The sequence below is a fragment of the Shewanella electrica genome, assembly GCF_022321485.1.
In the GTDB taxonomy this organism is placed as follows: Bacteria; Pseudomonadota; Gammaproteobacteria; order Enterobacterales; family Shewanellaceae; genus Shewanella; species Shewanella electrica.
This window is the reverse complement of the sequence record NZ_JAKOGG010000002.1, coordinates 288,358-346,028: the sequence shown is the minus strand read 5'-3', so window position 1 is coordinate 346,028 and position 57,671 is coordinate 288,358. Positions and strand designations below refer to the sequence as shown.

The following is a 57,671-nucleotide window of genomic DNA, read 5'->3' as shown; positions in this document are numbered from 1 at the left end:
TCGTTCAAATTACCGAAGTACGGCGTCCAACGGGCATCGATCCGCTGTTGTAGAATTTCATCACTAAAATCTTGGCCACCACCAAATGGGCCGCCGCCCGAGCCCAGCATGTTAAAGTGCGCCCGCGCCATACTCGGGTCAAGTAACGCCGCATCCGACACGCCATACAGCGTAGGCAAGCCCTGTGCGTCGTAATCGATAGAGTTGAAATTTTGCTCGGCAATAGCAATGCCCATCACGCTGACATTGGTGCCTTCTGCCCCACCAGATTCAGCTTTCGACCATGACGTATCAAACGCGAGGTTAAAGTTTTCATTGATCCACCAATCGGCGTTGAATCCTACAGAATAGAGTTCCGACGGACGGCTCAGTGTCGCGCGGGTCGCATCCAAATTACGGTTTTCGGTGACGGAAGTTGCTACACCGTTTTCATCAAAACTCGCATCAGAAATCAACGAAGGCGTAAAAAACAACCCAACGTTGGTGGTATCCGCTTCTACATCAAACTTGCTGTACATACCATCTAAGGTAAATTCCAAATTACTCTTGGGTGCATATTGCAAGGTGGTATTAATCGTGGTGCGTTTACGGTCTTCATTCACTGGGCTGATATTTAAGTTCTGCGGAAAAAAGAATTGATCATCAGCGCTATAACCTTGTGCGGCTAAATCGGCAGAAATATTGGTCATATCGTCACGGTTTAATACCATGTAACCGTCAGTTAATATCCGTTCTATCTCATTTTTACGGCGTTGATGAGAAACAGAAAACAAGACACCAAAGGTATTATCAGCAAAGGTGTCACTCACCATGCCAAATAATTGGGGCGAGACTTCACCCGAAAGATCTTCATATACGCCTTTTACTGAGGTGACAGCTTTAAAACCATCGTAATTTAGTGGCCGTGGCGTATGCATCACAATGGTTGAGCCGATGCCGCCCTCATCAATATTGGCGGGCTGTGACTTATAAACGTCAACACTGGACACGAGTTCAGCTGGCAATACATCAAAATTGAATGAACGCGCGCCAGTATCTGAAGCCACGCGACGACCATTTAACAACACCGTATTAAATTCAGGCCCGAAGCCACGCACAGTAATGGATTGCCCTTCGCCGCCGCTGCGGTCAATGGCGACACCGGAGATACGTTGCAAAGATTCGGCTAGGTTGCTGTCAGGGAATTGGCCGATATCCTCCGCCGAAATGGAGTCAACAATTTGCAGTGACTCGCGTTTCATTGAGATAGAACGCTGCAAACTACCTTTAATACCAATAACTTGGATAACTTCCATATCTTTGTCAGTTTCATCTGCCGCGTAACTGAGCGAACTGCTGATAGCGAACGACAAAGCTGATACGTAAAACAGACCATTACACACTTTTTGTCGATGATATTTACTCATGGAGATGCATCCCTTGCGTTTAAAGTAACCTGATAGTCGTCAATACTGCCGGTTATTCAACCACTGACACCGATGTAATTAAGTCAAGTTTTGTAATACAAATAAGTAAATAGAAATGAAAATATTCTGTCAATGACAGGAAATATTGGCGTGGAAAATTGAGCGAGAAGCAATAGCGTTACTTTAGCAAAAAATGAAACTTAATTACCAAAAAGTAACCATAAAACATTCAATAAGCGAAGATGTTAATGACAGTAGGCTAGATAGACCGCGAATTATACGAAAAAAATATTATCCGCGCAGTGAGTAGCGCGTAAACTTAAAGAAACTTAAAGACTAAAAAAATGTTATTTTAACGACAATTATTATTAGACTAATGAATGAACATGACTTGTCGAAATTCATCATAAAAGCCACACCCAATATTTTATCGCTCCACAAAATAAATCGACAATACAGAATGAAATATGATTTTAAATAGTATTTACCTATTACTATAACAACTCATTCTGCAATATATTTATTACGTGTATAGCCCCCACCGGCCATTAGTTGCCCTGTGATAAACGAGTGAGCTGTAGCGCTTCAATCGCGAGATTAATTTTTTGCATCTCTTGCTCGGTCACTGACTTAGAACAGATGACATGACGCGTGGTTGGCTCGGTGTTTAGCCCAGGGAAATTAACAACCGCCACCTTGTCACCCAGATCAGGTTGTTGCTGTAAAATCAACGCCAGTTCCTGCTGCTCAAAAAAGGCAATGTCGGCCCGTTTCTCCGCAATCAAACGTAGATTATGCGTCTGCGTGCCACGGTAATCGACTTTAGGAGCCTTCATGTTGATCAGCAGTTTGGTCAGCACAGTGCTGTAAGCATAGCCCTCTTTGAACAGCACTATGGTGGTGGGATCGTCAAGCACCGCAGCAATCTCACGCCCACGATATTTGTCGGCTTTCTCTTTGGGGACGACCCCCACATAATCCTGTTCTTGATATGTCGGCAGCGAGATACGCCCAAGTTTTTGACGCTCGTCGGTGTAGATCCAGTTAACTAAACACAAGCGCTGTTTATCGGTAATAAAGTAATGATTAACCCGCGCAGACGGGGCTTTTATCCATTGGTAGGGAATTTGAGCACGTTGGAACACTTGCTCGCCAATCTCGTAACTGATGCCGTGCATCTGTCCAGCATCATCGCGCCAAATGAACGGCGGACGTCCTGTGAAATATAAATTGATAGGATCAGAACTAGCGTTAGGCTCTGCCACGGCAGAGAAACACACTAACCAAACACACCACAGGCCGACTATTCGTGCCATTTAACCCACTCCGATAACTCCTACCGCCTAAGTATAAGGGAGAACTTATCTGAACTGGCGAAAAATGAGCTAATTACCGAGCATATCTGCTGGCAATATCACAGATGTTTTGGCGGTTGGATATTCGTTGTCTTGTTGATAGATGGCTTCAATTTCACCCTGCGTAATCATCATTTCTAATTGGTACTGCAACTTGCCAACAAACTCTTGATGATCCGCCGCTTTGGAAAAGCCATAGTAAATCGGCATACGGTTTGGAAACGCAAAACTGGTGTAGTGATAATCGCTAAAACCTATCTCTTTAAACGCCGCTTCGGCACTACGTTTATCAAGCACAGCTAAATAGTCAAACCGGCCTGCGGCAAACATTTTAGCCAAGTTAGCATCGTCGGCAGCAGCGACGCGCGTGAGGCGATTATCATAGTTTATAAAATCAGAGTAATAGGTGCCGAGTTTAACGCCGATCCGCTGCTCAAGCAGTTGCTCTTCATGCATAATATCTTTGCCGAGATGGCCAATAAACATGATGGGTTTAGCTTTGATGGCAATGGGGCCGATATACTGCGCAATCTCTCGCCGTTGCTGATTGAAAATAAGCCTCGGCACGATATGGATTCGGCCAAGGCTCAAGTCACGCATCGAACGTGGAAAGGGTTTATCTTGCCATTCAATTTTGCAACCTGCTCGTTCACAGGCGCGCTCTAAAATAACCACTAATGGCCCGGCAAAACTTTGTGGCGTGTTGCCATAGCGCATCTCTGGCGGACGCGGACGAAAATCCGCTTTCAGCACCACTAACTCATCCGCCGAGAGCTGCCACGACCAACCCAACAATGTTAACCAGATAATCCAGCGCAGTTTCATAACGTCACCACCGTGATGAATAGATAGCTTCAACATAGTTGAGACTCAGGGCGGACGCTATAAATCTTTTGTACTAATTTCGCATTGACAGTGAGCCGTTTTAGTAATGATAACTGACACTTACCCGTATCATTTGCGGTTTAACTGAGGGATGTACCAAGCCGCCAAGCCTGCCATTATTCAGGCTGACGGGCGCGACGCATTCCATCATCAATGTGGTGTTCCTGAGGTTCAAACAGCCTGCGCCCGTCGCTTGTCGGATGCCAACGGTGCCATACTCAAGCACGCCAGTCGCCTGCTGCGGTAATTGCTTATCAGTCCAGAGCGTCGCCCATTAGCGACGGCGCGGTTTACCCGATCTGGCTTTATTGTTACCGCCCTGCCCAAGTGCTTTAGCACGCAAGTTCTTTTTCGACGGTTGGCGTTTACTGCTACTCGCCTCTTCTTGCGCCAGCAGATTAGGTTCAAAACCTTCCAGCCATTGCAACATAAACTGCTCGCCAGTGAGCTTTTGAATATCTTCAACCAGATATTTCTCTTTATTCGACACCAGCGACACCGCCAAGCCTGCCTGCCCTGCACGGCCGGTGCGACCGATGCGGTGAATATAGTCTTCGGCGTTATATGGCAGCTCGTAGTTGACCACGTATTGCAGTTGCTCGATGTCTAAACCGCGCGCAGCCACATCCGTTGCCACCAGCGCCCGCACTTGACCCGCTTTAAACTGTTCTAAACCACGATCACGTGCGCCTTGAGATTTATCACCATGTACGGTCGCGGCGCTGATGCCATCTTTTGCCAACTCTTTTGCCAGTTCATCAACCGCTTGTTTGGTACGGGTGAAGATCAGCACTTGTTGCCAGTTTTTCGAACCAATCAGGTATGCGATTAAACCTGCTTTACGTTGATTATCCACTTCGTAAAAGCGTTGCTCGATTTTCGCGGCGGTGGCATTGCGTTCAGCCACTTCAATCAGCTTCGGCTGCTTGAGTAGTGTTTTACTCAGCGCAAACACTTCGTCGTTAAAGGTGGCCGAGAAGAACAGGGTTTGCCGCGATGCCGGTAACCGTTTGAGAATGCGCTTGATGTCGATAATAAAGCCCATATCCAACATGCGGTCGGCTTCATCAAGCACCAGCGTTTCCAGTGTGCTGAGGTCGATCAGTTCTTTGAAGGCCAGTTCCAGCAAGCGCCCCGGCGTTGCTACCAACACATCACAACCTTGGCTTAACGCCTCAAGCTGCGGATTAATACTGGCGCCGCCATAAGCCACGACCGCATTAAGCCCTAACCCTTGGCTGTATTTCACAAAGCTTTGGTGTACTTGCTGCGCTAGTTCACGTGTCGGCGTTAACACCAGTACACGAATCGCCTTGTCTGAGGGCGCACGCGCAAGGTGGCGCTGGATCAGTGGCACAGCAAAAGCAGCCGTTTTGCCGGTGCCAGTTTGTGCCCCCGCCATCACATCATTGCCCGCTAGCACTTCAGGTATCGCCGCTGATTGGATTGGCGTTGGCGTTTGATAACCCACCGCATCAAGTACAGCCAATAAATCCGCGTGAAGACCAAGGGAGGAAAAACTCATAAACAAGCACCGCTGACAGTAAATAAAGACGGCGCGATTGTAGCATTGCACGCGCAAAAGTCAGCCGAGAGTTATCGGGAATCGTTGTTTTCACCATGAACCAGGCATTGCCGCCACGTATCCAACACTCACGGCACATATCAACGGGCAAATTGCGCCAATATTCAGCGGCTAAATCTGCTACCATCGCCGCACCGCGGTGTTAACGCAATATTGTCAGAGTCAAAGATATCCTATGGAAAAAGTCGCCTTATTGGTTGATGTACAAAACGTTTATTACACTGTCCGCCAAGCTTACGGACGTAATTTCGACTACAACCGTTTTTGGGCTCAAGCGACGCAAGGGCGACAAGTGGTCGCCGCATTCGCCTATGCGATTGACCGTGGCGATAGTAAACAGCGGGAGTTTCAAAACATTTTGCGAGCGATTGGCTTTGAGGTAAAACTCAAACCCTTTACTCAGCGCGCCGACGGTTCAGCCAAAGGTGATTGGGATGTCGGCATCACCATTGATGCGCTAGAGCAAACCAGCGAGGCTGACGTAGTGGTGCTCGTTTCCGGTGACGGCGACTTTGCCCCATTAGTACAAACGCTACAGCAAAACCACCACAAATCGGTGGAAGTTTACGGCGTCCCGCCTCTCACCGCCGCTGCGTTGGTGCATGCCGCTGACCATTTTATTGCCATTGATGACCAACTGTTGCTGTAGCTGCTCATTCGTGACAAACGTTGTCGCACCTTACGCTATTGTCGGCGGAAATCCCGCCGCTAACGCCCCCGTCACAACAGCTGAAATCTCATTGATACTTGCGATGGCGTGGTGGAATTGCCCCATCGATAACATCGCAGCCGCCACGCCTTTGCTGTATTCAACAGATATTGCGAGGTTACATAATTACCGCTGGCAGTTCACCGTCTAGGGCTCATGCCACTTGGCAGTGTGGTTTGATACGAGAGTTATGAATGCACTCAAAGTTCTAAATGTACCTCGATGCTACCATGCTTCTTTTATATCGAGTTTGTCTATGAAAACTGCCCATTTCCAAGGAAAGTACGAAGTTGAATTAAAGTATCATATTGATTCAAAATCATCTTTTCTCAAAACTCTGACAGAAATCCCTCACGACGTAATGCTAGAGAATAATACGGAATGTGACTGGTATTTTGATTCTGCCGATGGTGCATTACAGGCGGAGCGTAAAAGTCTTTGTATTCGTACCATGGAACCGTCTGGCATCAAGCTGTGGATAGTTAAAGGTCCAGAATCAGATCGATGTGAAGCAACCAATATTACAGATGCCGAGAGTGCCCGCAGTATGTTGACCACTATGGGCTATGTGATTGTGTTAAAAGCTGAAAAAACACGCAGCATTTATTTCGTTGGCAATTTCCACGTCACCGTTGACACTTTGAAAGGCATTGGCGATTTTGTCGAGTTTGCCATCATGACTGATGATGAATCCAAGTTAGCTAGTTACAAAATCGAGTTGGAAGCATTGGCAAGTAAATTCGGTCTCACACGTTCAGCGTTACAAACGAAATCCTACAAACAGATGTTTATCGAACAACTCAGCCAACAAGATATCTAGGGAAGGTGCGAATAAGTCCCGTGCGTGTTCTGCGTGAGCATACAGCTTTCAGATGCAAGGCGCAGTTTGCCGCGAATGGTGAGCCCTTTGCAAAAACTGCAACGTAGCAGATGAAGCTGTAGGCCACGCCCTACGGGGATTTGTAAGCTCATGCATTTCTTCGTTAGCTAACTTTGCCATGCTTCAGCATGCCCGCAGTTAGCTGCCTTGAACTGCTATGGCTTACCAATCCAGAGCGTCGCGAAGACTTGTTCGCACTTTCCCTAGAGGCTATTGACCTTTGCTGGTTGTTTTTTCAGCTGCCAGCGCGTGATTTAGGCAAAGCAGGTGATGTGCGGTGTAGGTATTCTCCACCAACAAGCACCTAACGCTGAATAAATTACGTTCTGTCGCTGCCCGAAGGGTTCATCGCACTGGTGCGTATTTTTGCAGTTTGCGTTGCAGAGTGCGGCGATGAATCCCTAACGCTTTGGCGGTGTTGGAGATATTGCCGTCATGCTCCAGCAATACGCGCTGAATATGCTCCCATTCCACCTGTGCCGGTGTCATCGGCGTGGCTGGCGCTGGCGTAACCTCGCCTTGCTGCAAACGTTGCAACAATTCATTCAATCCCACCGGTTTAGCCAAGTAATCGGTGGCACCACGGCGCATCGCTTCCACGGTGGTGGCAATGCTGGCGTAGCCGGTCAACATGATCAGATGGCGGGGCGTGAAATGTTGCTTTAACGCGGTAATCCCCGCCAGCCCCGATTCATTGTCCAACATCATATCCAATAAAATGCCATGCAGCGGTTGCGCGGGCAGCGCCAACGCCGCGGTGAGCGATTGGCAGGTGATCACCTCAAACTCACTGGCTTGCCGCAGCCGACGTTGCAGCACGCTTAAATAGGTGGCGTCATCATCAATCAGCAAGATGGTAGCCTTTGGCTCATTCATGGGCGGTTACCGGTAACGAGATCAGTGTAATCACTTGCTGTTGCTGCTGTTGCCAATGCACTGTGCCGCCGAACTTTTCAATGGTGGCATTGCTGAGCACCGCGCCCAAACCGTGGCCTTTGTCACTGGCGACCAGCGTCAAGCCTAAGCGGCTAAGTTCAGCGTCAGACAGCGGTTCAGCGCTGTTTTCTATCTGTAGTTGCCACTGTTGCTCAGAGACTTCACTGCGGATCTGCACTTGAGGTTGTGGCGTACGGGCGGCCGCTTCGCAAGCGTTGATGATCATATTGGTCAGCGCCGGTAATAAGGTGCCATCGGCAATTAATGTGCTTTGGTTGTTGCCTTGTAGCCATTGCCACTGCAACGGTGCCTCTGGGCGCGACAAACGCATCAAATGCTGTAACGATTGCCATAACGACGCGACCGAAATCACCGAGCTGCGCTGTTCACGCACATCGTTCGCCATCTGGCGCCATTGCGCAAGCTGCCCTTCAACACGTTGAAACTGCTCGGCCAATTGTTGCAATGCAGGGCTGACGTTGGGCTGCTCTAATACCTCTTCGAGCAGCAAGTGAATTGACTGGATTGGCGTAGCAACATCGTGGGTTAACTGCGCTGCGGCGGTGCCAATCGCCAACAACTGCTCGCTGCGTAGTTGCCGCTCACGCATGGCGCGGATTGCATTTTCGCGCTGTTGCAGCCGCTGGCGAAAATACACCACTACCGCCGCCATCATCACACTGGTAAAGACAAAGCCGAACACCATGCCGTAGTAATGGTGCAGCATCGGTTGATGTTCACTGTGCTGCAACAACAGCAGTTGGATCAATTGCGCCGCAATGCTGCTGACCAATACCGTCATCGCGGGCCACCACGGCAGTAGCATGTAGGCCAATACCACTGGCACCAGCAACACCGCACTAAACGGATTACTGGCGGCGCCATTCAGCGCAAATGCCGTATTCAGTAGCAGCACTTCTAGCAGTAACCAGCTGAGCGTGGTGAGTACGCTCAGCCGTTGCCACTTGCGCCAAGCTAAAATCGCCAGCAGTAGCATGGTGTTCCCCGTCGTTGTTGAATCGGCGTAGCTTACCTTAAACCTATTAGAATTGGTAAGTTAGCCCGAGATTAACCGAACGCCCCTGCCCCGCAAGCTGCTGGAATCCCACACTATTATCGGCTCGATAATCGGCAACACTGACGCCACCGAGCGGCAGTTGATAATAGCTATCGAGCAAGTTATCGATGCCAGCAGACAAGGTCACACTGCCCACAGTCCATTGGCTTTGCAGGTTGAGTAAATGGTAACTGCCGGTAGGATTTTCCCTGCGGTTATCATCCACCCGCGTTTTACTGCCAACAAATTGCCACACTAAACGACTTTGCCAATCGCCCAGTTGATGCACTAACCCCACATCGGTTTGCAGCGGTTTGATTTGATACAGCGGCTGGTTGTCGTCATCGCGTTCGCCGCGCGTCGCCGCCAGTTGAGCGGTTAAGCTCAACGTCCCCAGTTGCCCGGTGAGTAGTTGGGCGCTGGCAACCATATTGATGCCGTATAACGTGGCATCGACGTTACTGAACTGCAGCAAGTTACGTTGCCCAGTTGGCAACCCGCTACTGTTGAACTGACCAATCACCTGCGCATCAATATAGTCATGCACGCGGCTGTACCACACGCTGCTGCTAAATTGCCATTGGGTTTGTTCCAGTGAATATTTGGCACTGGCGGTATAGGCGGTTTCTGGCTTGAGATCGATATCGCCCACATAGCCGTTGCCATCACCCAGCCAGCCAATCATGGTTGAGGCCATTACGCCTCTGCCCCAGCTGTAACGTTCATATAAGTTGGGCGCGCGATTTTTGCGAGCCAGCCCCAGCTCCAGTTGTTGGCTGTCGCTCAGTTGATAACGCAGTTGCAGTACCGCATCGATAAGATCGTCTTGCTGTTTACGCTCTGCGGCATTAAATGCCATGGCCGCTTGTGCATCAGCGCTACCCATGCCCATACCCGGCATTCCGCCCATGCCCATGCCATCATTGTAATTTTGTACCGCACCGGCATCGGTCGTGACATGCTCGTAACGCAGCCCCGCAGACAGCCACCAGCGCGCTGACAACGGCTTATCTATTTCGGCAAATGCCGCGACGCGTTGCCGTTTGCCGTGGTTGATATTGACGTAGTCATTTGGCCCCATCATGGCGGAACCCGGCACCGCCGGCCAAACATCGTCGAGGCGGAAATCAAAATATTCTTGGCCTAAGCGCAACTCACCATCGTTGAGTATCGGTTGGGTCCAGCGCACGCTGTAACTGTAATCATCACCGTCGGTATTCATTGGCATAGTGCCGGGCTTTTCATCGGTGAAAAAGCCCATCTCATGCGACACACCATGCCAGTTCACTGTTAACGCCAACTCGCCCGCATTAAATTGGCGCTGATAAGCTAAGTTAACGCCGCTGCTGCGGTTGTTGGTCATATCCATGTATTGGTTAGCAAAACCCTGAAACGGAATATATTGATGGCTAAGCTTGGCGCTGAACTGTTGCAGCTCATCACGCCACGCCACAATCAAGCTGTGGTTTTGGCTGCGATACAGAGTGTCAGCCACTTTATCGCCATGACCATCCTCATAGCTGTTGGCATCTTGGTAATTGCCACGATATTCGACAAACCATTGCTTGCTGGCAATGCTGGCACCGGCGCCGATGTTCACGCCATCATTGACGCTGCGATACTCAGTGGAGAGATAACCTTGCTGCCATTGCAACTCATCGCTATCAGTAAAGGTTGGCGCAATCGCATCAACACTGATCACCCCGGCGATATTGTCGCCTCCAGCACTTACTGCCGACACGCCAGCAATAACCCGCGCGTTGCTGATTTGATTGGCGGAGATATACGACAGCGGCGGATTCATCTGGTTAGCGCACGCAGCAGTGATATCTGCGCCATCAATCAGCACTTTGATGCGGTCGCCCATCATACCGTTGAGTACCGGCAGCGCCGACACACCACCTGCGGCCGAAAAATCGACGCCTAATTGTTGTAAACGTTGCGAGGCATCCCCCGCGTGATGTTGATGTAAGCGTTCGCCAGTGACTTCAATATGTTCTAGCGAAGCTGCTTGGCTAATTCTAGGGAAAATGGTTAACACAGCCAGAGCAAGAGAGGACAACAACAGCGGCGCATTTGACGGCATGTTCACGCGAAAACCTTATTAACTTGGTGAATTTGCTGACAATGATAAATAACAACGCCGGATCAATAACTGTGGCAAATTGTCGCACTGAAATTGTCGTGTTTTGCAGCGACTATTTTACAAGCGGTGCGGCAATAAAACCCAAGCCGATAACAAGCCCTACATCTTGCTCAACACCCGTGAAACAATGAACAATTTTTAACTTTAGTAAGTTATTAACTACCTTGCCAAGCCGCGACTTTAGCGGCATAGTGCGGCGCGGCTTTTACGCCGCAACTCATTACAATTATTACTAACAGAGGTATGACACCATGGCAGCTTCACCGCTAATGGGCACACCGCAAAAAACATCGGAGCACAATCAAGCTAAAGGTTACCTGTTTGCCTTAGTGATTCTATCGACGCTGTTTTTTGTTTGGGGTTTTATTACGAATCTCAATGACACGTTAATTCCCCACCTTAAAAACGCCTTTTCTCTTAACTATTTCGAAGCGTTACTGATCCAATTCTGCTTTTTTGGCGCCTATTTTGTCATGTCGTTGCCAGCTGGGGCGCTGGTGAAACGCGTGGGTTACAAATGGGGTCTAGTGGTGGGCTTGTTGATTGCCGCCGTGGGATGTTTGTTATTTATCCCCGCCGCAATGTCTAAGCTCTATCCGCTGTTCTTGGGCGCATTGTTTATTCTGGCATCGGGGATCACCATATTACAGGTGGCGGCCAATCCTTATGTCACTATTCTCGGCAAACCAGAAACCGCATCATTCCGTCTAACCCTTACCCAAGCGTTAAATTCGCTCGGGGGCACGTTGGCGCCATGGGCGGGAAGCTTGTTGATCCTTAGCTCTGCCGCGCATTCGGTAGACACCAGTGCGGTCACTGACGCTGCCATGCGCCTGCAAGAGGCTGATGCGGTTAAGTTTCCTTATCTGCTACTCGCCATCGCATTGGGCTTGTTAGCCGCTATCTTTGCAGCACTCAAACTGCCTGACATGCGCCAAGAGGAACAAGAGCAAGCACTGGACCACGATGATAAGTCAGGTTCCGCATGGAAATACCCGCACCTCGTGTTAGGTGCGCTAGGGCTGTTTGCTTATGTTGGCGCGGAAGTGACCATCGGCTCGACCATGATCAACTTCTTGGAATTGCCTAACATCGCCGGTTTTACCGCAACGGAAGCCGCCAAATACGTGAGTTACTATTGGGGCGGCGCCCTAGTGGGTCGCTTTATTGGTTCCGCCGTGATGTATTACGTGAAAGCCAACAAAGTCTTGGCCTTCAACGCGATTGTGAACGTGGCACTATTGGCGGTTGCAGTACTGAGTTCTGGTACGGCATCCATGTGGTCAATCATCGCTATCGGCTTGTTTAACTCAATCATGTTCCCAACCATCTTCAGCTTGGCGCTGACGGGGCTGGGACGTCACACCTCGCAAGGTTCGGGCATTCTGTGTCAGGCGATTGTAGGTGGCGCGATTGTGCCGGTGGTGGTCGGTAAAGTGGCCGATGCGGCAGGCCTGCACATTGCATTAGCACTACCGATCCTGTGTTATATCTATATCGCTTGGTACGGCGCGCGCGGTTATCGCCCACGCCACTAATCCTCGCGTTACTGATGCCGCAGTGCGTTAACAGGTCGCACTGCGGCATCGGTGTTCCACTTGCTCTCCATCCGCGACGTTTAGCGCGAAAATTGCACCGTCCGCCGTGGCGCTAACCAGATAACATCTTGCTGATGGATCTGCGCCAGCAATGGATCGTTATGTGCCAAATCGACATCGATAATGGCCGACTCCGCCATTGGCAACAGCGCTTCCGCTTCAATACGAATGGTATTGCCCAGCGGTAGTTTACGCATCACTTTGGCGGGCAAACTGCCGTGTTGCTGCTCGGCAGACACCTGAAAATCGTACGGCCGACAGTAACTTTTTAACGCCTCATCTTGGCCGTCAGCGGCAAACGAATAACCATGATCATTGTGATAGAGCACATTGGAACTGCCAATAAACTGGTACACAAATTCGGTTTGCGGCGCGTGATAGATCTGCTCTGGCGTGCCGTGCTGCTCAATACGGCCTTTGTTCATAATCACAATATGATCGGCGACTTCCAACGCCTCCTCCTGATCGTGCGTGACAAACAAACTGGTGATATGCAACTCATCGTGCAGTTGCCGCAACCAGCGGCGTAACTCTTTGCGCACTTTGGCGTCGAGCGCGCCAAAAGGTTCGTCGAGCAGTAACACTTGCGGTTCAACCGCTAAGGCGCGGGCTAATGCCACTCGCTGCCGCTGCCCACCCGATAGCTGCGCGGGATAACGATCCGCCAGCCATTCCAACTGCACCAAGGCCAATAACTGATTTACTTTGGCGCGAATAGCGGTGTCGTTAGGTCGCTGCGAGCGCGGTTTCGCGCGCAAACCAAAGGCGACATTTTCAAACACTGTCATGTGGCGAAACAAGGCATAGTGTTGAAACACAAAGCCAATTTGCCGATCACGAATATCCAGCCCCGACACATCCTTGCCATGAATATGCACGCTGCCAGAATCTGGCCGCTCTAATCCGGCGATCACCCGCAGCAGGCTGGTTTTGCCGCAGCCTGACGGTCCGAGCAGCGCCACTAAACCACCGGTAGGAAACTCAATACTGACGTTATCTAACGCGGTAAAATTGCCAAAATGTTTATAAAGTCCCGTAACTTGAATACTCATTAACTACCTTCCAACAGACTGATGACGCTGTAACAGCTCTTTGATAATCAAGGTGACAATTGCCAGTAACGCCAGTAATGAGGCGCAGGCAAACGCCGCGGTAAATTGATACTCGTTATAGAGCACTTCAACGTGTAGCGGCAGCGTATTGGTCAGGCCGCGAATATGGCCGGAGACCACCGACACCGCGCCAAAATCGCCCATGGCGCGGGCATTACAGAGGATCACCCCATACAACAGTGCCCATTTAATGTTCGGTAACGTGATGGAATAGAAAATCCGCCAGCCCGAGGCACCGAGCATGCGTGCCGCCTCCTCCTCGTCCGTTCCCTGCGATTGCATCAGCGGGATCAACTCGCGGGCGACAAAAGGAAAAGTCACAAATACCGTGGCAAGCACGATGCCCGGCACCGAAAACACCACCTGAATTCCTAGTTGCGCCAAGCTGTCACCAAACCAGCCCTCGGTGCCAAACAGCAAAATAAACATCAACCCCGCGATTACCGGACTCACCGAAAACGGCAAATCGATTAACGTCATCAGCACCCGTTTGCCCGTAAAATCGAATTTGGCGACCGCCCACGCGGCAGCGACACCAAACAGCAGATTTAACGGCACAACGATCACCGCAACCAACAAGGTCAATTTGATTGCGGCCAAGGCATCAGCCTCGGTAATCGACGCTTGATACACCGACCAACCGGAGCGAAATGCTTCGTAAAGTACCATCAACAGTGGCAGCACCAAGGTGCCGACAATAAACAGTAAGGCAATGCCGGTAAGCACTCGCCGCACCAAAGCGGGTTCCGCGGTGGCCGACGGATGCACCTGCATCAACGGCCGCGTGGAGATGGGCGTTGTTACTTGTGTCATGCCATCACTCCCGTATGTTGCTGCTCGCGCCGTTCAAGCCAGCTTTGTAAACTATTGATACAAAACAGCATCAGCAGTGAAAATGCCATCATGGCGCAGGCGATGGCAGTGGCTCCGGCGTAGTTAAACTGTTCCAGCTTGGCCACGATCAGCAACGGCGTAATCTCTGTCGCAAATGGCAGATTCCCAGCGATAAAAATCACCGAGCCGTATTCCCCCACACCACGCGCAAACGCTAAGGCAAAGCCGGTCAGCAGTGACGGCAATAAGTGCGGCACAATCACCCGCCGAATGGTGTAAAACCGGCTAGCACCCAAGGCGGCGGCCGCTTCCTCTAGCTCGGTTTCAAAGTCTTGCAGGATCGGTTGCACCGTTCTTACCACAAACGGAAAACCGATAAAGATCAACGCCAAGGTGATGCCCAGCGGCGTATAAGCCACTTTGATGCCTAACGCCAATAACGGCGCGCCAATCGGGCCATGTGGACCGTAGATTGCCACTAACGCAATGCCCGCAACTGCGGTGGGCAAGGCAAACGGCAGATCAATCAAGGCATCAATCAGCCGCTTGCCGGTAAACGAATAACGCACTAATACCCAAGCCACCAAGGTGCCAAACACCAGATTGATAATGGCGGCGACCAACGCAGTACCAAAGGTGAGCTTATAGGACGCCACCACCTGCGGCTCAGTCACCACCGCCCAAAACTGCGGCCAACTGAGCGACATGGTTTTGCCAAGTAGCGCCGCCATGGGGAACAACACAATCAACCCGAGATAAAACAGCGTGTACCCTAGGCTAAGCGACAGCCCAGGGATCACCGAATAATGTTTCGTCAGCCGCATCTATTTGCTTCCCGGCTGATAGAGTTGATCAAACACACCACCATCATTGAAATGCTGTTGTTGTGCTTGCTGCCATCCGCCAAATGCATCATCAATGGTGACTAACTTGACCTTGGGGAAACGCGCCAGATCCTCAGCATCGGCATATTCTGGCTTGACTGGGCGATAAAAATGCTTAGCCGCCAACCGTTGTGCCGCAGGGCTGTAGAGATACTCAAGATAGGCTTTGGCTTCCGCTGTCACGCCATGCGCCGCTGCATTTTTACTCACCACTGCCACCGGAGGCTGAGCCAAAATACTGATCGACGGCACCACCACTTCAAACTCGCTGGCGTCTTGCAGTTTTTCGGTCGCTAGCAGCGCCTCGTTCTCCCACGCCAGCAACACATCCCCCAAACCATTGCGAACAAATGAGTTCGTCGCGCCGCGGGCGCCAGAATCCAGTACTGGCACATGGCGATACAGTTCAGCCACATAGGCTCTTACCTGCTGCTCATCACCATTAAACTGCTGTTTGGCGTAAGCCCACGCCGCCAGATAGTTCCAACGCGCGCCGCCAGAGGTTTTCGGATTAGGGGTAATCACCTCAACGCCCGGTTTGATCAGGTCATCCCAGTCTTTAATGTTTTTCGGGTTGCCCTTACGCACCAGAAACACAATGGTTGAGGTGTATGGCGCGCTGGCGTGCGGCAGTTGCTGCTGCCAGTTAGCATCAAAGGCGCCGGTGCGGCTCTGCACGGCGTCAATGTCGTAAGCCAGCGCCAAGGTCAACACGTCGGCTGACAGGCCATCAATCACCGCTCGCGCCTGCTTGCCCGAGCCACCGTGCGATTGACGCACTTGCACCTCTATGCCCGTTTGTTGTTGATAGTGTTCACTGAAGCTTTGATTGAACTCGCGATAGAACTCGCGAGTCGGATCGTACGAAACGTTAAGCAAGGTTTTGGTCTCAGCCCAAGCGTGCGCAGACAACCCCAAAAGTACGGTAGAAAGCAGTAGTGTTACGCCATGTTTTATCGTCATTCCTTTAGCCTCATTGCGTGATAGATAACGAGCGATTACTCGAACCTTGCAATTACAAAAAGAATGCCAAACCGCATACTGCTGATTTTTATCAACATTTTAATTTTGGGTATAATTAATACCGTTTTAATAACTAAAAAACATTTATATTTCGTAGTTTTTTAGTGAGGACACGTTCGCGCTCAGAGCTGTTGACGGCGAAGAACACCGCGCATCAGCTGCGTTGTCTAAATCACGCGCACCATGCTGTAGCAAAAATCAGCAAAGACCCATAGCCCCTTCCCTGTTAGACATTGCAGCAGCCACTGCGCAAGGTATCGAGCAGATATTTACATTCTGGCCATGCGCCATAACCGGAGTGGGCATTGATATGCCCAGCAAAACCCGCATCGTAAAAGTACAGCTGCCAGTGGGTTGCCAAAGTGGTGGCTTCGGTAAACGACATCCACGGATCATCCCGTGAGCCAATCAGAATACCCGAGGTATTGAGTGATTTGGTTGGCACCTCGGCGCTGATACTTGGCAAACTGGGAAACTCACGCGCCAAGCCTCGGCTAACAAAATGCTGTGGCGCAGCGGGAGCCACCAACAATACGGCACTGACTTTATCAGCAAAATCGGCAATCGCCGCCGCTACGGCTAAGCAGCCAAAACTATGCGCCACAATAAACACTGGCTGTGACTGCGCTTTCAGATACTGCTGAATATGTTTGCGCCAGTGCCGCAAAATGGGCCGCTGATAATCAATGTCCGCCAGCCGTTCTGCCTGCGGATATTGTTGTTGTAGCCAAGTTTGCCAGTGCTGTTCGTTACTGCCCTGATATCCGGGGACGACCAAAATCTTATCCATATAGATGCTCCATACTGCAGTTGATGACCGTGGTTAGCTGTTATTAGCGATTCACCGCAGATAGCACAGGCCATGCCAGCCGCTTAGCAACGGTGCCCCCGTTGCTCACGCTCGCTAAATAACTACTTGTTTTTATGGACAATGTAACAACACTGGCAGCAATGATGAGGCAACGCATATAATTTTTTATTCCATATAGAAATAAAAATACATTTATAAATAACGTTTAATCCTTTTAATCTCACTGGAGTTCTGTGAGTTTGAGTGAGGCAGCAAGGATGATTATTGGGCAACAGCAAGGCTTAAAAGCCACCATGCGACAAGTGGATTTGGTAGCACAAACCGATTCCACCGCATTGATCCTTGGCGAAACCGGCTCAGGCAAAGAGTTGATTGCCCGCTATATTCACCAGCAATCGCATCGCGCTAGCCGCAACTTTATTCGCGTCAACTGCGGTGCCATTCCCGCCGAACTGATCGACTCCGAGCTGTTTGGCCACGAAAAAGGCAGCTTTACTGGCGCGGCGACACAAAAGCGGGGTTGGTTTGAACGCGCCGATGGCGGCACGCTGTTTCTCGATGAGATTGGAGAACTGAGCCTAGCGGCGCAGGTGCGTTTGCTACGGGTGTTGCAAGAAGGCACGCTATTTCGGGTCGGCGGTGAGCAAGAGATCAATATTGACGTGCGTATTATTGCCGCTACCCACCGCAATTTGGCTGAAGCCGTCACCGAAGGTGCATTCCGCGATGACTTGCTGTTTCGCATCAATGTCTTTCCCATCACCCTGCCCGCGTTGCGCCATCGTAGTGAAGACATCGCCGCATTGACGGCGCATTTTGCGCAAAAGGCGTCAGACAAGCTCGGGCTGCCACTGACCTTAGCCACGCCGCAGCAGATTGATTACCTCAAGCAATACCATTGGCCGGGCAATGTGCGCGAGTTGCAAGTGATTGTGGAACGCGCCGCCATTCTTGGGCAGGGACAATATTTGGCGATTGAGGAATCGCTGATTTTACCCAGCGCAGCGCCCAAGGCATTAAGCGCGACAGTTACAACCACCAGCATTTTACCATCGAGCGATTTCCCCACCTTAGATGAAGTGGTCAAACGGCATATTGCCAGCGCCCTCAACCACTGCCACGGTCGAGTTGAAGGGCCGTTTGGTGCAGCCAAACTGCTGGCGCTTAATCCCAATACGCTGCGTTCAAAAATGCGTAACTACGGTATTACGCGGCAGAACTTTTCACAGCTGTCGCCGCGAGAGTTGGCAGACTGAACCAATATTGAGACATCGGCGATTAAGCCAGCAATAGCGCCTGTAACTCTGCCAGCGAACTCACTTGGTAATGGGGTTGGATAGCTGCCGGCAACTCCTCGCTGCGCGGATTAAACCAACAGGTGTGAATACCACTATTCAGTCCACCAAGAATGTCAGAATGCGGATTGTCGCCGACCATCAACACTCGCTGTTTATCCGGGTTGCCCATCAGGGTTAAGGCATGCTCGAAAATCCGCGGATCGGGCTTAGCAACGCCCACCTCTTCAGAAATGATGATGTGCTCAAAGTGCGATGCCAGCCCAGTACGCTCCAGCCTTGCGCTCTGCAAATCAGTAAAACCGTTGGTAATAATGCCCATCCGCACTTGACCGTGCAGCGCGTTTATCAACGCTCCGGCACCGGGTAACAAGCTGCAAATATCGGCCATCGCTTGCATATAACGGCGGTTAAGCTCCGCAGGAACAATGCCTAGCTGCTCTGCCCAACGCTTAAAACGTGTATGTTTGAGTTCGTCGGCGGTAATGTCGCCATTTTGGTAGGCGACCCACAGCGGTTTATTTACCTGTTCGTACTGCTGAAAATCCGCCTCAGTCAACACCACGCCTTGGCGTTCCAGCATCAGTTGCATGCCGCGGAAAGCATCAAAATGAAACAAGGTTTCATCGGCATCAAAAAGTATCCAATCGTACTGCATCAAGCACTCCTCAGTTAGCGGCACGCAGTGTAGCGGCTTTCCCACCAACATTTAAGCCAAAAGTACAAATATCATCCTCGGTAACATTTGTTCACCAAATAGTACCGTTACACCGATGTTTCAGCCCGATCTTGCCTTAATTATGGTTAAGTTAACCCTTATGATAGGCCGCATAACAAATGTCACTCGACAGTAGAAATTCGCCAGCTCGTGGCGAGCAGAAATTAGGACAACTTAATGAAAAAACTCTTGCTTATCGGCTGTTTGCTCAGCAGCGTCCCTGCGTGGGCACAAACGCCTACTACGTCGTCAGAGGCCAGCGCGCTCGACGTGCCGCAGTTGCAAACGTTTGCCACCGAACACAAGGGCAAATTTCACGGTAAAACCATTAACTACACCGCTACCGTAAGCAATATGCATCTGTATAACGACCAAGGCGATGTCATCGCTGATGCCGTGACTACCGCTTATGTCGCCAACAGCAAAGAGAATCGCCCAGTCACATTTGTGTTCAACGGCGGCCCAGGCTCGGCGTCTATTTGGCTGCATATGGGCTTGTTTGGCCCGAAAATCGTATCTGTACCAAGCGATGCCAAAGATGCAGGCAACGCACCATACACACTGCAAGACAATCCATTAAGCCCACTTGATACAACCGATTTGGTGTTTATCGATCCTATCGGCACCGGCTTTAGCAAATTGGCAGGCAAAGGCACCGCAGCCGATGTGTGGGGCCTAGAAGAGGATGCTAAATCGGTCAGCCAGATCGTGAAGCGCTGGGTGGCACAAAATAACCGGTGGAACTCGGCCAAATATATCGCCAGTGAAAGCTACGGCACCACTCGCGCAGCCGCGATGCAACCCTACCTCGACGACCGCGCGAATCCTATGCGCATGAATGGGCTGATTTTGATCAGCCAAGCGTTGGATTACACCGGCAGCACGCCAGCAGCGAATAACCTGCTTGCTTATGTCACCTACCTGCCAACCATGGCGGCAACCGCTTGGTACCACGGTAAGATTGATAAAAGCAGCATCAGCGTGCAAGCTTTGGTGGAACAGGCAAAAAGCTTTGCGGTAGACACCTATCTGCCGGCGCTGTTTAAAGGCAGCCTGTTACCCAAAGCGGAGTTTGATGCTATTGCCGACAAGCTGGCCTACTTCACTGGGTTACCGGTGGAGATCATCAAACGCGCTAATCTGCGGGTGGAAGCTGGCCGCCACGTGAAGCTGTTATTGGCCGATCAAGGTTTAACCGTTGGCCGCTTAGATTCACGCTATCAAAATGATGAGTTAGATGATTTGGATGTGCGCCCGCATTACGATGCTGCCAGCGTCGCCATCTCCTCAGCGTACAACGCCGCCTTACGCCATTATTTAGCCAACGATTTGCAAGTGAATTGGTCACGCGAATATGTGGTCAGTTCCAGCGAAGTTAATCGCAACTGGGTGTATGACCGCGACGGCAGCAGCGAGCCCAGCTATGTCAACAGTGCATACAGCTTGTCGGAAGAGATGCGTAAAAACCCAAGCATGCATATTTTACTCGCCAGCGGTTACTACGATTACGCCACGCCGTTTTTTGATGCCGAGTATACCTTTGCAAGATACGGTATCGATCTGTCACGCGTGACCCGCACTTACTATGAATCGGGCCATATGATCTATCTGCATCAGCCAGATTTCGAACAACTGGCCGAAGATATTCAACAGTTTTACCGCGTTAATGCTCGCGATGCCGACTAACAGCTAGTCAGCCTTGCCGGCGGCCCGCAGCTTACCTTAGTAACGCGGGCCGCTGTTGTTATCAGCACGATGTCACGCCGATGAGTGTTTCATTTTGCCTATCAAGATCAAAGTTTTACTGTATCAAGGCGCGGATAATACCGCCTTCTTCAGCGCCGCAGTATTTGCCAAGCTAAACCGCTTAGCGATTAGCCTTGAAGGCCCTCTTCAATACCGCCCGTTTAGTTGTCGCTGCATCGACGAATGTTCTGCTGCGTTTGCTGTACGCACTGCGCTGAATTCACTATTCCCTTTGGCATTCTCTGTGGGCTTACCTCTGAAGGCTAGCGGTGGCTGTGGTCGATGGGTGAGCAATAAAAAGGAAGCGGTATGAAACGTATTTCACGCCATCACTTGGCAAATAAGGTGACGCTGTTTGTGATTGGCTTATTTATTATGGCAATCGGCGTTGCGCTATCAATCAAGGCCAATTTAGGGGTATCGCCGATCTCCTGCGTACCCTATGTATTGAGTTTACACGTCGAACTCACTATTGGTGAACTGACCATTATCTTTAACAGTTTCATTGTGTTGCTACAGATTTTACTGCTGCGTCGGCGCTATCGGCTGCTACAACTACTGCAGATCGTTGCCGCTTCATTTTTCGGTTACTTTATTGATTGCTCGATGGTACTACTGCACAGCGTGCGGCCAGAGAGCTACTGGTTGCAACTGTTCACCTGCGTGGCGAGCTGTGCGGTGTTGGCGTTTGGGGTATTTCTGATTGTCAAAGCCAACTTAACCTATCTGCCCGGTGAAGGCTTGGCGGTGACCATCGCTGACCTGCTGCAAACCGAGTTTGGTAAAGTTAAAATCCGCATTGATAGCGCCATGGTGCTGTGCGGCGTGGTGGCGTCACTGCTGATTTTTGGAGAGTTGTTAGGTATCCGCGAAGGCACCATTATCGCTGCGCTGTTAGTCGGCTACTTGGTGAAACAATTTGTGATTCGCTTTAGCTTCATTGACCGCTATTTTCCGGTCAATGATGAACCGGCTAAACGCACCTTAACCGCAACAACGGCTAACGATACCGCTGGACCACAGTAATAACGAAAAAGCCCCGTCAATGCGGGGCTATTTGGGCAAGCAAAAGCAAGGCGATTTAGATCAAACCTTCCTGCTTCATCGCGGCTTGTACAGCAGGACGGCCAGCAATACGCAAACGGTAGCCTTCCAATGTAGGCCAACGGCTCAGATCAAATTTGACCATGCCCGCCCATCCGAGAATGGTAAAGAAGTAGGCATCAGCAATACTGAAACGGTTGTTAAACAGATATTGTTGCTCACCGAGTTCATTCACCAACCAATCGAGGCGTTTGCTCAACTGAGCTTCTGTTGCTACACGCGCATCCGCAACTAGATTAGGGTTAAACATGGCCCCCATCGGTTTATGGATCTCAGTAGACAGATAAACCAACAAACTTTGCAGCTGATAGCGCGCCATGCTGTCAGTCGGCACCAAGCCCGCTTCGGGTTTCATCTCCGCCAGAAACTGTGAAATCACAATCCCTTCGGTCAACACAGTACCATCATCCATCTGTAACGCTGGTACATAGCCTTTGCTGTTAACTTGCAGATAATCTTCACCTGAAATGGTTTTACGGGTAGGAATATCCACTTGCGCTAATTCAAATGGAAAGCCTAACTCTTGCAACACAATGTGCGGTGCCAATGAACAAGCACCAGGGGTAAAGTACAATTTCATCTGTCATTGATCCTCAATTAAATGCTGCTTCAGTCTATGCATCTGCGCTGATAAAGGAAGTACTTACCGTCTGGTAAGTATTGGACAAGTAAATGTTTTCTACGCCAGCGCCACAAAATGATAAGCTTGCGTTCAACTTACTTTAGCTATACTCCGCCGCGCTAGAGGCTGGTGACCTTTAGTGTTTGATTTTTCCGAGATTAAACGCATTATGAACCAGACGCGGCCAATGATGCTTATCAACTAAGCCAACTGAGCGCAACCACGTTCAGCAGGCGTTTGAATGAACCTTGCGGGTAGCACCAGTGCACAAAAATGACCAGCAAGGGTCAACAGCCCGACTAATTACTGAGGAATTGATGATGAATAAATGGACAAAGTTAGCGCTGATTGCCGCTTGTGGTACTGCCTCCTTGCCATCTCTAGCTGAAGAGCAAATAAGCATTGGTGGTGCCATCGGTTATTCACAATATGTGTATAAAGACTATGACAATTTGGTACTGCCAATCCCCATGGTCAGCTATGAATCGGATAATTTTTATGTGCGTGGTATCTCCGCCGGTTACTATCTGATCAAAAATAAACAACATTCCTTAGCGCTGGACATCACCTACTCGCCACGCCAATTTGATCCCGATGATACTGGCGACCGCCAACTGAAGTTACTTAATCGTCGCCATAGCACGGCAATGGTTGGTGTGCGCTACCGCTTTTCCTCTTATTGGGGACAAATCACTACCGCAGCACATATGGATGCGCTTGATGAAAGTGACGGTGGTGTAATGGCGGATGCGAACTATGGTTATCGCTTTAAGTGGAACCAAGCGCTAACGCTGATCCCAGCCGTGGGTGTTGAATGGCACAACGATAAATTCAACAACTATTACTATGGCGTGAGTCAACGCGAAGCGGTCGCTTCTGGTTTAAACGCGTTTGAATCTGACTCAGGGTTTCTGCCTTACGTTAATTTAACAGCCAATTACCAAATTACCCCGGAACTGACCACTTCGCTGGCGCTGCGTTACACATGGGAACCAAGCGAAATTGCTGACAGCCCAATGGTTGAACGTGACGGTATTTTCTCCACCTATTTCACCGTCACTTACAAGATGTAATAACGTGTATCTGTAATAAACAGTGGAACAAAGAGCAAAGGGCGTACACCTAGTGGTTGCACGCCCTTTGTGTTATTCAGCCATTGCGGCAATTCATGTTTACCACTTCATCTCGCCAGTGTTCACCTTGGCGCTCAGCTCCAACGATTGTTCGCCCGCTAAGTTAGGATATTTAGCGCGCATAGCGGCAATCACGGCGGCGGAGCCATTCGCAGTTTGCAATACATCCTCAAAGCTTTGCAGATAGTCTTTGGTAAATTGCAACGCCGCAACACCGCTAGGCATGGTTTGAATAAAATGGCCGGGGATCACTTTAGCAGGCTGTAGCGCTAACATCGCATCGATATCATCGCGCCACGCTTGGCGAGCCGCCTTGGTTTGGGTATCCGCGGTCCAGATATGTTGCCCTGCCGCAACACCAACCCCGCCAAGAATCGTTCGCTGCTGTGGCACCCATAAAAATGCGCCGTAATCATCGGCTTTATGCAGTTCTACCACTTCGCCATCGATCTTAAACACTCGCTGCGCTGTCGCTTGTGGCACGATGATTTTACTCGGTGCGCCGTCTTGCAAAATCGGCCCCCAGTAGGCAATTTTCGCAGCTTTAGTGGCGTTGATATGATCAACCACCTTTTGTGTGGCTAGCACTTTGGCATCAGGAAACGCCGCGACTATCGGCTGTAGGCCGAAGTAAAAGTCAGGGTCACCACAAGTGATCAAAATGGTGGTCAGTTGCTTGCCACTGGCTTTGATCAACGCCACCAGCTTGGCGCCATCTTTAATGCTGAACTGCGCATCCACCAGCATGGCTTGGTGCGGACCAGTGATCAGCGTTGAGCTGATAGGAAATACGCCCTGCTGCTGCGGATTATACGTCTGTAGTTGTAACTCGGTGGCGGCAGCACTGCCACCAAAGGCCAACGCGGCACTGACGACTAGCACTTTGGCGAGTATTGTTCTGAGCAAGTTTTTCATAATAAGGTCCAGTTTTATGAGTATTAAGCGTTAAGCCATTGTTGTAGTTGAGCAACTAATGCGTCAGGCGCTCCGTAAAAACGATTGACTGGCACATTGCTATATTGCTCACCGCGCTGGATCAGCAAACTCGGAAACCCTTGCGCGCCATGCTGCGCCATCAGTTGCCGTGTTTGTTCAATGGCAGTCATTGCCTGCTGCATTGCTGTATCACTGGTCGCTTGTTGCCACAGCGCTGGTTCGATCGCCAGTTTGGTGGCTAACTCATCCAACACCTTGGCTTGCGTTACGTCTTTGCCGTCCACATACCATGCATGCTGAGCGGCAGTTAACAACGCCAACGCTTGGGTAAAATCTTGTTGTTGCAGGCTCAACATCGCGCTGCTAACGGGCAATGAGTCGAGCACCACAGATTGATCACGGCACAGCTGCTCACGATAGTTAGCGCCAAATTCAGCGCCTGTCAGTTGCGCGATGCGGGCGTCATGTTCCTGCACATGCTTGTGCCAATTGGCATCGATGCGACGACGGCTGTAGCCAACAAATAGCCCGCCAGAATGCAGCACATTTTGCTGAGGCCATGCAGTTGCTGTGGCTTGCAGCAGCGGTAATGCGCCGTAACTCCAGCCGCAAAGTGGGTCGATGATCCAATGTAATGTCAGGGAAGATGAATGCGTCATACAGATAGTCTCCAGCAAAATTTGATGCTTGCTATTTTAAGTTTCATTTTAAGAAACAAAATAGCCATAATCAGACATAGAAGGTTTCATAAATCGAGCAGATAAATGGATAGAGTGACCGCTGCGGAAGTATTCAATCGCATTTGTGAGTTGGGCAGTTTAAGCGCCGCCGCCCGTGCTATGGGAATGTCGCGGCCAATGGTGAGTCGTTATCTGGCGGAGATGGAGCAATGGTCAGGTAGCCGTTTGTTGCACCGCTCCTCACGTAAGCTGACGCTAACCGCCGCCGGTGAACAACTGCTGCTACAAACACAAGCACTGCAACAGCTGGCCGAAGGCATCAGCCAAACGGAACTACAACAAAGTGTGGCGGGCACCTTACGCATCTCTTGCGCCCATTTCACCGCTCGACGCATCCTCAATCCAGTGCTCAACAGCTTTTTAACGCAGCATCCTGCATTAAAAGTGGAAGTGATGATCAGTAATCAAAATATCAATCTGGTGGCCGAGCGGATTGATTTAGCCATTCGGATCACCAATGAACTCGACCCCAATGTGATTGCACGGCGTTTAGGTGATTGCCGCTCAGTGCTGTGCGCCAGCCCGGAATATGTGGCGGCGCACGGTACACCGCACACACCAGTACAGCTCTCCCAGCATAACTGTTTGCATTACAGCAACTTTACCGAAGGGCGTTGGCAGTTTATCGACCACAGCGGCGCGCCAGTGACGGTTGATATTCAGGGCAACTTGAGTGTGAATGAGTCATCTATTTTGCTGGATGCCGTGTTAAATCACGCTGGCATAGCGATACTGCCATGGTTGGATGTTGCGCCCTATCTTGCGGAAAATAGACTGGTGGCCATACTGCCAGACTATCAGCCGCAAACGCTCGGCATTTATGGCATTTATCGCAGTCGACTACACCAACCGTTAGCGCTCAAACTTCTGCTAGAAGCACTGACCGCATTTCTGCACCAGTAGCTGCTCACTTGTTGCCGCCAGCGACAGGTAACGTTGGCAAATCGAGGTACCGATGGGCGCCCCTAGAGGTTGTTGATCTTTGCTGGTTGTTTTTGTAGCTAGCAGAGCGTGATTTAAGCAATACAGGTGATGTACCGAGTAGTCTTCTCCACCAACTGCCCCTAGTCAGACACGGTATTTCCCACTAGCATGACAACTTAACACCACAACTTCGGACAGCAACATGCATCCCGCTAAAGTGGTTCGCGAACAGGTAAAACAGTTAACCGATCTGCCGAATGTGGGTCCGGCAATGGCTGACGATCTGCGGTTACTGGGCATCGAGCAGCCTGTACAGCTTAATGGTCAAGATCCTTATCAACTCTATTTAAGGTTGTGCGAACTCACAGGCGCACGACAAGACCCGTGCGTGCTGGATGTGATGATCTCACTGGTGCGTTTTGCTGAGGGCGAGCCACCGCAAGCATGGTGGCACTATACCGCTGAGCGTAAAAAGTTATATTCACTCTGACTTTTATAACCCATTTACTTTCAAAAGCCGCGACCATGCGCTTTCACACACATGCCGCTGCCGTAAATTAGTTACTAAAGCGTTATATTTTGACCAATATCAACGTTTAGCCGCAGTCGAGGCCGTATGTTTAGTTGCCGTATTGACGAATCATTCGAACTATTCCCAGTGCCCTACTGCTTAGCGTAATGATTTCAGCATGATCAATTTTGAAACTGGAAGGAACTACCATGAAAACTGCAGTATTGGTAATCGATATGCAACGTGCATTTTTTGAACAAGACAATCTGCCATACGATGCTGCTGCCACCGTGAGTCACATCAACGCTGTAACCGAATGGGCACATACCACAGGTACGCCGGTAGTATTTATTCAGCACCAAAGTGCTGACGTACCAGCGGGTAGCGATGCATGGCGTTTACAACAAGATTTGCTGGTGCGTCAGGGGGATCAATTTGTACAGAAGTGCACCCCAGACGCATTTCAAAATACCATTTTGAAACCACTGTTAGACCAACATGATATCGACCATCTGATCATCTGTGGTTATGCGTCTGAGTTCTGTGTTGATACCACAGTGCGCCGCGCCGCTGAACTCGGTTACGCAGTCGACTTGGTCGCCGATGCGCACACTACGCACGACAAGCCGCACAGCAGTGGTGAATTTATTCGCCAACACCACAACTGCACGCTGCCACAAATCACCAGTTTTGGTGTGACAGTGCGAGCGTTAGCTACTGCTGAATTGACCCATCCGGTTATCGCGAGCCAAGCGATGTAATTGGGCGAGAGCCACACATTAAACCGCGGTTCACCCGCGGTTTTTTTATTGCCCAATATCAACAATGATGTATACCCGAGTCACGCAGTGACAACGCGCTGGTGATTGGGAAATAGTGGCAGATGAAATTAAGTCCTGTGTGCTCTACGGAGGTCTACGCGGTTTGGTAAGCTGACGATTGTTTTGTTAGCCAACGTTGCCATGCTCCTGCATACCCGAGGTTCGTGGCCTTGAACGGCAATCACAGGAACAAATCCAGCATGTCGCGACGATTTGTTTGCACAATCTTTCTCTTAGCAACATCAAGGCCGAGCCATCGGCCTTGATGTTATAGCATTGCCAGCACTCTGCATATTGGCGACAACCGTGCTTTACCTGTTACATTTTCGCTAGCGACCAACTTGCCCGAAAAGGCCAAGCAAACTAACAAGTTCGGTGGCGCGACTTTTCCAACTATGCATAAATTTAAAATCCTCTGCGGTAGACTCTAATCCATGCTTAAATTGGCCGTACAATTGCTCCGCATTGGCTAACTCAGCAATAACTTCTGCTGGATTATTTCGCTCATAAAATAAGCCAACTCCACCACCATGTTGACCACTTTGGTAATATGCATTGATAGGTGAAACGGGACATGCGAAGTTCACCAACGCATCAAAGTGACGTTCATGCGAGCCGTTGTAAAAATCATTATTGTCATTAAGCACGAATTGATACTGTTGATATAGTCCTAAAATCTCTTGGTAGTTTTTCTGACCACGATAATTCAGATACTTTTTATCGTCACAATATGCAGTCCAAGTTGCTGGGCCATAAATATCAACGTTAATACCGGTAGACTCCGCGGCACCCAACAGCCGTTGGCGGTTTTCAGCGCAGCGAACTTGATTAATTCCGGCAAAGATTTGATTCACGGTCAGAGTTAATCGTTCATTATTTGCAATATAAAGCCCGGTATCTTTCATCACATCGGTGACTGCATCATAGAAGCACTGATTGTGAGTAACCGCTAATTCTTCATACACACTGAAAAACAGTGATTTTAGCAGCGGCGAGACATACTGGTTGGCTACATCATCAACAGTGGCATTCTTATAGGAGCCACTAAACATCACCGATGCTTTTTGATATGAATCATCAAACATGACAGATGAAAGTTCAGGATGTTTTGCGAGTGCAATTTTTGAACCGCCATGTGGTAAAAATGAAAAAACATAGTTTTTTCCATTAAAATGCTGGCGGCAAAAGTCTATGTGTGATTTATCGATAAACGTAAAGATAGAATTGCTCGGCGCAGAAACGATACGAGAATAATGAATGCAAGGATGATCAACAAAGATTGAAATACATTGCGCTTTTAACGTCTCAAATAACAAATCACCATTGTCAGTTTGCAGCCCAATTCCCATACCATTAAATGAGAAAACGATGTCAACGCCGGAATTAATGACTGACATTAACTGCGATTTCCAATCATCGCTAATCAGATCAACTGTACTAACATTAAAACCGAGTTCGCTAAAACCATGTCCTATTTCATCAATAAAAAAGCGCAGGACATCATACTGAGATTGCCCTTTAAGTATTAAAATCCGCATTAAAAGCCTTTTTCCCTGTTAAAAAACTGGCATTAAAACCATTAAATCGTTGTTATTTTATTCAATCAAAAAATGCGCCCGCGCGGTGGCGATTAACTGTTTGCGGCTGGTTTGCCAGCACTCAATATGTACGTTGGCAACACGGCGGCCTTGGCGAGTGATATGGCACTCGGCGTAGCTGTCTTTGTGGTAGCCAGCGCGGAGGTAGTCGATGGAGAAGTCCACCACTTTCGGCACTTTACTGGTTTGCATAAACACCATCAACTGTATGATGGCCGACATTTCCATAAACCCCGCAATCACCCCGCCGTGCAAAGCGGGCAATACTGGATTACCTATGTTGTCGTCATTAGCGGGCAGTTGGAATACCAGTTCATCGCCAAAACGATTGACCTGCATTCCGATAAATTTGGCATACGGCACGTGGGCGATCAGGTCAGCGAAATCGTTAGTTTCAGCAACGCGAGCGACCAATGTTTTAACGTCGGTCAGTGGCGGTTTCGGCTCAGTCATACTGCACCTCCTCGCCCATCAGCGCTTTGCGGAAGCTGTCACCAATCATCTCTGGACTGATACGCATAAATGAACCCACCGCATGGGCGATAGGATCGTCAACACTGTCTTGGTAGGCAATCGCCCGCGTAAATGCCACGCTGGATGACAAGCGATAACATTCGGCCATGCCGAAAATCGGCTTATGTGGCTGTGCCGGTTTCATGTAATCGACACGCAAATCCAACGTTGGCGAAATTTCTAAGGTGCCAAATTTCTCTTTAATGGCGCAGATCACCGCGCAACCGCTGCCGGTATCCATCAAGGTGGTAATCACCCCACCGTGCAATACGCCGGTGTCAGGGTAGCCAATCAGCTCTTCGTTATAAGGCAGTTCTAACAGTACATGATGCTCGCTGGCTTCATGCACTTTGAGCCCCAAACGACGACACTGCGCCAGTTGATTAACAAAGCGCGTGGCTAACAAGGTCATTGGGAAAAAATCAGGATTTGTCTTCATTGTTATCTTTTTTTCGACTCAACATCGGCCCTAACGCTTTGCCGCCTAGTAGGTGCATATGCACGTGAAATACTTCCTGTCCGGCGTGTTTATTGGTGTTCACAATTAAGCGAAAACCGTCTTCGGCGACGCCCATTTCAGCCGCCAATTTTGCGGCCACGGTGAACATACGGCCAAGCGCTGCTTCATCCGATGCTTTGACATCGTTAACGGTAGGAATAACGTGGTTGGGCACAATCAATAGATGTGTGGGGGCTTGCGGCGCGATATCGCGAAACGCCGTGACTAAATGATCTTGATATACGATATCTGCAGCAATTTCACGTCTGACAATCTTACTGAATAGGGTTTCTTCAGCCATCTTACACTCTCCGGTGATTAGTAATGTCAGTAGCGCAGTAAAACACTGTGCTAAGCTCAAAACGTGGTCGCATTATACCTGTAAGCGGAAACGAATGCGCCAGTCACACTAACATAGCAGCTTCATCCCATAGTCAAAAGCTGTAAAGCCTGCCAAACAGTATTGTGCAATAAAACAGCAATCATCTGAATCTGCCGTTAAAAGTGATTTATTTAGCGAGTGCAGATTGCTGTCGTTAGCTATTTTTGGCAGCATGTGGAGCACTTCTTTACACTTCAAATCAGCAGACTCAATGATCAGTTATCAAATTACCGCCGTTGATCCAGTGGCACATTTATTTGAAGTTTCTATGCGGGTTGACGCGCCCGCTAAACAGCAAGAGTTCTGGTTGCCTGCATGGTTGCCAGGCAGTTATATGATCCGTGACTTTGCCAAAAATATTATTGGCTTACGCGCATCGGATGAAATTAACCGGCCACTGAATATTCAGCAGCTTGATAAACAACGTTGGCTGATTGAAGCCGACGCTGATGTGCTGCACCTGCGCTATCAAATCTATGCTTGGGACCTGTCAGTGCGCACCGCGCATTTAGATCAAACCCACGGTTTTTTTAACGGCAGCAGTGTGTTTTTAGCGGTTCGCGGCAAAGAGCAGCAACCGCATGAAGTGGAAATTCTCCCGCCAAAACAGTTGCAAGGTTGGCAAGTGGCAACCACCCTGCCACGGATTAAAGGCGACGATTTTGCATTTGGCCGTTTCCGTGCAGCTGATTATGACGAGCTGATTGATCACCCCGTGGAAATGGGCACCTTCACCTTAGGCACATTTGAAGCCGGTGGTGTACGCCACGATGTAGTGTTAACTGGGCGTCATCACTGCAATATGCCGCGCCTGTTGCAAGATTTGACCGCTATCTGCGAAAGCCAAATCAAACTGTTTGGTACACCAGCACCGTTTGAACGCTACCTGTTTATGACGCAAGTGCTTAAAAGCGGCTTCGGCGGCTTAGAACATCGCGCTTCAACCGCGTTACATTGTTCACGCAATGAACTGCCTAAATCGCTTGATGCCCCGGTTGATAAAGACTATCGCAGCTATTTAACCCTCTGTAGCCATGAGTATTTTCACAGCTGGAACGTGAAGCGCATTAAGCCCGCGGCGTTCACTCCATACCAATTAGAGAGTGAGACCTATACGCCGCAGTTGTGGGCCTATGAGGGCATCACCTCTTACTACGATGATTTGATGACTTACCGCAGCGGCCGCGTTGACCGTGACAGTTACTTAGAGCTGCTGAGCCATACCTTTACGCGCGTTTATCGCGGTGCTGGCCGTTTGCAGCAAAGTCTGGGCGAGTCCAGCTTCAACGCGTGGACTAAGTTCTACAAACAAGATGAAAACGCTGGTAACGCCATTGTCAGTTACTACACCAAAGGCGGTTTGTTTGCGCTGTATCTCGACCTTACTCTGCGACTGGAAACCCAAGGCGAGAAAAATCTCGACGACCTGATGCGTCTATTGTGGCAACGCTATGGTTTGAAAGGCATCGGCACCGATGATGACAGCCACCAGCAGCTGTATAGTGAGTTGCTCGGCCGCGATGCCAGTGCCGAATTTGCCTGGATTAACAAAGCGGAAGATCTGCCACTGGCTGAGTTACTAGCCAAATTTGGCGTTGAGCTAAAACTACGCTCAAGCAGCAGTAATGCGGATCAAGGCGGTGGTGATGTCGACGGACTCGCTATTGGCTTTGGTGCCAAATATAAAGCGGAAGGTTTGGGGATCCGCATCGTCAGCGTGGCGAATGGTTCTCCTGCCCATCGTGCTGGTTTAAGTGCTAAAGACCTTTTGATCGCCGCTGACGGTCTGCAAGCGGGCGCGCAGTTTGAGCAGTTTTTGCAGCTATATCCGCAAGGCGGCAGCATCACCCTGCACTGGTTCCGTGACGATGTGCTGATGAGCGGTGAACTGCCACTCGAAGCCGCCGCGCTGGATACCGTGTCATTGCTGGTGCGCGATGAAGCGTTAGTGCCAGCTTGGCTAAGTTAAACTGACACAACATTTCCGAGCATAGAGCGGCCTCGCCGCTCTTTTTTATGTCCAGCTCACAGACTGTCGCCGCCTCCATCACCTAAGGAAGTTAACGCTTCGCAAAGCGGTCAAATTCCATTACTATGCGCCACCGCTCACCTGCCTAGAACTGTTTTAATGTCTGCTAACGCTCTGTATACCGACTTGTCGGGCTATTATGATCTGATGTGTGTCGATATCGACTATCACGCCCAAAGCCACTGTGTGAGCAGATTAGCGCAACTGTTTGGTAATGGTGGTAAACGCCATCTGGACTTGGCCTGCGGCACTGGGCCACATGTACGCCACTTCCTTGATTTCGGTTTTCAAAGCGCAGGCTTAGACATCAATCAGCCAATGTTGGATATCGCCGCCAAACGCTGCCCTGAAGCGCAATTCAGTATGCAGGATATGGGCAACTTCAGCGCTGACGAACCGTTAGATCTTATCACCTGTTTCCTCTACTCCATCCACTACAACGGTGGCATCGACCAGCTGAAACAGTGCATTGCCAGCGTGCATAATGCCTTGGCGGACGACGGGCTGTTCTGCTTTAACGCAGTCGCCAAAGATAAGATCAACAACGCCTTGTTTGTTGAGCATGGGGCAACGCAAGATGCTGAGCAGTTTACCTTCCGCTCGAGTTGGTATTATGGCGGTGACGGGGAAATGCAGGCATTAAAACTCAGCATCACCAAGACCAATCAAACAGAGCAACAGATTTGGCAGGATGAACATCCGATGGTGGCGGTAAGCTTTGCCGAGTTGGTGGCGTTACTCAGCCCTTACTTTGAGGTGCAGCTGTTTGAGCATGACTATCACAAAATTTTGCCGATGGACGCACAAGCTGGTAACGCTATTGTGGTATGCACTAAAAAGCCGTTAGTAAACTGATCAGTTAGCGCGTGACCAAGTATCTGCCAAGGTCAGCATCATAGGTAAACTGACGAGGCTAACAATGGTCGACAAGGTGAGGCTTTTCACGGGGAAGTCGGTGCTTTTCCCCGTTAGTTGAGCCACAATCACTGACATGCCCGCCACCGGGCAAGCACTGAGCGCTAACACCACCAACAACATATCGCCGCTGATATGTAACGCCAATAACCCCGCTAACACGACCGCAGGAAACAGCAAGTTACGCATCAACACGCTTAACCACGCAGCACCGCTAAACCAAATCTTGCCGATTTTAACTGGCGCCATCGCCGCCCCCACCAAAATCATCGCCAACGCGGTGTTCATCTTGGCAACATGGCCCACCGCATCATGCAATGCCGATGGCAGTTGAATTGATAAGACAAAGAATAAACAGCCGATGATGGCCGCTAAGGTATTGGGATTAAACAACACCTTGACCAACGCGCGGCGTTCTAACCGCCCGGAGTGCGTTAGTAAGCCGTGAGTCCAGACAAAGATACCATTAACAGCGATATACACTGAGCCGTAAAACGCGCCGTTACTGCCCACCAACGCCACCACCAGCGGCAGCCCCATAAAGCCGCAGTTAGAATACACCGCAGTAAATTGCATCTGCTCGGCAATGCCTTGGCGTTTGAGTCGGCGGGTATTAAGCAGTAATTTACTCAACACAATAAACAGAATGTGGATGGCACACGACAACCCGCCTACCAACATAAAGTTGTGCCATAACTCGGCGGAATAGGGAATTTGAAAGGCATTAAAGACGAGGCACGGCATCACCACATAACACAGCAACCAGATCAGTTTATCGGTGGTGGGCTTATCAAGCAGCTTAGATTTTGCCAAACCAAAACCTAACCCCATCAACAGAAATAACACCATGATCTGATTAATGATGACGCCAACACCCATGTTTACAACCTATCTTTGCTGTTGCAAAACGCTAGTATACGCTGTTCTGAACTATTGTTAATGAGTACAAGAAAAGAACACTAAGCTTTCAACAATTTAACGTGCAGCAAATAACAGCCAGCTAACAGGATGACGCTGACAACGCACCTGCTGGCGGCTGTTAGCGTTTAATTTTTGCACATAACATCGATGATAAATGTGGTGCAGCCAGCGATACTGCTTCATCGAAATAAGCGAGATGCAATGACGTGGCGGATGCGGTTAAATAACCTATTCAAGCAGCGATGCTGCCCCATCAAATTTGAATGTTGTTGTGTCTTAGCAGTAATGACTTGAAAGGAAGCAAATATGGCTCACGAAAAACAGCTGGTACGGACTATTGAAGGCGCGTTAATTCATCTGTTCGACAAAGACCGCCAAATCCAAGTGTCCTCCTCGGAGTATTTTAGCAAGTACATTCGAGTACTATTGCCCTACGCCGTCACGCCATTTAGCAATACCGGCCGTATGTTTCTGGTCAATCGAGAATACAAACCGCTGGGCGTGGGTGATTTTAATGAGTGGGTAGACTATACCGAGTACCAGTGCAGCATTTCCGATAGTAGCTATATATTGATTCGCCAATTGCCACTGACTGATGGTCTCAAAAACGCTGCGGGAATTTTTCTTTATCAAGACTCCACCTGCCCGTGGCACAGTCAGCAGCATATGAACAATTACTTGGAAACGTTGAGACAACTGTTGAGCATTCTGACGGCCAATATGGCGGTAAGTGAACAACCGGTGTTACTGTAGCTAAATGTTAATATCGTCCCAACAACCAATCTTCCTCGCCAAGCCGCGTCAGCCCCTAGAACCATGGTGATATGAGTTAAATGATCGCAACTCATATCACTAATGAATAATCACCATTAGTCATCCTGCCACCCCGCCGCGATATGATAAGCGGCAGACATGACACCGATGCCGCGCAAATCATCTCTTGTAGCGAGCAGTTTCAAGGCTGGGGATTCCACCTTTCATATCACCTCATCAGTGATGTTGTGTCGCATCTTTTACCGCAACAGAGCTTTATGCCAATAATCAACGGGAGCACCGATGTACTACAAACTACCCTCGTTACTGTTAACTGCCGCGGTTTTTAGCACTGCCACCAGTATGGCAATTGCGGCTGACCAAGCGACCCCCGCCGCTCAGACGTTGTATAAAGCGGGGACGCAAGGTGCATTTGCAGGCCCGGAAAAATATTTCACTGGCGACGTAGCCGTAGAGATGGTTTTCCCAGCCAATGACACCGCCCATTACTCAGGCGCTTATGTTACCTTTCAGCCTGGCGCGCGCACTGCGTGGCACCATCATCCCGCTGGACAACATATGATAGTCACCTCAGGTATAGCGCTAACAGCAACGCGTGACGGCAAAGTCATCAAGTTTAAAGCGGGTGATGCCGTATGGTGCCCACCAAACATTGAACATTGGCATGGCGCCACACCAGATGCGCCGATGACGCATCTGGTGATCACCGCCAGCAAAGACGACAAAAACGTGGTTTGGGGTGACAAAGTCACTGCTGCGGAATATCAAGCCGCGAGCAGATAAGCCTCCGCCGTAATAACGTCAACAGACAACAGCTGCCTGCGATGCTTAGTCAACTAAGCAAGCTGGATGCAACAAAGTTCAGGAGGCGTTTAAATGAACCCTTCGGGCAGCCACACCACAAACCGCGCATACAACTGCCAAACCCCGCCACGTCAACGCCGTACCAGCGCCTTAATAATCTGTTGTGGTAGAGCTTCATCAACTGCCAATATGCAACACAATAACAACAATAAATAAACACCCGATTTAACATGAGCCTCGAACTGCCAATTATCATCACCTTTACCAGCTACTTAGTTGCCATGCTCGGCATCGGCTATTGGGCGTTTCGCGCCACCAACTCAATCGATGATTACATCCTTGGTGGACGGCAGATGGGGCCCGCCGTCACCGCATTAAGTGTCGGCGCATCCGACATGTCTGGTTGGTTATTGCTCGGGTTACCGGGCACGATCTATTTGCATGGCATGGGCCAAGCATGGATGGGCATCGGCTTAGTGCTCGGAGCATGGCTAAACTGGTTATTCGTTGCCAAACGCCTACGTCACTATACCGAACAAGCAGATAACGCCCTCACCTTGCCGGATTTCTTTGAAAAGCGCTTCAAAGATCATAGCGGCGTTCTCAAACTGGTGTCTGCCATCACCATCCTACTGTTTTTTACCTTTTACGCGTCTTCGGGTCTCGTTGGTGGTGCCATTCTGTTTGAAGAAACCTTTGGGCTAAATTACCACCTTGCCTTGACCATCGGCTCAGTGATCATTGTGGCCTACACTTTCCTCGGCGGTTTTTTTGCCGTTAGCTGGACCGATTTTTTCCAAGGATGTTTGATGCTGCTGGCGTTACTCATTGTGCCAGTAAGTATTTTTACCCATCCTGAGTTGCATAAGAGCATTGACTCACTCGATCCCGCCAAGCTGGCATTATTGAGTGACAAAACCACCATGATTGGTTTGTGCTCAGCGCTAGCGTGGGGCTTAGGCTATTTTGGCCAGCCGCATATTCTTAGCCGTTTTATGGCGATTCGCTCACGTAATGATTTAACGGTATCGCGCCGCATTGCCATGAGTTGGATGATTATTTCGCTGCTAGGAGCACTTGCAACCGGCGTTGCTGGCATGCTGTATTTTGCTGATAGCCCACTCAAAAACCATGAAACCGTCTTAATCTATCTTACTCAAATCGCCTTTAATCCGTGGATTGGTGGCATTCTCATCGCCGCGATTTTATCAGCCATTATGAGCACCATCGATTCGCAGTTGTTGGTATGTTCCAGCGTGGTGACCGAAGATTTCTATCGCCGTTGGTTTCGTAAAGAGGCATCCAGTAAAGAACTGATGCTGGTTGGGCGCCTCGCGGTGCTGGCCATTGCGCTGCTAGCCGCCATCATCGCCCTCAATCCTAAAAGCAGCGTGCTCGGCTTGGTCAGCTATGCATGGGCGGGATTTGGCGCAGCTTTCGGTCCCGTTGTTTTGCTCAGCCTCTTTTGGCGCGGCTACAGTCGCCAAGGGGCTATTGCCAGTATCTTGGTCGGCGCCACCACCGTGGTGTTATGGAAATTATCTGACCAAGGCATCTTCGCTTTATACGAATTAGCCCCCGGTTTTCTGCTTTCTAGCCTTGCTGGCATTGTTTTCAGTAAATTTTTTCCACCCAACCACGCAACTCAGCAAAGTTACACTATGTTTAAAACATCGCTGTAAGCCATATGTGACATAGATCACAGCACGTGCTACTGCTTAATCAACTGTACAAAGTTACCTTCAGGTAAACTTTTTGACACTAAAGTCCTATTTTCTTTATAAACTTCAACTAACATTATGGATATCAACATGTTGGGATAGTGAAATACAGCAATGTTTGAGACTTGATAATGCTAAATCCGCGAGATTTATTGGGAAATTTCGCGTTTTATTATCTGGTCGGACTTGCTGATGGTTTCACTGATACATAACATGGCGAGCTATTAAAAATGGGGCTGGTTAGTTTTTACTAACAAGCACTTGCGATAAAAGATAATTTCAGAGACTCAAATACATGCATAAGTTTAACAAGACTCTTCTCGCGCTGGCAGTTACCTGCGGCAGCTTCCAAGCTGGTGCCGCGGGCTTCCAGTTGAACAGCCAATCGGCCAACGGTGTCGGTCGCGCTAACGCTGGTGACGCAGTCATTGCCGATAACGCCGCTGTACTTGCTCGTAACCCAAGTGCTATGGCACTGTTTGATAATTCTGCGCTGTCCGTGGGCTTAACCGTGGCAGATATCAAAATTGACGTTAAAGACGTGAATTTTGCTGGCGGCGCAGTAGATTTAGGTGGCATCGATGACGCAGGTAGCGTCAAATTGATCCCTAACTTCTACTATATCCAACCATTGAACGACAAATGGGCCGTGGGTGTCGCCGCATTCTCTAATTATGGTACCGGTACTGATACCGCATCACTGGTTGAAAACCGTGCCGTAGCGCCATTCGATCTGATCGGTGAAACCGAAGTGACCACCATCAACTTCAACGTGAGCTTGTCTTATCGCATCAACCAACACTGGAGTGTCGGTTTGGGCTTTGACACCATCTACGGTAAAGGTAAGTTGACCCGTTATGCGGGTGACACTCCGCTGCTTGATGTTGACGCTGATGGCGTGGGTTACGGTGGTATTGTGGGTGTGACTTATGAGCTGAACCAAGACAACCGCTTTGGTTTGAGCTTCCGTAAGAGCCCAACAGTCACAGTGAAAGGTGACATTAATGTGCTGTCGAGCCGTGAAATTACTGGCCTGAGCACACAACAAGTGGGCATCGACTTTGATCGCCTAGACGTACCACTGGCGGACATCACCCAGTTCGCAGGCTTCCACCAGTTGACGCCAACCTTCGCCATTCACTATACCGCGCAATACACAGCGTGGGGTTCGTTTGACCAAATCACCGCCAAAGACGGTAATGCGACGATTGCTAGCGGTGACTTCGCAGGCACTCCTGTCGGTTCAGGTATCGAATCACCTCTGAAACAATACCATTGGCGTGACACTTGGTTAGGTAGTGTTGGTGGTACTTATAATCTCAACCCTAAAGTGACCCTGCGCGCAGGTTACATGTACGACCGTGGCGTGGTAGACAAACTGAGTTCACTGTCTATTCCAGACTCAAACCGTCAATGGTTCACCGTGGGTGCCGGTTATAAATGGAGCAAAAATACCAGCCTAGATTTAGGTATCGCTTACGTGCGTGGTGAAGAGGTTGAGTTGATCGAGAACAGCAGTTTAGTTGGCCCGGTTAACGCAAAAACTGAATCGTCAGCCATGTATTACGCGCTGCAATACAGCTATAGCTTCTAATCGACTCGAGTTATAGCCGCCATTTAGAAGCCAGCCTTGTGCTGGCTTTTTCACATTTTTGAGCATCCGCCGCACATATTCCCGCGATAACTTCTAAGCTCAAAAGGTTAAGTGCGTCAGTACGCTAGGGGCTGTTGACCTTGATTGCTGATGTTCACCGCAAACTGCACTGAGTTTCAGCAGTGTCGCTACTTGATGGTTTCATTTAAACGCCAAAGATCAACAGCCCCTAGTTAAGGCACTGCTTAACTATATAAATTTTTTCTAATGAATGATTGCGCGCTAAGAAAACATCCATTAGAATTTTCTCATGGATGTAATTCAATGTGGAATTGCCTGATATGCGCCAAGTGTTATCGCTAGTGTTGCTTGCCCAATTGTGGACGTTGCCATTACCAACGACCGCCGCCGAGATTACCGATCTTACCGTGAGCCAAACGTCGACGCCGAGCTACTTGGTGTTAGATGGCACCATTGAAGCGGTCAAAGCGGCTACAGTTTCGGCGCAAACCTCTGGCCGCATTGTTAAACTGAATTTCGACGTTAACGACTTAGTACCTGCTGGCGCTTCATTGCTAGAAATCACCAGTAAAGAGCAAGGTGCTGAACTCGCCGCCGCCGAAGCCAGTTATGCCCGCGCTAAGGCACTCGATGTTGAAGCGCAGCAAACGCTGACCCGCTACCAAGCCCTGTTCCCTCAAGGGGCTATCTCTAAAGGCGCGATGGATCAAGCAATTGCTAACGCAAAATCGACGCAACAAGCTGCCAGTGCCGCATTGGCACAAGTGACTAAAGCCCGCGAAAACCTCAAATACACCGTGGTTGCCGCACCTTATGCTGGCGTGATGACCGAGCGCCATGTGGAACAAGGTGAAACCGTCACTATCGGCCAACCACTGCTCTCAGGCTATGCCACCGATAAGATGCGGGTCGTCATGCAGGTGCCACAGCAATATCGCCAAGCATTAGTTGAGGCTGGCAGCGTGCAAGTCACCTTGGCCGATGGCCGTGAGTTTAGCGTGAATAACGCGCAAATCTTCGGTTTTAGTGACCGCCAAAGCCACGCCTATAAAGTGCGCTTACCTTTACCGGATAACACACCCGCGCTGCTGCCGGGGAGCTGGGTAAAAGCTCGTTTTGTAGTGAGCCAGCGGCCACAACTGCACATTCCCACCAGTGCGCTGTATAGCGTTAACGAGTTAACTGGCGTCTACTTAAAAGTTGACGACCGTTATGTGTTGCAGCAGATACGCATTGGTGAAAATAGCCATGACCAGGTGGAAGTATTAGCAGGGTTGCAGAATGGCGATGTCATTGCCAGCAACGCCTATCAAGTGCTGTTGCAACGCTCAGGCAAATAGGCGGACGCTGACCATGAACCAACCATCAAACCGCTTGGGTATCTCTGGCGCCATTGCTGCCAAATTTCAACAGAGCGCCATCACGCCACTGCTGGCGTTACTGGGGATTTTGCTCGGACTATTTGCCATTCTCGTCACGCCCAAAGAGGAAGAGCCGCAGATTGATGTCACCTTTGCCGATGTCTATATCCCCTTCCCCGGTGCCAAACCTGCGGAAGTTGAGCAACTGGTGACGCTACCCGCCGAAGAAGTGATTTCACAAATCAAAGGTATCGATACGCTGTACTCATTTTCTCAACCCGATGGCGCGATGATCATCGTCATCTTTGAGGTCGGCGTCCCGCGTAATGAAGCGATTGTAAAACTGTACAACCAGATCTATTCCAACCTCGATAAACTGCCTAGCGCTGCGGGCGTCGGCCAGCCGCTGATCAAACCGATGGGCATTGATGACGTGCCGATTGTTAGCCTGACGCTATGGTCAGCTGACAGCACGATGTCGGCACAACAACTTACCCACGTGGCTAACGGCTTAGCAACTGAACTGAAACGCATCAGCGGGACCCGTGAAGTGGCGACCGTAGCGCCGCATGAATTAGTGCTTAATGTGCGCATTGACCCGCAACGGATGAACCATTACGGCGTCAGCTATGACAGTATCCGCCAGGCACTCAGTGCCAATAACGCGGTGTCGATGCCGGTGTCACTGGTGCAAAACAACCAAGAGATAAAAGTGCAAACCGGTCAATTTTTACAGTCTGTGGAGGATGTAAAAAATCTGGTGGTGGCGGTGAATAACGACAGCAGCGGCCAGCCTGCACCGGTATTTCTCGCCGATCTGGCCGACATTAGTCTCAAGGCCGATATTCCTGCCGCCAGCGCATGGCACGTGCAAACCAATAAAGAGCCAACTGGTGAGCCAGCCGGGGTTTATCCTGCAGTCACCATTGCAATCGGTAAAAAGCCCGGCGAGAACGCCGTCGATGTTGCCGATGCGGTACTCGCTAAAGTGGCGCAAGTGCGCAATGTGCTGATCCCCGATAACGTTAACATCAGCGTCTCGCGCAACTATGGTGTTACTGCGGCAGAGAAATCAAACACGCTGATTTTTAAACTGATTTTCGCCACCAGTGCGGTGGTGATTCTGGTGCTGCTCACCATGGGCTGGCGTGAAGCCATTGTGGTCGGTGTTGCCATTGGTATCACCTTGGCAATCACCTTGTTTGCCTCATGGGCGTACGGTTTTACCTTAAACCGCGTCAGCTTGTTTGCGCTGATCTTCTCTATCGGTATTTTGGTCGATGATGCGATTGTGGTGGTGGAAAACATTCATCGCCATATGGCGCTGGGTAAACGCTCGTTTAGCGAACTGATCCCCATCGCCGTCGATGAAGTGGGCGGTCCCACCATTTTAGCTACGTTTACCGTTATCGCCGCGCTGCTGCCGATGGCTTTTGTTAGCGGTTTGATGGGGCCATACATGAGCCCAATCCCGATTAACGCCAGCATGGGCATGGTGATTTCATTGGCCGTGGCGTTTGTGGTCACGCCGTGGCTCAGCCGCAAGTTATTGAAGCACCACCACTCGAACAACAGTGACAACGTGGCGGCAACAGAGTCAACCTCGCCGATGTTGCTCAAATTATTCAATCGCCTAATTAAGCCGTTCTTAGACAGTCGCAAAGCGCGGTGGGGATTAGCAGCAGGCGTCGCGCTATTGATTGCCATGGCGGTAGCGCTGCCGATAGGGCAATTAGTGGTGCTGAAAATGTTGCCCTTCGACAACAAATCTGAGTTCCAAGTGATTGTGGATATGCCAGAAGGCACGCCGGTTGAACAAACCGAAAAAGTGCTGAAACAGCTGTCTAGCTATCTCGCTACCGTGCCAGAAGTGCGCAATATGCAGCTCTACGCCGGTACGCACGCGCCAATTAACTTCAATGGTCTAGTACGCCATTACTTTATGCGTAGCAGCCAAGAAGCGGGTGATATTCAAGTGAACTTGGTGGATAAACATCACCGTGAGCGTGATAGCCACAGCATTTCATTAGCGGTACGCGGCCCATTGCAACACATTGCGGCTGAGTATCAGGCCAATGTGAAAGTGGTGGAAGTGCCGCCCGGCCCACCGGTGTGGTCGCCAATTGTGGCGGAAGTTTATGGCCCGAGTGAATCGATTCGTGAACAAGCGGCCAATGATTTAATGCAACTGTTCCAACAAACCGCAGACGTGGTGGATATTGATATCTATCTGCCTGCCGCGCAGCAAAAGTGGCAGGTCAACATCGACCGCAGCAAAGCCAGCTTACTCGGCGTGCCTTATGCCAACATCGTGGATTTGGTTGCCACCTCGGTTGGCGGCAACGACGTCAACGTGTTGCACAAACCGTTGCAGAAAAATGCGGTGCCCATTCGCTTGGAGCTTAATGACGCCGACAAGTTAGACCTCACCCAACTGCTGACCATGAAACTCGACAGCCAATTGGGTGGCACGGTGCCCTTGTCCGAATTAGTCACTATCCAACAAGGCACGATTGATAAACCGATCATTCACAAAAACATGATCCCGATGATCATGGTGGTGGCCGATATGGCCGGGCCACTCGATAGCCCGTTGTACGGCATGTTTGCAATGGCGGCGGATATTGATGCGCCGAACGGCCTTGGCTTTGCGCAGCATTATATTGCTCAGCCCGATGGCCTTGATTCCATCAGCGTGTTGTGGGATGGCGAGTGGAAAATCACTTACGAAACCTTCCGCGATATGGGCATTGCTTATGCGGTGGGCATGATTGCCATCTACCTGTTGGTGGTAGCCCATTTCCGTTCCTATTTGGTACCACTGATCATCATGGCGCCCATCCCGCTGACCATTATCGGCGTAATGCCGGGACATGCCCTGCTCGGGGCGCAGTTCACTGCGACTTCGATGATTGGCATGATCGCCCTTGCAGGCATTATTGTGCGCAACTCGATTCTGTTAGTGGATTTTATCAATCAGGAAACTGCCGCGGGCTTGCCGTTTGAGCAAGCGGTGATCCACGCTGGAGCAGTACGCGCCAAACCGATTATGCTTACCGCATTGGCGGCAATGATTGGTGCGCTGTTTATTTTGGACGACCCCATTTTTAATGGTCTCGCCATTGCGCTGATCTTCGGTATTTTGATCTCAACCCTACTCACCTTAGTGGTGATCCCAGTGTTGTATTACGCTTTTATGCGTAAACGTATGTCATCTCAACCCTTAGCGACAGGAGCCTAACGCTATGTTTAAACCTCTATCTGTAGAACGTGCCACTATGGCATTTGCGGGATTTATGGTGCTGCTGTCAATGCTGCTGACCGCTACCGTGCACCATAACTTTTTCTGGTTAACCGTGTTTATTGGCGCCAATTTGCTGCAAAGCGCGTTTACCGGTTTCTGCCCTGCCAGCATGTTGCTGCATAAATTAGGCGTGAAAACTGAAGCCGAACAAACGTTGGCGCAAAAATGAGTAACGCCATGTCAAAGTTAGCAGCGTTGCTGGTCAGTCTGGCGGCGCTATTTAATAGCCTTGCCAATGCTGAGACCGTCAGTGATATCTCGCCCGCCAAAGCGCAGCAACTTATTAGTAAAGGCGCTTGGTTGATTGATGTCCGTACTGCGGAGGAGTTTAACGCTGGTCATTTAGACGGAGCGCGGCATATCGAATATCAAGCGATTGCAACGCAGTTACCCCAGCAACTGACCGATAAGACGCAACCCATTGTGCTTTATTGCCGTAGCGGCCGCCGCGCCGACATCGCCAAGCAGGCGTTGCAACAGTTGGGCTATAACGCAGTCGTCAATGCGGGCGGTTATGAAGAGTTAGCTAGCGCCTCCCCTGCACCAAACAAATAACCACGCTGACATACGGCGGTTTGTGTTATTATGCCGCCGTAAATTTTTAGGAGTGTTTATGTCAGCCAATTCATCCCATTCAAACGACCCGCTGCACGGTATGACACTGGAAGCGATTTTGTGTCATCTTGAGCAACAATATGGCTTTGATGGCCTCGCTGACAGAATCAAGGTGAATTGCTTTAGCAGCGATCCGAGCATTAAATCTTGCCTAAAATTCTTCCGTAAGACCCCGTGGGCGCGTGAAAAACTGGAACGTTTGTATATCAAGTCAATTGGTGAAAAGATGCCCGCGCATCTGAAAACCGTGGCGGGACGCAAATCTCCGCCTATCGCGACCAAAGCTGACCAAACCACGCGCACCGACAAAGCCTTGCGTCTCAACAAAACCGCTCGTAACGATAACACCAGTGCCACCGGCAACGGTGAAAACAGCGCGATTTGGGGCTCGGCGAAAAAATAATCGGCGCTAACCGTTCAGTCAATGACCATCGGGCCGATAACTATTTAATATCCCCGCTAAGGAGCATGGCGTTATGGCAATCAGTCCCCTGAATGTGCAACTAGGTGCGAGTTACACGGCCAGTCACTCGCAAACCACCGCGCCGCTGCAACAAAAGACGTTACAGGTTAACCTAGCACAAGACGACCAAGTCACCATTTCTAGCGAAGGCCAAGCACAATTAGCCCGCAGCAATGGGCAAGTGTTACACCAACAAGCAAACGCCAAATCGAACAGCAGTGGCGTAGCGGCTGAGGAAGAGAGTACTGATCCCGTCGAAAAGCTCGCCAAAAAGATCAAAGAGTTGCAAGAGCGTTTAGAGGAGATCCGCCAAGAGTTAGCACAGCTGACTAGCGATAAATCGGAAGCGGCAGAGCAGCATCGTGATGAGTTGCGCACAGAGCAGCGTATGGTATCAGCCCAGCTAATGCAGGCCACCAACCAAAAAGCCAAACTCGAAGAAATGCAATCGCAAGGGTGATTAAGGAAGGTTAAACGCTAGCGCTAAAGGGAAGAAAGGGTGGGCGCGCTAGCGTCTAACACAAAATGGTGACTCTGCTACAACAACGCTCGTTACGTTAGCAGACAAGGCATCTACCAAGTGTACATGCCTCTTTGCAATATTAGCGATCGGCATAATATCACTATCAATGGTCGATTGCTCCTCTTCGGTCAATAACAGCGATAATTCAGAAATTATTGCTAAAAATTCAATCAGATAGATTGTTTTATCATCATATCAAACTGTTATTTCCCGCCAACGTTTAGCCAATGACCACGCAACATGATTGCCGGGATTGCATGCTACCACTGCGGCAGCGGCAATATGGACAAAGATGCATACTCGCCTGATTTAGCAACGTCCATGACAGGGCCTAACTGCTGCCCTGCCAGTAGTTCTCCAACGAGTTAGAAACTCCAACGCACCGAGGCGGTGTAATTCATCGGTGTACCGTAAAAGGCTTGACCGTAGTTCAAACTGTTGTAGTAGGTTTTATCGGTGATGTTATCAACATTCAGATTAACGCTGACATTCTGCGCTACTTGATAACGGGCAAATGCACCCACCAGCAGATAACTGCCTTGCGTTAGTCGCGCCACGCTGTAGTCACGATAAACCGATGACTGCCAACGCGCATTAGTCCCAACACTGAGATCTGGCAACCACTCGGGCGTATATTGCAGCATCGCCTTGGCGGATTTCTCTGGCAGATAAGTACGGGTATCTTCGCCCTGCTCGTCTTCGATACTTTGCTGCGTATAGCTGGCCAGCAGTTTGAGTTCTGACGTCAGTTGACCATTCACTTCAACTTCAAAACCTTGTGACTCAAAATCAGCACCACGGTAATAACTTTGCCCTTGTGCATTGCGGCCCATGTTTTCGGCGAGGTTTTTGTAGTCGTTATCAAATACCGCCGCAGTGAAGTTCAACGCACCGTCAAAGAATTCGCCTTTAATACCGCCTTCTAAGGTTTGGCCAGTCGTTGGCGCCAAGCGATTGTGGTTAACATCAAACTCTGTTTGCGCACGGAACGTTTTGGCAATACTGGTATACAGCGACAAATTTGCACTCAGGTCGTACACCAAACCACCATAGGGAATAAAGCGGCTTTCGTCGCTGTCTTCGTTACTACCGTAACTTTCACCACGGCTCTTATAATCAATGTAACGGCCACCAACAATCGCGGTCAGTTTGTCGGTCAGATGGAACCGGTTAGCAAAGTACACTGACGCCTGTGTATCGTTCATATCGGTGCCATTGGGCGTATCATCGAATACTGGCGATGGCACATTGCCGTCCCATTGGGTGAAATCAGGAATATTGGTGTAACCAGCTTCAACATCGTACAGTGATAGATCTTCTAGCTCATGACGAATCCAGCCAGCGCCCATGACTAACTCATGCGAGCGACCAAACAGTTGATAGCTACCTTTTAATGACAAATCCACTTGGTGAGAGTCACCATCAGCACTATAGCCATTACCATAACCGTATAGACCAGCGTTGGTTTCCGGTGCAATCGACCCCAACACATAAAATAACTGTCCAGATTGGTTTTGATGGCGATAGCTGTAGCGGGCAACACTTTCCCAACCGTTGAAGAAATCATGTTTCAACTCGGCAAAGGCCTCAGTATTGGCGATATTCCAATAGGACCAGCGGGCAGCGGTCGAACTTGAGCGATCAAAATGGGTCGGCGTACCATCAGCATACATTGTGGTTAATGCACCCCACATTGGTGAATCAGGCTTGTTCTCTTGGTATTGGGCCCCAACGGTCAACAATGTCGCATTGGACAGATCGGCTTCAACCACACCGTATGCCGCAGCGAGTTGTTTTTCATACAAATTGATATATGAGTTGCCTTCGCTATAACTGCCCACAAAGCGGCCCCGCACGGTGTCGGTCATACTGCCTGACACATCGGCTTCTAAGCGGTAGTTATCCCAACGTCCTGCACTAAGGCTGACATAACCTTTCGTTTCCGCCGTTGGGCGTTTGCGTACCAGATTCACCGTCGCCGATGGATTACCAACCCCAGCGGTCAAACCATTCGCGCCACGCACCACTTCTACGCGCTCGTACAAGCTCATATCAGTTGGGCCATACAGCACGTCAGAATAAAATGGCGCACCGATGCCATCAATCTGGATATTACTGATTTCAAAACCACGTGCGGTTAACACAGAACGATCGGTTTCCGCCTGTTCCACCGTCACGCCAGGGGTAAACTCCATTACGCGGTTGATGGTGTCGAGCTTAAAACGCTCAATGTAGCTGTTATCAATCACGGTGACGGACTGAGGTGTCTCCCGTATCGACAGATCTAGCCCAGTAGCTGAGCTACTGTTTTTCTGTATCGACCCCACAACGGCAATACGTTCAATGTTGTCAGTGTCTGGTTGCTCTGCGGCGTAACCTACCCCATGATATAAATTGGCTACCACCACTGCGGATACCGCACTTCTAAACCACTGCATAACGTCTCCATTTTGTTAAATATTCAGTAATACTCCATTAGCGGCCGAATGATAACGATTCTCACTTCTCATTCAAAGGCTACAAATGTAAATTCACCAAAATGGCAGATATTTATCTCGTTTAAGCAGTTAGTCTCAACATTGAACGCTGTGCAATAACCGAATATTGCTATTTCCAGCCATCCGAAATAGCAATACGTTATTTAAGCGGCTGATGAATTACTGTGCATCAATCACGCTGATAGCGGTCGGATTAGCGACCACAATATGGGTTTGATAGTAGTAAAGATCGGTGGGGCGATGGTCACGCATAAAGTCGATTCGCGCGCGCATCGCATTGCCATGGATCTGTACCCCATGGTTGAGGAAATGGTGTTCAAGATCGGTAAAATTATGGATCCCCATGCGCGGCAATATCGGAATCGGTAACACGATAGTGACGTTACGTTGATCGCGATAATCCAGTTCGGTATTCAAGTACACATTGTTCCCTTGCTGACCGACCGCTTTAATAAATAGTGTGTAATCCCCCGTCACCATCTCAGGCGCCGCCGCAGCAGCAGTGCTGATAATGTCCATAGTGTTGCTATAAACCGTAGTGGAAGACGTGCTGGCGCAGCCACCAAGCAGTAGTAATGCCGAAAAGAGCAGTTGGTTTTTCATAAGGCAGCAATATTTTTAGGGAATTTACTGAATTTCAGGAGCCAACACACTATCCAAGAAAACGTATTAACACAATGAAAAATATGTAAAAATCTAAGATTCCACTAAAATCTTTGCACAAAAAAGGCCGCATTCGCGACCTTCTGTTAGTGCAGTTGTTTTGCCGTTAATCTTGATGCTCTTCAAAGAAAGAATCAGGAATTAAATGCCCAAGTTCGTGTGACTTCGTTTTGAGATAGAACTCGTTGTATGGGTTTTTGCCCACTTGTAACGGCACCCGCTCGACCACTTCCACGCCCACTTGTTGCATGGCTTTGACTTTACGTGGATTGTTGGTCATCAAACGCACTTTATGTACGCCGATTTTTTCCAACATTGGCGCAATCATATCGTACTTGCGCATATCGGCCGGAAAGCCTAACTGCTCGTTCGCTTCAACCGTGTTGGCGCCTTGGTCTTGCAACGCGTAGGCACGCACTTTATTGAGCAAGCCGATACCACGCCCCTCTTGGCGTAGATACAAAATAAAACCGCGGCCTTCTTTGGCAATATTTTGCATGGCGGTTTGCAGTTGGAAACCGCAATCACAGCGCAGGCTGAACAGTGCATCGCCAGTCAAACATTCGGAATGAATACGGCCCAGCATAGGCTCATCCGCCTGCAACTCACCAAAAGTTAACGCCACATGCTCTTTGCCAGACTCAGTGTCTTCAAAACCATGCATGGAAAATACGCCCCAAGGCGTAGGCAGTTTGGCTGTAGCTACATATTTAATCGACATGAACTAACCTTAACGACATCGTTTTGCCCATAAGTCACAAGCAAAAGATTAAAAGCTATTTAACTTCATGCTTAAGTATGGCGCGCAATGCCACCAACTCCAGCATTCATGCCCCGTAACCGTGCTCGGCTACTGAGCCCTCATTTGTTAGGCAAAGGAGTATAGCAATATCCCGAGCGGGATGAATCAGCTTTTTACCGCAAAATTTCGATTATTTTGAACGATTAAAGCCATATGACGGCGATTTGTTGCATAAATTACCTGCAGGTTACTCGGGCGCTTGATGCAGATAATGGATCACTTGATTGGATGAGCCACGGAACGTCAACATTGGATCGGCTAAGCCTTGCTCAAACTTACCATCCACCAGCACGTCAATTAACGGCAACAACTGCTGTTGCTCATCATTGAGTTCATCAAGCCGATACCCCGTCCACAACCACACATCTTTGCCCGGTGCTTCAGCTTTAATTCGCAGCAGCAATTGCTTAATGGCCGCTAAATTTCCCGGAAACATTGGGTCGCCGCCAGATAAAGACAGCCCACGTCGGCGAATGCGCGTATCGGTTAAATCGTTAATGATCTGGTCTTCCATCTGTTTATCAAACAGATGACCAGAGCGCGGGTCCCAAGTGGATTGGTTATAACAGCCACGGCATTGATGAATGCAACCGGCCACAAACAAGGTAGCGCGCGTGCCGGGGCCGTTGACCACATCAAGGGGATAATATTGGTGATAGTTCATTACTGCCTCCAGAAAAAGGGGCACGTACTGTGCCCCAATATCATCGGGTAACTGCCGCTACAGATGTTTAACGCGACGTTTCACTTCTTCTTGTTTACCTTCGTTAAACGGACGCGCATCAGGGCTACCTAAATAGCCACACACTCGGCGGATCACTGACACTCGGCTTGGTTCATGGTTGCCACATTTCGGGCACACAAATCCTTTAGAGGTACATTTAAATTCGCCAGTGAAGCCGCAGTCATAACACTCATCAATCGGCGTATTGGTGCCGTAATACGGTACATGTTTGAAGCTGTAGTCCCACACGTCCTCCAACGCTTCCACGTTTTTCTGCATGTTCGGATATTCGCCGTAACAGATAAAACCGCCATTAGACAAATCCGGATAAGGCTTTTCAAAGTCGATTTTGTCGTATGGGTTAACGCTTTTTTCCACATCCAGATGGAAGCTGTTGGTGTAGTAACCTTTATCGGTTACCCCCTCGACCATGCCGAACTGCTTCACATCAAGTTTGGCAAAGCGGCTACACAAGTTTTCACTTGGGGTAGCATACAAGCTAAAGCCATAACCCGTTTCTTGCTTCCACGCTTCTGTTGCTGCTTTCAAACGTGCCACGATAGCCACCGCTTTCTCGCGCAGTTGTTGGTCATCAAACACGTGAGTTTTATTGCCATACAGCGCATAGATAGTTTCGTGCAGGCCAATGTATCCCAGCGAGATAGACGCGCGGCCATTTTTGAAGATTTTGGCAATGCTTTCATCGGCTTTCAAACGCACGCCGCAAGCGCCTTCCATGTAGAGGATAGGAGCTACGCGCGCTTTGACGTTTTCAAGGCGGGCAATGCGCGTGTCTAACGCTTTGCGGGCAATCTTCAACCGTTCATCCAAAATACGATAGAACGCTTGTTCATCACCTTTGGCTTCCAAACCGATACGCGGCAAGTTCAAGCTGACCACGCCAAGGTTGTTACGGCCTTCATGGATCTGCTCGCCATTTTCTTCGTACACGCCGAGGAAACTGCGGCAACCCATTGGCGTTTTGAACGAGCCAGTGACCCGCACCACTTGCTCATAGTTGAGAATGTCGGGATACATGCGGAGAGTGGAGCATTTCAGCGCCAACTGTTTAATGTCGTAGTTTTTGTCACCCACTTTATGGTTCACGCCATCTTTAATAGCGAAAACCAGTTTAGGGAACACCGCCGTTTTAGCGTTTTTGCCCAAACCTTCCATGCGGATTTTCAACATCGATTGTTGGATGAGACGTGACTGCCAGCTAGTACCCAAACCAAAACCGAAGGTGACAAACGGTGTTTGCCCGTTAGCGGTATGCAGGGTGTTGACTTCATATTCCAACGATTGGAATGCATCGTGACACTCTTTTTCGGTACGCTCTTTGGCGTAACCTTCTACATCGCCAATGCCCCACTGCTGCGCCACTTGTTGGTGTTTTTCATAACTTTTGGTGACAAACGGCGCCAACACTTCATCAATACGGTTGATGGTGGTACCGCCGTAGATGTGGCTAGCCACTTGCGCGATGATCTGCGCCGTTACCGCAGTGGCCGTTGAGATAGACTTAGGCGTATCAATTTCGGCGTTACCCATTTTAAAGCCATGGGTCAACATACCGCCCAAATCAATCAACATGCAGTTGAACATCGGGAAGAATGGCGCATAGTCCAAATCGTGATAGTGGATCTCACCCGCTTCATGCGCAGCAACAACATCCTTTGGCAGAATATGATGCTTGGCATAGTGTTTTGCCACAATGCCAGCCAAAAGGTCACGCTGGGTAGGGATCACTTTAGAATCTTTGTTGGCATTTTCATTCAATAGTGCGGCATTGCTTTGCTCGACTAAGCCACGAATTTCCATGCTGAGTTTACTGGTGCTTTCACGGCGAATGTCACGATCGTGACGATACTCAATGTAGGCACGGGCAACCTGCTTGTACGGACCATCCATCAACAGATTTTCGACATGGTCCTGTAACTCCTGAATACCAACTTCCGCTTTGTCTTTTACTGCTTGGCTGACAACTGCTGCCACGGTGGCAGCATAATCGGCATCGGCAACACCACAGTGCGTCGAGGCTGCCAGTACTGCATCCCTGAGTCTTGTTTCATCAAACGGTGTACGGCAGCCGTCCCTTTTGATTACTACTGGCATAATATGTCCTCTCCTTATTATCGTTATGAATCACCATATATAGTGCGTATTTTTTAGTCAGACACTATATGTTGGGTCTTATTTAGCTACAATCCACTAGACGTTACCTTGATCAAGATCAAGCTAATGCAGGAGTTAACCAAACGAAGGGAGAGTTGTGCGGCGGCATAAGAAACACAGTTTTTGCGCTTGACGAGTTTCTAACGGAGGGGTACTGCACAGTAGCAGCGCATTTACGCTACTACTGTAATCGTTGAATTATTCACCACCTAAGGTAGCTTCAATTAAATGTTTAACACGTTTGACGGCGGAATAACCGGCCTCAATAGCCTCTTCTGCACGATGAAATTCCATCATGCCAATATCAGCCACTTTCGGCACAATGCAGATATCTGGCGGATCGCCCACCAACCGCGCCCGCTTATGCCGTTGCTCCAAAATATCCATCGATTGCGACATTACCGCTAACATACCGGGCTGCTGACGATTAACTGACGAGAATTTTTGCGTCAGTCCGGCAATGTAATCTTTACCCTTGGCAAAAAAATCCATAAACATCGACTCAGATTGTTGGTGCTGCTGCGCTTCTTCCAGTAGCGTTTCTGGCGTGCTGCTTTCACTTTTAATACTGACCGGCAACACTTGCAGCTTTTCACGGCGATAACCATTCAAATCTACCGCAATCACGATATCCACGCCCATCGCCCGCGCTACAGATACCGGAATGGGATTGACCACCGCGCCATCAACCAGCCAACGCTTACCTTGACGCACTGGCGACATAATGCCGGGGATAGAGCACGATGCGCGCACTGCATTGCGCACGTTACCACTACGGAACCACACCTCTTGGCCGGAATTGAGATCGGCCGATACCGCGATAAACGGCTTTTTTAATTCCTCAATCTTCCATTCGCCCAGATGCAACTCCATCGCATCAAACACCTTATCACCGCTGATCAAGCCGCCACGCCGCCAACTGATGTCCATCAGCGCTAATACTTGCCAACTGGTGAAGCCTGTCACCCACTGTTCTAATTCATCAAGGCGATCATTCGCGTAAGCCGCTCCGACTAGCGCACCGATGGAACACCCGGCGATCTTTTGTGGGTGAATACCCATCTCGCCCAACGCTTTTAATACACCGATATGCGCCCATCCTTTGGCGGCGCCACTACCCAGTGCGATACCTATGCTAGGCATGTTCGAATTCTTCATTGGCGGCAATTCCTGAATAACGCGGTAAAATTAACCAGCAGCGCCATTCTATATGACGAAGCCACTTAAGCTCAACGCATTGAAATTAAGCGCGCTTTTGTAATACCGAGCTTATCTGACAAAAGTTGATGTTAACGGCGGGAATCGCTGCCCAAAACCAGAAAAAACGCCTATAATATGCGGCCGCTGAAATAGAGGAGCCAACTTTTGCAATTTTCAGATTTTTCTCTCGACCGCCGCCTGCTGCAATCTTTAGCACACCAAGGCATAGATACACCGACACCGATTCAGGAAGTCGCTATTCCTGTTGCGCTGGCGGGAAAGGATCTGATGGCATCCTCGCAAACCGGCTCTGGCAAAACGCTGGCGTTTTTGCTGCCTGCTTTGCAGCGAATCATTTCAACAAAAGCGCTGAGCAAACAAGACCCGCGGGTACTGATTTTGCTGCCAACACGCGAACTCGCCAACCAAGTGTATGCCGAGTTGCGTTCATTAGTGGCCAATACGCAATACTCCGCCGTGAGCATTCTCGGTGGTGAGAACTTTAACGACCAAGCTAAAGCCTTGGCGCGTAACCCGCATTTTATCGTGGCAACACCGGGACGTTTGGCGGATCACCTGTCGCAGCGTCATCTGTTTTTGAACGGCTTAGAGCTGTTGATCCTCGATGAAGCGGATCGCATGCTCGATTTAGGCTTTGCCGAACAGCTCCGTGCCATTAACGCTGCGGCAGATCATCGCCGTCGCCAGACACTGATGTTCTCGGCCACCCTCGCCCACGAGCAAGTGCAAGAATTAGCTGGCGAGTTGCTGAAAGAACCACGCCACGTGGCGATTGGTGCCAGCAACCAAGCCAACCCAGATATTCAGCAACGTTTATACTTAGCTGACCATCTGACACACAAAGAAGCGTTATTGGAAGCATTACTGAACCAATCAACCTTCCAGCAAGCCATTGTGTTTACCGCCACCCGCGAAGACAGTGAGCGTATAGCCACCTTAGTCAACCAATGGGGTCACTCGGCCATCGGTTTGAGCGGCGAGTTGGCGCAGAGCAAACGCAACCAAATTATGGATGACTTTGCCCGTGGCTATAACAAAGTGCTCGTCACCACCGATGTAGCATCTCGCGGTTTGGACTTAACCAACGTGTCGTTGGTGATCAACTTTGATATGCCAAAATTCGCCGAAGAATATATCCACCGTATCGGCCGTACCGGTCGCGCTGGTGCTAAAGGCGATGCCATCTCCTTGGTTGGTCCGAAAGATTGGCGGGCGTTTGAACGCATTGAAGCCTTCTTAGGCCACGAGATTGAACGGGCGACAATTGAAGGATTGACTGCAAAATTCACCGGTTTGGCGCCGGAGCGTAAAACCTCAGCCAAGCGTCCAACCAACAAGGCCAACGCCACTAAGCGTAAAGCCAGTAACACTAAACAGCAGAAGCCTGCCAACCGTGATAAACGCTTTATGACGGCGGTAGATGTCGGCGATGCACCAATGCGTCGCAAGCCTGCAAAACCTATCGATTTAGACAACGACGACGAATAACAGGCCACGCCAACGGGCGTGCCTAAAAGGAAATAGCAATGAGAGTTTGTGGTGTAGAAATTAATAACAGCGAAGCAATTATCTGTTTGCTGAGCCTTGATGGCGAAGTATTTAACGTACCAGATTGCCGTGCTCGCTCTATCAGCCTGCGTAACACAACGGATACGCAAGCCATCAACGAGTTCCACTTTGCCTTTGATAAGCTGATGCAAGATTACCAAGTTGACGAAGTCGTGATCATCAGCCGTGCCTTAAAAGGTAAATTTGCCGGTAGTGCTGCCACCTTTAAAATGGAAACCGCCATTCAACTCGGGAGCAAACCTGCCACCGTCTTTAGCATGAATGACGCGAAAGAGCAGCTGAAGCGCAATCCACCACAAGTGGACTTTGAAGGTCTAGAGCTGCGCCGTATTCAAAAACCTGCTTTTGAAATCGCTTACGGTTTCCTCAACTTCAAACGTTACGGCAAACAAGACTAATTGCCGTGGCGGTAGATTATCTCGGCCACTACAGCCCCGATATTCAAGCGCAAGTCGCCCAACTCCGCCAACAAGGCAAGTTGGGCGCTTATCTGCTGAAACGCCATCCACAGGTGCATCAAATTCGCAGTGATAGAGCCCTGTACGACTACACCATGGCGATTAAAAATCAGTACCTACGCCAATCCTCCCCCATCGCCAAAGTCTGCTTTGATGACAAAATCACCTTGAGCCATCATGCGCTTGGGTTACATACCTACGCGGCAAGACGTCAAGGCAACAAGCTCAAAAGCAAAAATGAGATCCGCATTTCATCCAAGCTTAAATATGTACCAGAAGGCTTTTTACGCATGTTAGTGGTGCACGAACTGGCGCATCTACGCGAAAAAGAGCACAACAAGGCGTTCTACAAGTTGTGCCAATATATGGAGCCGGATTACCACCAATTGGAGTTTGAGCTGCGTATCTATCTTACCCTCGCCGATGCCGGCGAAGATCCGTATCAGGGGTAATTGTAGCTTCGATGAAGATGGCTTCTTAAGGTCAGGATTCGAAACAACAAAGGCGCTCCGCGGAGCGCCTTTGTTGTTTAACGAGCTAACTTATCGCCGATTCATTTATTGTCTTCATCGTCAGCAATTATCTGGTCAAACCGTTGATAGCCGTGCAGAGATTCAAAATCTTTTTCCTCTTTGGCGGCTTCCGACAGCGAGGAGCTAAAGTCGACCGCTAATTGCAGATCCGATATTGCCTGCTCATCGGCACCGAGTTTGGTGTAGGCACAAGCGCGTTGGTACAGCGCATTAGCATTCTGGTTATCCACTTCCAGCACGCGGTTACAGATACTCAACGCCCAGTGGTATTCGCCCATCTCCATCGCAGCATCGGCCATGTAGGTCAACGCTTCTAAATCACCAGGGCGGATTTTGAGGATCTCATTATAGATTTCGATTTTTTGCTCTGGCGTCTGCCCGTGCTGAGCGCGGATCCACAGATTGTGGATTTCGTTAATGCGTTCAATCTCTTTGTTGTTTTCGCTGATGATGCGCGATTTACGTTTCAGTTCGCGCTCCATCTCCTGAAACTTCTTCTCATAACGGGCGGCAATTTCATCCAACTTTTGATTGGCCATCTTCTGCGTGTTCACCCGAATATCACGCAATGACTGCCAGCCCACCAGCGCAATCAAAGAGGCTGCGGCGGCAATCAAGTAAAAGAAGTAAGTTACCGTTACGTTGGCATAGTTCATCGACTTATCGGCCACCGCTAACTCGCGGTCAGTGATCTGCTGCGTCACCCGCATTTCCAGCGATTGCTGATCTTGCCGAATCGATTTCAGCTCATCGAGTACATAACGTTCCATCAAAGGTTTGTCGTACATACTCTGTTGCGAATAAGGTTCGGGCTCTTCGGCGGCAGAGCTAGTACAGCTGAACACACCGATGATCAACAACAACAGATATTTATGCATGGCGGCCTCTATGGATAAGAATGTCGGCTAACAGCCTAGCAAGGCAGGCTGCTGCTCGCAAACCATGGGCCACTTTTTGCTAAATTTTCAGGCGAATAAAGTAAAAATCCCCGCCAAGGCGAGGATTTTTAACCGAACGGACAGCTAATTAACCGAGATTCATCAGATGACGGCGCTGCTCCACTAAGGATTTGAAAGCGATTAATTGCTGCTTATCAAGATGGCTCGCCATCGGGATTTTAGCGGTCAGTGGATTCACTGGGCGGCCATTAATATGGAATTCATAGTGTAAGTGCGGACCGGTTACACGCCCGGTGTTGCCAGACAAAGCGATGACTTGTC

At 49.6% G+C, this 57,671-nt stretch carries 55 protein-coding genes (2 of these 55 only partly in view); 26 read left to right on the top strand and 29 right to left on the bottom strand.

Going from position 1 to position 57,671, the window contains the following annotated elements:
* The 4 genes from L9G74_RS04085 to L9G74_RS04070 form a co-directional block, all read right to left on the bottom strand.
* A protein-coding gene (locus L9G74_RS04085) for a TonB-dependent receptor (RefSeq protein WP_238894999.1) crosses the window boundary here: on the bottom strand, positions 1 to 1,406 show its 5' portion. Its footprint begins 1,396 nt before the window's first position; the window shows 1,406 of its 2,802 coding nt (coding positions 1-1,406); its start codon is at positions 1,404 to 1,406; its stop codon lies off the left edge, out of view.
* Between the two features lie 548 nt (positions 1,407 to 1,954).
* Positions 1,955 to 2,722, bottom strand: coding sequence for a substrate-binding periplasmic protein (locus L9G74_RS04080; RefSeq protein WP_238894998.1), 768 nt, complete (start codon positions 2,720 to 2,722; stop codon positions 1,955 to 1,957).
* A 69-nt stretch (positions 2,723 to 2,791) separates the two neighbouring features.
* Positions 2,792 to 3,622, bottom strand: coding sequence for a substrate-binding periplasmic protein (locus L9G74_RS04075; protein WP_238894997.1), 831 nt, complete (start codon positions 3,620 to 3,622; stop codon positions 2,792 to 2,794).
* A 298-nt stretch (positions 3,623 to 3,920) separates the two neighbouring features.
* Positions 3,921 to 5,171 carry a DEAD/DEAH box helicase gene (locus L9G74_RS04070; protein ID WP_238894996.1) on the bottom strand — a complete coding sequence of 417 codons (1,251 nt, stop codon included), beginning with the start codon at positions 5,169 to 5,171 and terminating at the stop codon, positions 3,921 to 3,923.
* 235 nt (positions 5,172 to 5,406) lie between these two features.
* On the opposite strand from L9G74_RS04070, the gene L9G74_RS04065 reads away from it, so the two are divergent.
* Positions 5,407 to 5,880: a LabA-like NYN domain-containing protein gene (locus L9G74_RS04065; RefSeq protein WP_238894995.1), complete on the top strand. Its 474-nt coding sequence runs from the start codon at positions 5,407 to 5,409 to the stop codon at positions 5,878 to 5,880.
* A gap of 316 nt (positions 5,881 to 6,196) precedes the next feature.
* Positions 6,197 to 6,760 (top strand): class IV adenylate cyclase, encoded by a 564-nt coding sequence (cyaB, locus tag L9G74_RS04060; protein ID WP_238894994.1) that lies wholly within the window; start codon positions 6,197 to 6,199, stop codon positions 6,758 to 6,760.
* Positions 6,761 to 7,165: 405 nt separating this feature from the next.
* Here the strand turns inward: cyaB and L9G74_RS04055 are convergent, their stop codons facing one another.
* Genes L9G74_RS04055 through L9G74_RS04045 form a run of 3 tightly spaced genes read right to left on the bottom strand, consistent with a single transcriptional unit; the run spans position 7,166 to position 10,899 of the window.
* Positions 7,166 to 7,696 (bottom strand): response regulator transcription factor, encoded by a 531-nt coding sequence (locus tag L9G74_RS04055; RefSeq protein WP_238894993.1) that lies wholly within the window; start codon positions 7,694 to 7,696, stop codon positions 7,166 to 7,168.
* Positions 7,689 to 8,753, bottom strand: coding sequence for an ATP-binding protein (locus L9G74_RS04050; protein ID WP_238894992.1), 1,065 nt, complete (start codon positions 8,751 to 8,753; stop codon positions 7,689 to 7,691). The genes L9G74_RS04055 and L9G74_RS04050 overlap by 8 nt, the downstream gene beginning before the upstream one ends.
* Positions 8,754 to 8,799: 46 nt before the next feature.
* Positions 8,800 to 10,899 carry a TonB-dependent receptor gene (locus tag L9G74_RS04045; RefSeq protein WP_238895171.1) on the bottom strand — a complete coding sequence of 700 codons (2,100 nt, stop codon included), beginning with the start codon at positions 10,897 to 10,899 and terminating at the stop codon, positions 8,800 to 8,802.
* A 311-nt stretch (positions 10,900 to 11,210) separates the two neighbouring features.
* Here L9G74_RS04045 and L9G74_RS04040 point away from each other — a divergent pair, with 311 nt between their 5' ends.
* Complete coding sequence (locus L9G74_RS04040; RefSeq protein ID WP_238894991.1) at positions 11,211 to 12,497, top strand: sugar MFS transporter; 1,287 nt, start codon at positions 11,211 to 11,213, stop codon at positions 12,495 to 12,497.
* A gap of 80 nt (positions 12,498 to 12,577) precedes the next feature.
* Here L9G74_RS04040 and L9G74_RS04035 read toward each other — a convergent pair whose 3' ends face one another.
* From L9G74_RS04035 to L9G74_RS04015, 5 genes are all read right to left on the bottom strand, one after another.
* Positions 12,578 to 13,609 carry a sulfate/molybdate ABC transporter ATP-binding protein gene (locus L9G74_RS04035; protein WP_238894990.1) on the bottom strand — a complete coding sequence of 344 codons (1,032 nt, stop codon included), beginning with the start codon at positions 13,607 to 13,609 and terminating at the stop codon, positions 12,578 to 12,580.
* Between the two features lie 3 nt (positions 13,610 to 13,612).
* Positions 13,613 to 14,446 (bottom strand): sulfate ABC transporter permease subunit CysW, encoded by an 834-nt coding sequence (cysW, locus tag L9G74_RS04030; RefSeq protein WP_438944547.1) that lies wholly within the window; start codon positions 14,444 to 14,446, stop codon positions 13,613 to 13,615.
* A 32-nt stretch (positions 14,447 to 14,478) separates the two neighbouring features.
* Positions 14,479 to 15,327 carry a sulfate ABC transporter permease subunit CysT gene (gene cysT / locus L9G74_RS04025; RefSeq protein WP_275297237.1) on the bottom strand — a complete coding sequence of 283 codons (849 nt, stop codon included), beginning with the start codon at positions 15,325 to 15,327 and terminating at the stop codon, positions 14,479 to 14,481.
* Positions 15,328 to 16,350, bottom strand: coding sequence for a sulfate ABC transporter substrate-binding protein (locus L9G74_RS04020; protein ID WP_275297236.1), 1,023 nt, complete (start codon positions 16,348 to 16,350; stop codon positions 15,328 to 15,330).
* Between the two features lie 286 nt (positions 16,351 to 16,636).
* Positions 16,637 to 17,200, bottom strand: coding sequence for an RBBP9/YdeN family alpha/beta hydrolase (locus L9G74_RS04015; RefSeq protein WP_238894989.1), 564 nt, complete (start codon positions 17,198 to 17,200; stop codon positions 16,637 to 16,639).
* A gap of 278 nt (positions 17,201 to 17,478) precedes the next feature.
* Between L9G74_RS04015 and L9G74_RS04010 the strand changes: the two genes are divergently transcribed.
* Entirely contained in the window at positions 17,479 to 18,477 is a 999-nt protein-coding gene (locus L9G74_RS04010) for a sigma-54 interaction domain-containing protein (RefSeq protein ID WP_238894988.1), read from the top strand.
* A 22-nt stretch (positions 18,478 to 18,499) separates the two neighbouring features.
* On the opposite strand, the gene yjjG is transcribed toward L9G74_RS04010, so the two are convergent.
* Complete coding sequence (gene yjjG, locus L9G74_RS04005; RefSeq protein WP_238894987.1) at positions 18,500 to 19,174, bottom strand: pyrimidine 5'-nucleotidase; 675 nt, start codon at positions 19,172 to 19,174, stop codon at positions 18,500 to 18,502.
* A gap of 237 nt (positions 19,175 to 19,411) precedes the next feature.
* Here yjjG and L9G74_RS04000 point away from each other — a divergent pair, with 237 nt between their 5' ends.
* The 3 genes from L9G74_RS04000 (at position 19,412) to L9G74_RS03990 (ending at position 22,006) form a co-directional block, all read left to right on the top strand.
* Complete coding sequence (locus tag L9G74_RS04000; protein ID WP_238894986.1) at positions 19,412 to 20,920, top strand: S10 family peptidase; 1,509 nt, start codon at positions 19,412 to 19,414, stop codon at positions 20,918 to 20,920.
* A gap of 94 nt (positions 20,921 to 21,014) precedes the next feature.
* Complete coding sequence (locus L9G74_RS03995) at positions 21,015 to 21,293, top strand: hypothetical protein (RefSeq protein ID WP_238894985.1); 279 nt, start codon at positions 21,015 to 21,017, stop codon at positions 21,291 to 21,293.
* On the top strand, positions 21,290 to 22,006 hold the full coding sequence (locus tag L9G74_RS03990) for a YczE/YyaS/YitT family protein (protein WP_238894984.1): 717 nt from the start codon (positions 21,290 to 21,292) through the stop codon (positions 22,004 to 22,006). Before L9G74_RS03995 ends, L9G74_RS03990 begins: the two co-directional genes overlap by 4 nt.
* 55 nt (positions 22,007 to 22,061) lie before the next feature.
* Here the strand turns inward: L9G74_RS03990 and gstA are convergent, their stop codons facing one another.
* Positions 22,062 to 22,664, bottom strand: a complete 603-nt coding sequence (gstA, locus tag L9G74_RS03985; RefSeq protein ID WP_238894983.1) for a glutathione transferase GstA — start codon at positions 22,662 to 22,664, stop codon at positions 22,062 to 22,064.
* Between the two features lie 362 nt (positions 22,665 to 23,026).
* On the opposite strand from gstA, the gene L9G74_RS03980 reads away from it, so the two are divergent.
* Complete coding sequence (locus L9G74_RS03980; RefSeq protein ID WP_238894982.1) at positions 23,027 to 23,779, top strand: MipA/OmpV family protein; 753 nt, start codon at positions 23,027 to 23,029, stop codon at positions 23,777 to 23,779.
* Positions 23,780 to 23,878: 99 nt separating this feature from the next.
* On the opposite strand, the gene L9G74_RS03975 is transcribed toward L9G74_RS03980, so the two are convergent.
* Positions 23,879 to 24,754 carry a Vmh family MBL fold metallo-hydrolase gene (locus L9G74_RS03975; RefSeq protein WP_238894981.1) on the bottom strand — a complete coding sequence of 292 codons (876 nt, stop codon included), beginning with the start codon at positions 24,752 to 24,754 and terminating at the stop codon, positions 23,879 to 23,881.
* Between the two features lie 23 nt (positions 24,755 to 24,777).
* Entirely contained in the window at positions 24,778 to 25,434 is a 657-nt protein-coding gene (locus L9G74_RS03970) for a DsbA family protein (protein ID WP_238894980.1), read from the bottom strand.
* Positions 25,435 to 25,539: 105 nt separating this feature from the next.
* Here L9G74_RS03970 and L9G74_RS03965 point away from each other — a divergent pair, with 105 nt between their 5' ends.
* The 3 genes from L9G74_RS03965 to L9G74_RS03955 all read left to right on the top strand — a co-directional run bounded on the left by L9G74_RS03965 (position 25,540) and on the right by L9G74_RS03955 (position 27,711).
* Positions 25,540 to 26,418 (top strand): LysR family transcriptional regulator, encoded by an 879-nt coding sequence (locus L9G74_RS03965; RefSeq protein ID WP_238894979.1) that lies wholly within the window; start codon positions 25,540 to 25,542, stop codon positions 26,416 to 26,418.
* A gap of 223 nt (positions 26,419 to 26,641) precedes the next feature.
* Positions 26,642 to 26,929: a helix-hairpin-helix domain-containing protein gene (locus tag L9G74_RS03960; protein WP_238894978.1), complete on the top strand. Its 288-nt coding sequence runs from the start codon at positions 26,642 to 26,644 to the stop codon at positions 26,927 to 26,929.
* 230 nt (positions 26,930 to 27,159) lie between these two features.
* On the top strand, positions 27,160 to 27,711 hold the full coding sequence (locus L9G74_RS03955; protein WP_238894977.1) for an isochorismatase family protein: 552 nt from the start codon (positions 27,160 to 27,162) through the stop codon (positions 27,709 to 27,711).
* 389 nt (positions 27,712 to 28,100) lie between these two features.
* On the opposite strand, the gene L9G74_RS03950 is transcribed toward L9G74_RS03955, so the two are convergent.
* From L9G74_RS03950 to hinT, 4 genes are read right to left on the bottom strand one after another with little or no spacing between them, the layout of a single operon-like run.
* Positions 28,101 to 29,309: a hypothetical protein gene (locus L9G74_RS03950; protein ID WP_238894976.1), complete on the bottom strand. Its 1,209-nt coding sequence runs from the start codon at positions 29,307 to 29,309 to the stop codon at positions 28,101 to 28,103.
* A 57-nt stretch (positions 29,310 to 29,366) separates the two neighbouring features.
* On the bottom strand, positions 29,367 to 29,822 hold the full coding sequence (locus L9G74_RS03945; RefSeq protein ID WP_238894975.1) for a PaaI family thioesterase: 456 nt from the start codon (positions 29,820 to 29,822) through the stop codon (positions 29,367 to 29,369).
* Positions 29,815 to 30,321, bottom strand: coding sequence for a PaaI family thioesterase (locus tag L9G74_RS03940; protein ID WP_238894974.1), 507 nt, complete (start codon positions 30,319 to 30,321; stop codon positions 29,815 to 29,817). Before L9G74_RS03940 ends, L9G74_RS03945 begins: the two co-directional genes overlap by 8 nt.
* Entirely contained in the window at positions 30,305 to 30,682 is a 378-nt protein-coding gene (gene hinT, locus L9G74_RS03935; RefSeq protein WP_238894973.1) for a purine nucleoside phosphoramidase, read from the bottom strand. Before hinT ends, L9G74_RS03940 begins: the two co-directional genes overlap by 17 nt.
* A 292-nt stretch (positions 30,683 to 30,974) precedes the next feature.
* Between hinT and L9G74_RS03930 the strand changes: the two genes are divergently transcribed.
* Both L9G74_RS03930 and L9G74_RS03925 read left to right on the top strand, forming a co-directional pair.
* Positions 30,975 to 32,732, top strand: coding sequence for a M61 family metallopeptidase (locus L9G74_RS03930; protein ID WP_238894972.1), 1,758 nt, complete (start codon positions 30,975 to 30,977; stop codon positions 32,730 to 32,732).
* A gap of 159 nt (positions 32,733 to 32,891) precedes the next feature.
* The gene (locus tag L9G74_RS03925; protein ID WP_238894971.1) at positions 32,892 to 33,647 is read left to right on the top strand and encodes a class I SAM-dependent DNA methyltransferase; all 756 of its coding nucleotides are present in this window, start codon (positions 32,892 to 32,894) and stop codon (positions 33,645 to 33,647) included.
* Here the strand turns inward: L9G74_RS03925 and L9G74_RS03920 are convergent, their stop codons facing one another.
* A complete protein-coding gene (locus L9G74_RS03920) occupies positions 33,648 to 34,586 on the bottom strand; it encodes an AEC family transporter (RefSeq protein WP_238894970.1) in 939 nt (312 codons plus the stop codon).
* Positions 34,587 to 34,934: 348 nt separating this feature from the next.
* Here L9G74_RS03920 and L9G74_RS03915 point away from each other — a divergent pair, with 348 nt between their 5' ends.
* From L9G74_RS03915 to L9G74_RS03870, 10 genes are all read left to right on the top strand, one after another.
* Positions 34,935 to 35,381: a hypothetical protein gene (locus L9G74_RS03915; protein ID WP_238894969.1), complete on the top strand. Its 447-nt coding sequence runs from the start codon at positions 34,935 to 34,937 to the stop codon at positions 35,379 to 35,381.
* Between the two features lie 303 nt (positions 35,382 to 35,684).
* Positions 35,685 to 36,185 carry a (R)-mandelonitrile lyase gene (locus L9G74_RS03910; protein WP_238894968.1) on the top strand — a complete coding sequence of 167 codons (501 nt, stop codon included), beginning with the start codon at positions 35,685 to 35,687 and terminating at the stop codon, positions 36,183 to 36,185.
* Between the two features lie 251 nt (positions 36,186 to 36,436).
* The gene (putP, locus tag L9G74_RS03905; protein ID WP_238894967.1) at positions 36,437 to 37,888 is read left to right on the top strand and encodes a sodium/proline symporter PutP; all 1,452 of its coding nucleotides are present in this window, start codon (positions 36,437 to 36,439) and stop codon (positions 37,886 to 37,888) included.
* Positions 37,889 to 38,222: 334 nt separating this feature from the next.
* Complete coding sequence (locus L9G74_RS03900; RefSeq protein WP_238894966.1) at positions 38,223 to 39,521, top strand: OmpP1/FadL family transporter; 1,299 nt, start codon at positions 38,223 to 38,225, stop codon at positions 39,519 to 39,521.
* Positions 39,522 to 39,862: 341 nt separating this feature from the next.
* Positions 39,863 to 40,882, top strand: a complete 1,020-nt coding sequence (locus tag L9G74_RS03895; RefSeq protein ID WP_275297253.1) for an efflux RND transporter periplasmic adaptor subunit — start codon at positions 39,863 to 39,865, stop codon at positions 40,880 to 40,882.
* Between the two features lie 13 nt (positions 40,883 to 40,895).
* Positions 40,896 to 44,144: an efflux RND transporter permease subunit gene (locus L9G74_RS03890; protein ID WP_238894964.1), complete on the top strand. Its 3,249-nt coding sequence runs from the start codon at positions 40,896 to 40,898 to the stop codon at positions 44,142 to 44,144.
* 4 nt (positions 44,145 to 44,148) lie between these two features.
* A complete protein-coding gene (locus L9G74_RS03885) occupies positions 44,149 to 44,376 on the top strand; it encodes a YgaP family membrane protein (RefSeq protein ID WP_238894963.1) in 228 nt (75 codons plus the stop codon).
* A gap of 8 nt (positions 44,377 to 44,384) precedes the next feature.
* Positions 44,385 to 44,762, top strand: a complete 378-nt coding sequence (locus L9G74_RS03880; protein WP_238894962.1) for a rhodanese-like domain-containing protein — start codon at positions 44,385 to 44,387, stop codon at positions 44,760 to 44,762.
* 58 nt (positions 44,763 to 44,820) lie between these two features.
* Positions 44,821 to 45,225: a VF530 family protein gene (locus tag L9G74_RS03875; RefSeq protein ID WP_238894961.1), complete on the top strand. Its 405-nt coding sequence runs from the start codon at positions 44,821 to 44,823 to the stop codon at positions 45,223 to 45,225.
* A 73-nt stretch (positions 45,226 to 45,298) separates the two neighbouring features.
* Complete coding sequence (locus L9G74_RS03870; RefSeq protein WP_238894960.1) at positions 45,299 to 45,745, top strand: hypothetical protein; 447 nt, start codon at positions 45,299 to 45,301, stop codon at positions 45,743 to 45,745.
* Positions 45,746 to 46,173: 428 nt separating this feature from the next.
* Here the strand turns inward: L9G74_RS03870 and L9G74_RS03865 are convergent, their stop codons facing one another.
* The 6 genes from L9G74_RS03865 to rssA form a co-directional block, all read right to left on the bottom strand.
* A complete protein-coding gene (locus L9G74_RS03865; protein ID WP_238894959.1) occupies positions 46,174 to 48,246 on the bottom strand; it encodes a TonB-dependent siderophore receptor in 2,073 nt (690 codons plus the stop codon).
* A gap of 219 nt (positions 48,247 to 48,465) precedes the next feature.
* Positions 48,466 to 48,909 carry a hypothetical protein gene (locus L9G74_RS03860; RefSeq protein WP_238894958.1) on the bottom strand — a complete coding sequence of 148 codons (444 nt, stop codon included), beginning with the start codon at positions 48,907 to 48,909 and terminating at the stop codon, positions 48,466 to 48,468.
* 166 nt (positions 48,910 to 49,075) lie between these two features.
* A complete protein-coding gene (gene ribA / locus L9G74_RS03855) occupies positions 49,076 to 49,690 on the bottom strand; it encodes a GTP cyclohydrolase II (protein ID WP_238894957.1) in 615 nt (204 codons plus the stop codon).
* A gap of 268 nt (positions 49,691 to 49,958) precedes the next feature.
* On the bottom strand, positions 49,959 to 50,435 hold the full coding sequence (nrdG, locus tag L9G74_RS03850) for an anaerobic ribonucleoside-triphosphate reductase-activating protein (RefSeq protein ID WP_238894956.1): 477 nt from the start codon (positions 50,433 to 50,435) through the stop codon (positions 49,959 to 49,961).
* Between the two features lie 57 nt (positions 50,436 to 50,492).
* Positions 50,493 to 52,610, bottom strand: a complete 2,118-nt coding sequence (gene nrdD / locus L9G74_RS03845; RefSeq protein ID WP_238894955.1) for an anaerobic ribonucleoside-triphosphate reductase — start codon at positions 52,608 to 52,610, stop codon at positions 50,493 to 50,495.
* Between the two features lie 258 nt (positions 52,611 to 52,868).
* Positions 52,869 to 53,828: a patatin-like phospholipase RssA gene (gene rssA, locus L9G74_RS03840; RefSeq protein WP_238894954.1), complete on the bottom strand. Its 960-nt coding sequence runs from the start codon at positions 53,826 to 53,828 to the stop codon at positions 52,869 to 52,871.
* A 207-nt stretch (positions 53,829 to 54,035) separates the two neighbouring features.
* Between rssA and L9G74_RS03835 the strand changes: the two genes are divergently transcribed.
* The 3 genes from L9G74_RS03835 to L9G74_RS03825 are packed head-to-tail and all read left to right on the top strand — an operon-like array spanning position 54,036 to position 56,370.
* Positions 54,036 to 55,379 carry a DEAD/DEAH box helicase gene (locus L9G74_RS03835; RefSeq protein ID WP_238894953.1) on the top strand — a complete coding sequence of 448 codons (1,344 nt, stop codon included), beginning with the start codon at positions 54,036 to 54,038 and terminating at the stop codon, positions 55,377 to 55,379.
* Between the two features lie 38 nt (positions 55,380 to 55,417).
* Positions 55,418 to 55,858 (top strand): DUF3010 family protein, encoded by a 441-nt coding sequence (locus L9G74_RS03830; RefSeq protein ID WP_238894952.1) that lies wholly within the window; start codon positions 55,418 to 55,420, stop codon positions 55,856 to 55,858.
* Positions 55,859 to 55,863: 5 nt separating this feature from the next.
* Complete coding sequence (locus L9G74_RS03825; RefSeq protein ID WP_238894951.1) at positions 55,864 to 56,370, top strand: M48 metallopeptidase family protein; 507 nt, start codon at positions 55,864 to 55,866, stop codon at positions 56,368 to 56,370.
* A gap of 101 nt (positions 56,371 to 56,471) precedes the next feature.
* Here the strand turns inward: L9G74_RS03825 and L9G74_RS03820 are convergent, their stop codons facing one another.
* Positions 56,472 to 57,329: a tetratricopeptide repeat protein gene (locus L9G74_RS03820; RefSeq protein WP_238894950.1), complete on the bottom strand. Its 858-nt coding sequence runs from the start codon at positions 57,327 to 57,329 to the stop codon at positions 56,472 to 56,474.
* Positions 57,330 to 57,477: 148 nt separating this feature from the next.
* Positions 57,478 to 57,671: the 3' portion of a peptidoglycan DD-metalloendopeptidase family protein gene (locus L9G74_RS03815; RefSeq protein WP_238894949.1), read on the bottom strand. 1,102 nt of this gene lie beyond the right edge of the window; the window shows 194 of its 1,296 coding nt (coding positions 1,103-1,296); its start codon lies beyond the right edge, outside the window; its stop codon occupies positions 57,478 to 57,480.

Coding starts and splice junctions, on each gene's coding strand:
- L9G74_RS04080 (WP_238894998.1), bottom strand. CDS start 2,722: ATGGCACGAATAGTCGGCCTGTGGTGTGTTTGGTTAGTGTGTTTCTCT.
- L9G74_RS04075 (WP_238894997.1), bottom strand. CDS start 3,622: ATGTTGAAGCTATCTATTCATCACGGTGGTGACGTTATGAAACTGCGC.
- L9G74_RS04070 (WP_238894996.1), bottom strand. CDS start 5,171: ATGAGTTTTTCCTCCCTTGGTCTTCACGCGGATTTATTGGCTGTACTT.
- L9G74_RS04065 (WP_238894995.1), top strand. CDS start 5,407: ATGGAAAAAGTCGCCTTATTGGTTGATGTACAAAACGTTTATTACACT.
- cyaB (WP_238894994.1), top strand. CDS start 6,197: ATGAAAACTGCCCATTTCCAAGGAAAGTACGAAGTTGAATTAAAGTAT.
- L9G74_RS04055 (WP_238894993.1), bottom strand. CDS start 7,696: ATGAATGAGCCAAAGGCTACCATCTTGCTGATTGATGATGACGCCACC.
- L9G74_RS04050 (WP_238894992.1), bottom strand. CDS start 8,753: ATGCTACTGCTGGCGATTTTAGCTTGGCGCAAGTGGCAACGGCTGAGC.
- L9G74_RS04045 (WP_238895171.1), bottom strand. CDS start 10,899: ATGCCGTCAAATGCGCCGCTGTTGTTGTCCTCTCTTGCTCTGGCTGTG.
- L9G74_RS04040 (WP_238894991.1), top strand. CDS start 11,211: ATGGCAGCTTCACCGCTAATGGGCACACCGCAAAAAACATCGGAGCAC.
- L9G74_RS04035 (WP_238894990.1), bottom strand. CDS start 13,609: ATGAGTATTCAAGTTACGGGACTTTATAAACATTTTGGCAATTTTACC.
- cysT (WP_275297237.1), bottom strand. CDS start 15,327: ATGCGGCTGACGAAACATTATTCGGTGATCCCTGGGCTGTCGCTTAGC.
- L9G74_RS04020 (WP_275297236.1), bottom strand. CDS start 16,350: ATGACGATAAAACATGGCGTAACACTACTGCTTTCTACCGTACTTTTG.
- L9G74_RS04015 (WP_238894989.1), bottom strand. CDS start 17,200: ATGGATAAGATTTTGGTCGTCCCCGGATATCAGGGCAGTAACGAACAG.
- L9G74_RS04010 (WP_238894988.1), top strand. CDS start 17,479: ATGATTATTGGGCAACAGCAAGGCTTAAAAGCCACCATGCGACAAGTG.
- yjjG (WP_238894987.1), bottom strand. CDS start 19,174: ATGCAGTACGATTGGATACTTTTTGATGCCGATGAAACCTTGTTTCAT.
- L9G74_RS04000 (WP_238894986.1), top strand. CDS start 19,412: ATGAAAAAACTCTTGCTTATCGGCTGTTTGCTCAGCAGCGTCCCTGCG.
- L9G74_RS03990 (WP_238894984.1), top strand. CDS start 21,290: ATGAAACGTATTTCACGCCATCACTTGGCAAATAAGGTGACGCTGTTT.
- gstA (WP_238894983.1), bottom strand. CDS start 22,664: ATGAAATTGTACTTTACCCCTGGTGCTTGTTCATTGGCACCGCACATT.
- L9G74_RS03980 (WP_238894982.1), top strand. CDS start 23,027: ATGAATAAATGGACAAAGTTAGCGCTGATTGCCGCTTGTGGTACTGCC.
- L9G74_RS03975 (WP_238894981.1), bottom strand. CDS start 24,754: ATGAAAAACTTGCTCAGAACAATACTCGCCAAAGTGCTAGTCGTCAGT.
- L9G74_RS03970 (WP_238894980.1), bottom strand. CDS start 25,434: ATGACGCATTCATCTTCCCTGACATTACATTGGATCATCGACCCACTT.
- L9G74_RS03965 (WP_238894979.1), top strand. CDS start 25,540: ATGGATAGAGTGACCGCTGCGGAAGTATTCAATCGCATTTGTGAGTTG.
- L9G74_RS03960 (WP_238894978.1), top strand. CDS start 26,642: ATGCATCCCGCTAAAGTGGTTCGCGAACAGGTAAAACAGTTAACCGAT.
- L9G74_RS03955 (WP_238894977.1), top strand. CDS start 27,160: ATGAAAACTGCAGTATTGGTAATCGATATGCAACGTGCATTTTTTGAA.
- L9G74_RS03950 (WP_238894976.1), bottom strand. CDS start 29,309: ATGCGGATTTTAATACTTAAAGGGCAATCTCAGTATGATGTCCTGCGC.
- L9G74_RS03945 (WP_238894975.1), bottom strand. CDS start 29,822: ATGACTGAGCCGAAACCGCCACTGACCGACGTTAAAACATTGGTCGCT.
- L9G74_RS03940 (WP_238894974.1), bottom strand. CDS start 30,321: ATGAAGACAAATCCTGATTTTTTCCCAATGACCTTGTTAGCCACGCGC.
- hinT (WP_238894973.1), bottom strand. CDS start 30,682: ATGGCTGAAGAAACCCTATTCAGTAAGATTGTCAGACGTGAAATTGCT.
- L9G74_RS03930 (WP_238894972.1), top strand. CDS start 30,975: ATGATCAGTTATCAAATTACCGCCGTTGATCCAGTGGCACATTTATTT.
- L9G74_RS03925 (WP_238894971.1), top strand. CDS start 32,892: ATGTCTGCTAACGCTCTGTATACCGACTTGTCGGGCTATTATGATCTG.
- L9G74_RS03920 (WP_238894970.1), bottom strand. CDS start 34,586: ATGGGTGTTGGCGTCATCATTAATCAGATCATGGTGTTATTTCTGTTG.
- L9G74_RS03915 (WP_238894969.1), top strand. CDS start 34,935: ATGGCTCACGAAAAACAGCTGGTACGGACTATTGAAGGCGCGTTAATT.
- L9G74_RS03910 (WP_238894968.1), top strand. CDS start 35,685: ATGTACTACAAACTACCCTCGTTACTGTTAACTGCCGCGGTTTTTAGC.
- putP (WP_238894967.1), top strand. CDS start 36,437: ATGAGCCTCGAACTGCCAATTATCATCACCTTTACCAGCTACTTAGTT.
- L9G74_RS03900 (WP_238894966.1), top strand. CDS start 38,223: ATGCATAAGTTTAACAAGACTCTTCTCGCGCTGGCAGTTACCTGCGGC.
- L9G74_RS03895 (WP_275297253.1), top strand. CDS start 39,863: ATGCGCCAAGTGTTATCGCTAGTGTTGCTTGCCCAATTGTGGACGTTG.
- L9G74_RS03890 (WP_238894964.1), top strand. CDS start 40,896: ATGAACCAACCATCAAACCGCTTGGGTATCTCTGGCGCCATTGCTGCC.
- L9G74_RS03885 (WP_238894963.1), top strand. CDS start 44,149: ATGTTTAAACCTCTATCTGTAGAACGTGCCACTATGGCATTTGCGGGA.
- L9G74_RS03880 (WP_238894962.1), top strand. CDS start 44,385: ATGTCAAAGTTAGCAGCGTTGCTGGTCAGTCTGGCGGCGCTATTTAAT.
- L9G74_RS03875 (WP_238894961.1), top strand. CDS start 44,821: ATGTCAGCCAATTCATCCCATTCAAACGACCCGCTGCACGGTATGACA.
- L9G74_RS03870 (WP_238894960.1), top strand. CDS start 45,299: ATGGCAATCAGTCCCCTGAATGTGCAACTAGGTGCGAGTTACACGGCC.
- L9G74_RS03865 (WP_238894959.1), bottom strand. CDS start 48,246: ATGCAGTGGTTTAGAAGTGCGGTATCCGCAGTGGTGGTAGCCAATTTA.
- L9G74_RS03860 (WP_238894958.1), bottom strand. CDS start 48,909: ATGAAAAACCAACTGCTCTTTTCGGCATTACTACTGCTTGGTGGCTGC.
- ribA (WP_238894957.1), bottom strand. CDS start 49,690: ATGTCGATTAAATATGTAGCTACAGCCAAACTGCCTACGCCTTGGGGC.
- nrdG (WP_238894956.1), bottom strand. CDS start 50,435: ATGAACTATCACCAATATTATCCCCTTGATGTGGTCAACGGCCCCGGC.
- nrdD (WP_238894955.1), bottom strand. CDS start 52,610: ATGCCAGTAGTAATCAAAAGGGACGGCTGCCGTACACCGTTTGATGAA.
- rssA (WP_238894954.1), bottom strand. CDS start 53,828: ATGAAGAATTCGAACATGCCTAGCATAGGTATCGCACTGGGTAGTGGC.
- L9G74_RS03830 (WP_238894952.1), top strand. CDS start 55,418: ATGAGAGTTTGTGGTGTAGAAATTAATAACAGCGAAGCAATTATCTGT.
- L9G74_RS03820 (WP_238894950.1), bottom strand. CDS start 57,329: ATGCATAAATATCTGTTGTTGTTGATCATCGGTGTGTTCAGCTGTACT.